We start from the raw sequence: 50,561 nt of genomic DNA on the forward strand, positions 1-50,561 counted from the left end.
GATTCGAAGGCATCGGATACCGACGCATCGCCACCGAGATGGCTGTAGTGCGTGATGCCCGTCAGCACCAGCGATACGGCGATGTAGAGAACCATGGCGACGGCGAGCGACAGCAGCACTGCGCGCGGCAGATCGCGTTGCGGATGCTTCGCTTCCTCAGCCGCTGTCGTCAGCGTGTCGTAACCGAATACGGCAAAGAACACCACGCTGGCGCCTGTGAGCACACCGGCCCAGCCGAAATGCCCCATACCTTGTGCATCGACCGTGCGCGCAGGAATGAAGGGATGCCAGTTTTCCGCGTGCACGTAGAAAACACCCACGCCGACCACCAGCAGCACACCAATCACCTTGATCGTCACGACCACTGTGTTGAAACGCGCGCCCCACTCCGTGCGAATCGTCAGCAGCGCGGCGACAAGCAGCGAAATACCCGCAGCGATCACGTTGAAACGATGACCGTCGCTCGGTCCAGCAATGGCTTGCGTGCCGTGCATCCCGAACATCTGCTGCAGGTAATACTCCATCGTTTGCGCACTCATGCTCTGCTGTGCCCACTCCGGCAAATGGATACCAGCCGAACCGAGCAGCACCTGCACGTAGCCGGACCAGCCGATCGCCACCACGGCAACGACCAGCGCGTATTCGAGCAGCAGATCCCACCCGATAATCCACGCGACAAATTCGCCCAGCACCGCGTAGCCGTAGGTATAGGCGCTGCCCGTCACGGGAATGAGTCCGGCAAATTCGGCGTAGCACAGTGCGGCGCACGCACTGCCGAAGCCGGCGATGATGAAGCTCAGCGCGACGGCGGGACCGGCGTTCATGGCAGCCTGTTGTCCGGCCAGAACGAAAATACCTACGCCGATGATGCCGCCGATACCAATCGCGGTGAGCTGCCACAGGCCCAGCACGCGACGAAAGTCGCCACGCTGGCCTGCTTCCGCCTGCAGCAGCTCGACGGATTTGTGGCGCAGCATCCGGCTCAGAAAACTCATCGGCGTGTCTCTCCAAGGCAAAGGCCGATGATAGCGAAAGGTGGATGCCTTACTTCAAGGCTATCGTCCTTTCTTTGGGAAGGCCGCATGCTGCATTGCAGCCAAGACGATGCCGATGCATCAGCCGAGCGCAGGTCTTGTCTCTGACGTATGCCGCCGTTCGTAACCGGCCACGCAGAGCAACGCCAGCGCACTGAGGCCGAACACCAAAGCGATCAGGATCATCGCGCGTGGATCCAGATGCGCAACACCAAACCATTGCCCGCTCATTCCCACGACAACGGCCGTGCCTGCGGTGCGAAGCAACTCGAGCCACACCCCTGCGCTGCGACCTTCCATTACGACGCCGAGTGTCCACAAACCAAACGTGAGATACACCGCATACAAGGCCGCTTGCGCGAGTTCCAGTTTCGGCGCGGCACCAAGGAAATGCACGCCCATCGCCAACATCACTACGAATTGCACGATGCAGTACGCTTTCCATGTGCGTGATAGCGGCGGGCTGTAACGTGCGTGCTCAATATCGAAATCCGCTTTCGGAAAACGCGCGGCAACATCGGCAGGCCGCCAGCCCGGCGGTTTGAACCACACACGCAACTTGTCCAGCCCGTTGCGTGCATGCCAACTGTCCTTGAGCATCGCCCAATACACTTCGACATTCGCCCACAGCGGGTTCCAGCTTTGCAGCGGTGCACGCGTGCCGTAGATCGGCGGATCTTCGTCGTTTTCTTCGACGAAGGTGCCGAACATGCGATCCCAGACGATCAGAATGCCGCCGTAGTTTCGGTCCAGATACCGATCGTTCACCGCATGATGCGCACGGTGATTGGACGGCGAACAGAACACGCGATCGAACCATCCAAGGCGATCGATCACTTCGGTATGCACCCAGAACTGATAAAGCAGGTCGATAAGCGCCACCACCGCAAACACCTCGGTGGGATAGCCCAGCAACGCCATCGGCAAATAAAACAACCAGCCGAGCACAAAGCCGCTGCCCGTTTGCCGTAGCGCCGTGGTGAGGTTGTAACTCTCGCTCTGATGATGCACGACATGCGCTGCCCACAGCACATTCACTTCGTGCCCGAAGCGATGAAGCCAGTAATAAAGCAGGTCATAGAGCAAGACACCGCTTACCCATACCCATACGCTATTGGCCGGTAACGTCCACAACGCCAGATGACCTGCGCACCAGGCATAGATGCCGATCGCGAAAAGTTTGGTGAAGATGCCAACGATCTGCGAAACCACCCCAAGGCCGAGACTGTTGATCGCATCGTTGATGTGATAAACATCGCGGCCACGCCACTTAGCGACCAGCAGTTCGATGCCGATCAGCACGAAGAAGCCTGGAATCGCCCAGGCCATGATTTGTTCCGGCGTGATCATCGCAAGCGTTGCCCTCTTCAAGCGTTGGCGCCCGCTCACCCGAACGGCCGACCAGCCATGGCTACGCGGTCAGTATATATAGCCGGGGCAACGATAAAGCAGCGCGAAAACAGCCGTTGACGGCTGTCCGCGTTTGAAACGTTAACGGCTTGCTAGTGGGCTGCGGCCTTCCCGGGCGTTTTCAGCGAGACGCTTCCAATCGCATAAAGCGGCCCGTCGATGGGCGCGGTAAAAGCCAGACACAGCGTGTGCTCGCCTTGCTGCGGAGGCAGGGGTGCATCGAGCGAAACCTTCCGTTCGCTGACGGCCGGATTGGGCAAAGGCAGCGTGGCGAGTGTCGGGCCATCGCAACGATCCAGATGCACCACCAGCTCGCCATAGGGCGTGCTGTGCGAACGCGACACCACCAGTTTCTGATCGTGTGCGAGCGCATAGTTGCGCTCCAGCCGCACAACATCGGCGTGGATGGCATTCACTCCATCGAGCGGTGCGGCCAGAAATTGCTGGCACGAATCGAAAACATTCACGGCATATACCGGCGCCATGCTGGTCGCATCCGGCATCGGTTGAATACGCAGGCGGAAATCGCTGCCGGGACAATTGGGTAGTTCGACACCCAGGCGCGTCAGCAAGCTGTCGTGATCCAGCACGCGCGTTCGCGCTGCGGCAAGCACGCTGCCGTCATCGGCAAATGTCTTCGCCGTGATCGTTACCGGCAACGCGAGGGTAAAGGGCTTGCTGTAAAGCGGCGAGTGAGTGTCGGGTTCGCGTCCGTCTTCGGTGTAGTGAATGGCACCGTAGCCGGCCTGATTTGAAATCGTAATGTCGGCGCGATCCGTCTTGAGTGCGGCGTTGGCATTAACACGAATGCTTGGCGCAAATGCACTGTCCGCGTAGTCGATCTTCTGATTCGCATAGCGTTCGAATTGCGCGGGCAATCGCGCCACGAAATCTTTCCAGTTGTGGGTCGAAGCTGGCGACCAGACAACTTCGCTCAGCGCATCGATGCGCGGGAAGACCGCGTGCTCGACATGCTGCATCGTTGGAATGTGCTCGGTCCAGACGTTGGCCTGCGCGCCGAGCACGTGCTTGGCCTGTGCCGCGCTCAACTGCGCGGGTATCGTATGGAAGGCGTAGATGCTGGCGAGATCGCGGGCTGGAATGCGGCCCGCCGTTTCATCGGGCAGATCGCTTTGAACGCCGTCAAGGTAGAGATCGGGCGACGGCGACATGACTACGTCATGCCCCATCTTCGCCGCCTTGATCGCGCCGTCCGTGCCGCGCCACGACATCACGGTAGCATCGGCTGGCACGCCACCATCGAGAATTTCGTCCCAGCCGATCATCCGTCGGCCATGCGCGGCTAGATAGCTGCCTACTCGACCAATAAACCAGCCCTGCAACGCGTCCTCATCCTTCAGATGCAACGCACGGATCTTGGCCTGCATTGCTGGCGACGCCTTCCATTGATCCTTGACGGCTTCGTCGCCACCGACGTGTATGTAGTGCGACGGGAATAACGCCATCACTTCGTCGAGCACGTTGTCGACGAACTGGAATGTCGCATCGTCGGCGTTGTAGAGGTACGGATTGACACCCCAATCGACGGATACAGGTGGGCGTTCCCCGGTCACGCCGATCTGCGGATACGACGCGACCGCAGCCTGTGCATGGCCGGGCATGTCGATTTCCGGTACCACCGTAATGTGTCGCGCCATCGCGTAGGCGACGACATCGCGAATCTCGTCTTGGGTATAGAAACCACCGTAACGCTGCGGCTCGCCATCGTGACCGGCGTCCGGCGGAATTCGCCATGCGCCAATGCGCGTGAGCTCCGGATAGCGTTTGATCTGAATGCGCCAACCCTGGTCATCCGTGAGGTGCCAGTGCAGCACGTTGAGCTTGTGCTGGGCCATTTGATCGATCAGCAGTTTTACGTCCGCGGCGGATTGAAAGTGCCGCGCGGAATCGAGCATTACACCGCGCCAGGCAAAACGTGGCCAGTCGCTGATGTGCAATGCCTGTACTTGCACGGCACCCGTATGCGCATCGGGCGTCAACAATTGCCAAAGGGTGATGCCGCCATAAAAAAGTCCGGCATCATCATGCGCGTCGATAGTTACACCGCGCGAGGTGACATCTAGCGTATAGCCCTCCGCTTGTGTCACGAGCGATTTCGGATCGCGCACAAATACGATGGCGTTAGCGGTAGACCCGCCTTCGACTATCTTCAAATGCAGACCGCGAGTACGCGCGAGCGTATCGACTAGATATTCCGCGGACCGGCGCGCCGATGCGTCCTTGGATGGAATGACGACTGGTGTGTTGTCGTCGACCGTGAACGAACCCTGCGCGGTTTGGAGCCGGGCCGGCAAAGGAATGATTGAAACGGGTGACGCTTGCACGAGGCCGCACAGTGCGAACAGGAAGATGGCGCCCGCCAGTCTCATGGCTTTATCCGGATAGGGGTGTTTCAGTCGTGTGGAAGGCTGACCGCATACAGATACCACGCATCGTGCGGCAACCACTGTTCGGTCCAGCGCCAATCGTCGTCGCGGCCCGTTTGCGCGTATCCGAGATTAAAAGCGATGCCGTCTTCATCATCAAGCCCTGCGGTGATGCCGTTGATGATGGCACCCGGTGCACTGGTGTACTCATAAGACTTGAAGAACATGTACTGCGCGTTGCGCTGGCCACTACCCATCAGCATGCTGGTGTCGTAGGGATTGCGGCCGAGTATCCAGTGAAGCTGATTCCACGCGTAGTTTTCAAGCTGGCTCCGGAAACCCGGATCATCGGCGAAAAGTGGCGCCGCCATGCGTGCCGCCGCAGCAAGCGACGCTAACCGCGCATTTTCGCCCTGCCACCACGGGGCAGCTTCCGTGTCGTGCGGGAAGAAGAAGGCCGTGCGCACCGTGCCATTGCCCATGCGCACAAGCTGTCGCGCATAACCGAACGGGTTGTTCACATCGTCCGTGACATGCAGCTCATACGCCAGTGAACGGTGGACCGCGTCGCGTACGATTTTCTGTTGCGCCGGCGTGGCGATGGATGCGTATTCCAGTAATGCGACGACTGGCAACCCCGCATCGGTGGGAGAAAAGAACGGTCGCGTCCCACTGTCGGCACGCCAGTAATCCTGCTGACCATAGTGAGTAGTAAGGCGCGCCATAAGATTGCCGGCGCGTTGATCGGCAGCTTTGCGCCATACGTCATCGTGCGTCGCGCGGTAAAGCTCGGTAGCCGCCAGCAGTGCGCAGTAATCGTCGACAATGTTTTCCACACCGTCGTTGATCAACTCCTTGTTGTGCGCATCCAGAAAGCGATACGCATCTTCGGCGGTGCGCAGGTAATCCTGCCGCTTGAACTCGCCATCGACATCCATGGTGCTGGCAAGCGCGAGCGCCGCGATGGCCACACCACCGCCCGCGCGGAAGCTGGCTTCATAGGCGTGCGGACCGCGAGCGGGTTTGTCCACCCGCTGCGTCGTGTCGTTGGCGCTCGTCTTGATCTGCGTGCGCCAATTGGGATCGCCGATCGCGCGATCCTGCGGCAGCTTGCCAATGCCTGGCGCATCGATGGACTGATAGAAGGAACCATCCGGCCGTTTGTCGCGTACAAGGAAATCCGCGCCGAACAGACCTTCATCCAACAGACGCCTCAGATACTGACTGAAATTCTGATCGTGACGCGCATCCAGTTGCTGCCAGCTTCGCAACAGGCTCCACACTACGAGCGGCACTTGCTGCGTATTGAAATAGGACGTCGGGTTTTGGTGCGACAGGTGAATACCGTAATCGCCGGTGGCGTCGTACCAGCCGCCATGAATGTCTAAAGTGCCAGGCTTGCCGTCCGGACGCGGCAGGTGGCGATCGGCCTCATCGATCAAACCGCTCGCGCGCTGACCTTTGAAGTAGTAAACGACGTTGGAGAACGTGTTGCGCTCGAACACGTTGTCTTGCACGAGAAATTCGTCGGAACGCACACATGTTCCGTGATCAAGCACCCGCAGGTAATAGCGTCCGGGCGTCTTGAGCGCGGAGAAGTCGGCGCGCCAATAATGTTGATCGCCCCATTTCACCACCGGACCGCTGTCCTGCAGCGTGCCGGTCAATACCGGCTTGTCATCGCTTGCATCGATGACCTGGAATTCATGCAGCGATTCGGCTGCGTCAACCGACACGACAGCTTGCTTCGAAGCGGTGAGTTCATAGCCCACCTGATCGACCAGCAATCTTGGCTCCGTTGCCTGTGCGTGAAACCCATACATCACAAGACCAGCGACGATACAGCGCACGGCGAGCTTCATGCACAACCTCCCAGACAGCGGATACCGCGATACCCATGGGTACGCATCGCGGCTCCCTGCTTATACATTCAACTTCCCAAAAAAAGGGACCTGGCAAGAGAGCACCAGGTCCTTGGCGGGGAAGAAGAAAGACCTTCGATTTACATAAACATCAGAACTTGAAGTGTGCCTCGAGCATGAACTCGCGACCGCTCACGTACTCGTTGAGAAGCATCGTGTTGTTGATACCGTCATATTGCTTGTACACCGAGTTCAACAGATTCAACATGTCGAACGACACGGAGAAGTTCTTGTTGAACGCATAGGCAGCTGACGCATCGAGTTCTTTGTAGCTAGCGGTATAAGCACTCGTTGCACCTGCTACGTAACCGCCAGCAAGGTACTTGCTGCGGTAGTTGTAGGAAATGCTCGCGCTATACGGACCTTGCTCGAAGTAAGGAGCCAATGTGTACGAGTTCTTCGAGTTGTACGGCAGCCAGTTGGCACCCTGGATCGTCTCGACGGTACGCGAGTCGGAGTACGTGTAGTTCGCACGAAGACCGAAACCGCTGTCGCCGAACGCCTGCTGGTAACTAATGGCAGCACCCTTGACCTTGGCGCGGCCGCCGTTAACCGGTGCGGTGACCTGGTATGTACATACGCCGGCAACGGTACACATGCCGTTGGCGACCAGCTGCGCTCCGGTCGGGCCCGGATAGAGCGTGCCCCACGAACCGTTTTCATGCGACTCTGGAGTTGTCTCCTGAGTAACGTAGTTCAAAACGTTCTTGTAGAAACCGGACAGTGCAATAACCGACTGATCGTTGAAGTACCACTCCGCAGAAATATCGCCATTGACCGAACGATAAGGCTTGATGCCCGGGTTGCCGGCGGTAGCGGTCAGCACCGTGTCATTGGCTTCGAAGAACGGAGCCAATTCGTTATACGGTGCGTAAGCGACCGTCTCCGACGCCGCACCACGCAGGATGAAATCCGGCGTCAGGTTGTAGGCGATGTTGAACGCCGGCAGCCAGTTGTAACGCGTGGTTTGCACGCCGATGTAACCGGTGCCGTTGGTGAAGTTGCAATCCCAGGGTACGAGGCCGTCGGCACCCGCCACCTGACAGCTGCTGGGAACGTAGTAGCCATACGAGTTGGTCTGGGTTTTTACCCAACGTACGCCCAGGTTGCCATGCAGATTGTCCGTACCGAAGTTGGCCTGACCATACACGGCCGTGTTCTGCTGCTGCACGTTGAACGTGTTATCCCAATAGTCGACAGGATCGTTCGCCGACAGCGGACCATTGTTCAGCACCGCATTGAAGATGCAGGTGTAGCCGCAGGTCTGCACATGCGACACCGAACTGCCGCCGAGGCCAATCGATGAAGCGCCCTGCAGGTTGGTCAAGCCGCCATAACCGATCTGGTTCAGCGTCATGTTCGGCACGCCGCGATAGATCAGCAGGCTCTGGCTTTCCCAGTGCGAGGCATAACGCGCGCCGACCAGCACTTCATTGACGAAGCCGTCGAAGTCCTTGCTGAAATCGATCTGCGCGTAAGAGTCGCGCGCGTGGTACGGCTTGTAGCCAATGTTTCCGCCGAAATCGTTATCGGCCCAATAATTGGGATTATTGGCAGTGGCGAGATTGGTAAAGTTGAAGCCGTTCGGGATGCTCCAGTTGAAGCCACCGCCGTAGTAGATTTCCTTGAACGCCTGGCTGATCACGTTGTTCGACGTGCTCACGCCCACCTGGCCACCCAAGCGCCAGCCATCGCCGTAGTACGTACCACGCCAGTCGATGCCCTTGGTGCGGATGTAGGAAGCGCGTGCATCGTTGTCTTCGAACGTATCGGCTGTGCTGGTGCACGATGTCGCTTCAAAGCAAGGCGTACCGACCTGGGTACCGGAAGTAACGACGCCATTGCCATTCGCCGTCAGGTGGGTAATACCCGCGTAGTTGAAACCGGCAATCGGATAGAGCGAAGTGTTGATGTTGTTAAGGCTATCCGTCATGTACATCATGCTGAGCGTGCTGTCGAAATGCTCGTTCGGCTTGTACTGGATGTTGACGAAGATGCTGTTGCGCTTTTCGATCTGCTCGAAGTTGGCCGAGTTGATTTCGGTCGGCATCTGGTCGCTGTTTTTCAGCTGACCGGAGGCCACTTCAGCGGCGATCGCCGGGTTCACGGCAGAGATGGCCGACACCGGCGTATAGCCGAAGATTTCCTGGCCTTCGCGTGAGGTGTCCTGTTCGTAGTGCTGTGCCGAAACGTCGACGCCGAAGGTCTTCGAATCATTGTGCCAGCTGTAGAACACCGAACCGTTCGGACGGTTCTTGTCCGTCATGTCGTTGTAGTTCGCTCCGAACGTACCGCTGACCGTGTTCGAAGGTACGTCCAACGGCTGCACCGTGTGCATGAAGACGGTACCGCCAAGGCTGCCTTCCGGCAGGCGGGCTTCGGGAGTCTTGTAGATTTCGAGCTGACCGAGAATTTCCGCCGGCAGCAACGAATAGTTGAAGCCGCGGTTCGGGCTATCGCCGTACAACCACAGCGCTTGCGCAACCGGGTGACCATCCAGGTATGACAGGTTCAAGCTCGGGTCGATACCGTCGATGCTGACGCGCTGCGTGGCGCCGAACAAATGGTCAAGCGTGACGCCCGGTACCTGTGCCAGTGCTTCGGCGACGTTGGTGGCCGGAAACTTGCCGATGTCGGTAGCCGTGATGGCATCGACGATCGCATCCGCATTGCGCTTGGTATCCATCGATTGCTGCAAGCTGGCGCGGATACCGACAACGGTCACCGTGGACAGCTGTTTTGCATTGGCCTTTTCGGCCTGTTGCTCGGTCTGCTGGCTGGCAGGTACGGCCGGTGCAGACGTCGTCTGTGTAGCGTCCTGTGCATATAAGGTGCCGGCAAAACATAGTCCGGCGAAGATACTCGCGGCTAGTAGTGTCTTACGATGTGACATGACTTCCTCCCCTCAGAGGCGTTTTCAGCAACGGAAAATGTTCGCGGCATGCCCGTGCTGTGTGGCGATTGGGCTTGCGCCCGGTTCAATTCAAAAAACGGCGTTTTCCAAACTTCACTCGACGCGCCCATCACTGAGCATGCTGACCGTCCAAATACAGGCCAGCGGCGCCGATGACCCCGAGCTGGCCGTGCTCCATCAGTCGTACTGGTACTTGTTGCAAGTAAGGACGCATGACGCCCTTGTTGAAAAAACGCTCTGCAAACGTGCTTGAAAGCAGCAAATCTCGGATCTGCGGCAGGATGCCGCCGGCAAGGTATGCACCGCCGCGTGCGCCATAAAGCAGCACAAGATCGCCGACAAAACTGCCAAGCAAACCGCAGAACACGTTCAATGCTTCGGTAGCTGCGGCATCGGATTGCTCGACTGCACTGCGCGTAACGTCCGCAGGAAGCTGCAGCGATGCCTTGACGCCGCGCAACGAGCAAATCGCGTTGTAGAGATTGACCAGGCCCGGGCCCGAGAGCGCGTGTTCGAACGACACATACGCACGATCGCGCGCAAGGAACCGCAGAATTTCAATTTCCAGTTCGTTGCCCGGCGCCAGCGCAACTTGTCCGGCTTCGGTGGGCAATACGGTGGCGTGCGGCTTGCCCGGCAAAAGCACCGCCGAACCCAAACCCGTACCCGGACCCATCACCAGCACAGGGCCGACCATTTGCGGCGCACTGGTTTCGATCACCGGCGTGGTATCGGCGTGCGTCATGAACTGCGTGGCGTAGGCCACGGCTTCGAAATCGTTGATCACCGCAAGCGTGGAGATGCCGAGCGTTTCGCGGATGTCGCGAATCGACACCGGCCACGGCAGGTTGTCATTGACGATGGCATCGCCCAGCACATAACCCGCACTGGCAACAGCGCAGTGGTCGACATGCATGCCAGGGCTGAGCTGGGAAACGAAATCTTTCAGCACCGCGGTAAGGCTGGGCCATTCGGCGCAGGCATAGCGGCGGTATTCGAGCACCGTGACAGGCCGATGGCCGTCCGGGCGGGGACTGACGAGACCAATGCGCGCATGCGTGCCACCGACATCGGCGGCCAAAAAGGCCAGTTCCGGTGACGGCACCGATTGCGCATTGCCACGTATGACAGCCTGAGCCACGCCCCCTCCTTGCGTTGATATGTCGTGCCTGCCCTGCGATTGCATGGGCGTTACCCCTAACGGCACGATGCTGGTGACGGAGTCTGGTCAGGAATGACAACGCTGTCAACAGGGTGTAAAGAACATCTTCAAGACATGTTTGCCGCACTGCGAAAGGCGATCTTTCGCGCCTGCAGGCCAGAATACGTAAATTAATGATTAATTTGATGTTTGGTGAGGACCACCCATGACGAAAGGCCCCTCCGTCAAAGTGCTGCGACGCACCACGAAAAGGTTTCAAATGAGTCAAAATGACGTACGTTGTCGGCGCGCGTTCTGTCCCGTCGATTGACAACGTTGTGCCTCAGGGACAATAAAGCTTGCTACGGTGATGTCGTTTGAACGTCATCGACATCGGGTCTGTCACGGGGAATCTTCATGTCGTCCACCACGTACACCGCCGACGCGCCACGCACGTCGACACTTTTGCCGATGATGATCATCGGTGTGTTGTTCTTCACCATGGGTTTTTTCACGTGGCTCAATGGGCCACTGATTTCGTTCGTCAAAGTGGCTTTTACGCTTGACGACATCAATGCATTCCTCGTTCCGTTCGCGTTCTACGTTTCCTATTTCGTGCTTGCATTGCCTGCAGGTGCAGTACTGAAGCGCACCGGCATGAAAAAAGGCATGGTGCTGGGCCTTTTCATCATGGCTGTCGGCGCTGCGCTATTCGGTGAATTCGTGCGTATTCGCATTTATCCGGGTGCTTTGACGGGTTTGTTTGTGATCGGCGCAGGTTTGTCGCTGCTGCAAACGGCGGCCAATCCATACATCAGCATTCTTGGGCCGATCGACAGTGCCGCTCAGCGCATTGCGCTGATGGGTATTTGCAACAAAGTGGCCGGTGCATTGGCTCCGCTGGCATTCGGCGCACTGGTGATGACGGGCATCGATACATTTCTGGGCCAAGTGACCAAGATGCCGCTCGGACCGTCGCGCGATGCGTTGCTCAATGAATTTGCCTCCCGGGTTTTCCTGCCTTACATGACCCTGGCCGGCTTGCTGGTGGTCATGGCGATCTGGATCGTTCTTTCGTCGCTGCCGGAAATCAAACCCTCCGGCGCCAACAGCGAACGCTCTATCGGTCACGCCAAGGGCGGCATCTTCAGCTTTCCGCATCTGTGGCTTGGCGTGCTGTGCCTGTTCCTTTACGTGGGCGTGGAAGTGATGGCCGGCGATGCCATCAACACGTACGGCCAGGGCTTCGGGTTGCCGTTGCAAGTGACATCGCATTTCACGACCTACACCATGGCATCCATGCTGGCAGGTTACGTATTAGGCACATTGCTGATTCCGCGCTTCATCTCGCAACAGAGCTATCTCGCTGTATCGGCGGTGCTTGGCGTGCTGTTCGCTATCGCCGCCTACGTGACGCACGGTTATGTCTCGGTCGCTTTTGTCGCTGCGCTGGGTCTTGCCAACGCCATGATGTGGCCGGCCATCTTCCCGCTGGCGATCAAGGGCCTGGGCAGCCATACGGAGCTGGGTTCGGCGCTGTTGATCATGGGTATTGTTGGCGGCGCACTGCTGCCCCAGGCATTCGTGCACCTGAAGCAGCACATCGACTTCCAGCTCGCATTCCTGGTTGTCATAGTCCCGTGTTATCTCTACATCCTTTACTACGGCGTACGCGGGCATAGCGTGGGCAACCACGCGGTCTGAAGGCATAATTGCGATGTCAGGCGCCGGTGACTCTTACCTGTTGACCACCACTCGACCCGGCGACTGGGCTACGATGCCCACCCGACACCCGGGAGGATTCCTGTTTGCACAGTCCAACCATCAAGGATGTCGCCAAGCACGCCGGCGTCTCGCTCAAGACGGTCTCTCGCGTTATCAACCACGAAGCGGCGGTTCGCTCGGAAACCCGCGAGAAAGTGGAGCGGGCGATCGAGCAACTCGGCTATCGCCCGGACCCTTCGGCCCGCAGCCTGCGCAGCAGTACGCACTCGTATGCGATCGGCCTGGTGTACGACAACCCGAACGCGCACTACGTGATCGACATGCAGAACGGCGTGCTGTCCGCGTGCCGCGAGCGTGGGTTCGGCCTGCAGATTTATCCGTGCGACTCGACAGCACCGAAACTGGCCGAGGAACTGGTCTCTTTGGTGCAGCGCGCACGTTTGGCCGGCCTGATTCTCGCACCGCCGATGTCGGAGCAATCCGCACTGCTGGCGACGCTGAAAGCGCACGATGTGGCGTTCGTTCGCATCATCGCTTCACGCGAAGATCCGAAAGACGGCATGCCTTGCGTTTATGTGGACGACCACGACGCGGCGTACGCCATTACCGAGCATCTGATTCAACTCGGTCATACGCGCATTGGGTTCTTGTGGGGCGAACCGCATCACCGTTCGAGTCCGGAGCGTTATCAGGGCTATGCGGATGCGTTGAAGGATTACGGCATTGCGATCAATCGCAAGCTGATTCTGCCTGGACGCTACGCCTTCGACGATGGCTTCCGCGGTGCGCGCAAATTGCTCGCGTTGAAGGAGCCGCCCACCGCGATCTTCGGTTGCAACGACGAAATTGCAGCGGGCGTGCTGGCCGCAGCACGTTCGGCGGGGCTGGATGTGCCGTGGGACTTGTCCATTGCGGGTTTCGAGGACAGTCCGTTTTCCAAACAAGCGTGGCCCGCGCTCACTACCGCGCGTCAGTCGACCAGCGAGATCGGCCGTCACGCCGCGCTACGCTTGATAAGCGGCTTGCAAAACCAGAACGCGGAGCCTCCGAACGAAGGCTTCATGCCCGAACTGGTTGTGCGCGGCTCGACGGCGCCACCGCGTCAAACCTGATGTTGCGTGCGACGCGCGCCATGCGCCGCCGCACGCATTCCTTATTCGTCATTTCACGCAGCGGACTGCGTCGTGCATCGGTTTTCGATGCGCCATGCGGCGCGCTGCGTTTTATTTCTTTTTCGGAGTCCCCATGAAACCCGCTCGCGACACCTTGATGTATAACGAGGCGCAGGAAAGCGCCGTAACGGTTGAACGTCAGCTCGCACAAAATGCGTCGCTGCTGAAATCGCTTGGCGAACGTTTGCGTGCCAATCCGCCACGCTTCATCGTGACTTGCGCGCGTGGCAGTTCCGATCACGCGGCGGTGTATGCGAAATACGTGTTCGAAACGCGTCTTGGTTTGGTCACCGCGTCGGCGTCGCCCTCCATTTCATCGATCTACAACACCAATCTGAAAGTGGATGGCGCGCTGTTCATCGCGATCTCGCAGTCGGGCAAAAGCCCCGATCTGCTGCGCAGCGCGCAAGCGGCGAAAGATGCTGGCGCTTATGTGGTGGCGATGGTCAATGTCGAAGATTCCCCGCTCGCCGGACTGGCCGATACGGTCATTCCCCTTCGCGCAGGTCCCGAGCAAAGTGTTGCGGCGACAAAAAGCTACCTCGCGACGCTGGCGGCTGTTCTTCAATTGACCGCGTACTGGACGAACGACGACAAACTGCATGCTGCCGTTGCGCGCTTGCCCGACGATCTTCGTCGCGGCTGGAATAGCGACTGGGGTGCGCTCGAACGCGGACTGGTCGACGTGCAGAATCTTTATGTCGTGGGTCGCGGCTTCGGCTTCGGCGCAGCGCTCGAAGCGGCGCTCAAGTTGAAAGAAACCTGCGGTTTGCACGCAGAAGCATTCAGTGCTGCCGAAGTGAAGCATGGCCCGATGGCCTTGGTCGGCGCGAATTTCCCCGTACTGTTCCTCGGGCAGGACGACGGCACGCTGGAAAACACCTTAGCCGTCGCTGCTGAATTCCGCGCGCGGGGCGTACGCGTATGGGTGGCCGCGCCCGGCGCGGAAGGGCCCGACACGCTGCCGCTTCCTGACGGCATTGAACCTATCGTCACGCCACTCTTGGCTGTGCAAAGCTTTTATCGCGCCGCCAGCGCCGTTTCACTCGCGCGGGGTTACGATCCGGACGTCCCGCCGCATCTGCGCAAGGTCACGGAGACTGTGTAATGCCGCCGAATCCGCTGATTGCTCTGGTCAATGGTCGCCTGGTGGGCGATCACGGTCCGCGCGAAGGTCAGGTGGTGTTGGTGCGCGGCAAGCGCATCGTTGCCATCGTGGCGCATGACGATGCACGCATTGGCGATGCACAGAAGCACGATCTCAAAGGCAATCTGCTGCTGCCTGGCTTTATCGACGTGCAGGTCAACGGCGGCGGTGGATTGCTGTTCAACGACGCACCGACGGTCGACACACTGCGCGGCATCGCCCAGGCGCATCGCAAGTTCGGCACGACTGGCATGCTGCCGACGTTGATCTCCGACACGGCCGAGCAAATGCATGCCGCGCTTGCCGCTGTGGATGAAGCGATCGAACAGCGCGTCCCAGGCATTCTTGGCATACACGTCGAAGGCCCGTTCCTCGCGAACGCTCGCAAGGGCATTCATAACGCCGATTTTTTCCGTTTGCCGGATGCGAGCGATATCGAAGTGCTCACCGCCCCGCGCAAGGGCGTGGTGATGCTGACACTCGCGCCGGATCAGGTGTCGCCAGCCATCATCGCGCGGTTGAGCGAAGCAGGTGTCGTTGTCGTCGCCGGGCATACGGGCGCCGATTACGCCACCACGCGTGCCGCTCTCGATGCCGGTGTCTGTGGTTTCACGCATCTCTACAACGCCATGACGCCGCTGGCGAGCCGCGATCCTGGCGTGGTGGGTGCAGCGCTGGATGATCCGTACAGCTGGTGCGGTTTGATTGTCGATGGCCATCACGTGCACCCTGCAACGCTACGTGTCGCCATCGCCGCGAAAACACCGGGCAAATGCGTGCTCGTGACAGACGCCATGCCGCCAGTCGGCAGCGACAATCCCACCTACATACTCAACGGCCAAACCATCGTGATGCGCGACGGCATTTGCCAAAGCGAAGCGGGCGTACTAGCTGGCTCCGGATTGGACATGGCCGGTGCCGTGCGCAATTCGATAGAGATGCTTGGCCTGCCGCTTGCCGAAGCGTCTCGCATGGCCAGCAGTTATCCAGCTGCGTGGATTGGCCTTGATCGCACGCATGGGCGAATCGCCGCTGGTTATCGCGCGGACTTTGCGGTGATGGATGATTCATTCACCGTGCGCGAAACGTGGGTCGACGGCGTCGCGTACCCCGTAGCTTGATTGCTCAGTTCGCACGCCGCTTTCGTAGATTGGGTTAACGCAGCGTAACCCAATCTACGCATTAGTTCATGCTGGTTACTGGTACACGCGCAGTCGATTGAAGATCCACGCGTAATACGACTTCACCAGATCCTTATCAGCACAATCGGCATACAGCCCGTTGCAGCGTTCACGCAACGACGTCAGTGCGGTGAAATAACGATCCATCGGCAATCCCGCCGCTTTCAGAACCATCCCCGGCAAATGTGCAATGTCGAGCATCGGATACGTTGGCAACGCCGTGCCAGGCACATTGCTCTTGATCATGTAATACGTCAGATAGTCCTGATACGGCACCAGCTCGGACGGCAACGTACGCGGCAGCGTGCGCATCAGATCGTCGAACGAAGGTTGGTGGTCGCCAAAATGCACCAGCACTGTCGGTTGCGCGCGATCGAGGAAATCGTGCTCGAGACCTTTCATCGCCACGTCCGAATCATGCAGGCGTTGCAGATAGGTGTCGAAGTTCAGCGCGGTGGCGTCGGGCAAGCCCTGCAGCAGATTCTGGAATTGCTTGGGCAGCGTCGACATCGGATCGTCGTGCGGTCCGTGCTGATTGATCGTCAGGACCATGATGAAGATCGGTTGCCCCGGCTTCTTCAGCTGATCGTAAACGCGCTTGGCCGCGGTGAACATCTGCGCGTCGGTTTCGTCCCAGTCATCCAGACCCAGTTCGTGCGCGCCGTAAAAGTGATCGACGCCGTACGCCTTGTAGGCATCGTGACCATTGAGGAAAACACCATTGGTCGGATAGATGGCGACCGTGGTGTAGCCAAGGCGCTTCAATTGCAACGGCAGCGAGTCGCGCACACGCGGCGCAAGCACGTAAGGTGCATACATGCCACCGGGCCCGAAGATGTCCTGCGGCATGCCGGTCAACGCAGCAAATTCGCTCACCCACGTGCCACCGCCAAAGGTATGCACGCGCATGACGCCGGTACCGCGTGTCTGCACGTCGGGCTTGAACATATCCAGATGGCATTCCGGCACGGTGCAATGCGTATACGGCGCCGGATCGAACGTGCTTTCTTCCAGCACCTGCACGATATCCGGGTATTGGCTGGCGTCGGTCGTACCGGGCGTTGTCGTATTCGTCGATTGCCAGTCGCGTGCCGCATCGGCATCGGAAGCCATGGCGGGCAGATGCACGCTGGAGTCGCGCAGATTGACGAAGAAGTTGGTGAGCGCCGCATCGTCGGACATCTTTTCCCACGCACCGCGCGCATGCACCTGCGCAAACGGGCCCGACGGAAGCAAGCACGCCCAGAATGCCAGCACGCAAGCCGCGATGCCGCCCACGCGCAACATGGCTTGCGGCAGCAAACCGAGCTTTGCAAATAGCCGGCGATCAAAGTGCCATGCAAGCCACAAGACAATCGGCACGGCGATGCCTACGCAGATGCCGACGCTGTAAATGTTCGGATAACGCCGCAGTGTCTCGAACAAACTGGAGTGCACGTAGTACACAAAGTCGGCCGGCATCAGCGGCGATTCGAGGTATTCCTGTTTAAGCACCGTGATCGCGCGCAGCAGCAGAAAGAGGCCGCTGCTGACCACCAATGCAAACGCGAGACGTGCAAACAGAAACAGTGCGACGCCCAGCACGCAAACCAGCAGCGCGAGCACAAACAGACGCTGTTCGAGTTGCGGCTCCTGCCACGCGGTAAACCACGCGCTAATGGCAAAGAACGCCCACGCGCAAAGCATAGTTGTGCGGTCTCGCGAGATGCGAAACGGATTCAACGGCATTGAGGGATTCCTCTGATGCGTCCGCCGTGTCGAAGGGCGGCGCACCGTTCTTGTGAGTGTCAAGGACGCGTCATTTTAGAGCCTTTTTATCGTAAAGAAGGGCCACCCAAACTGCGAAGGGTCACCTATATCTGCTAGGTTCACGCTGTTAACGCCCCGCCACGGAAGCCCCATGTACCAACGTTCCCGCCGCCTGACCGCCCTCTTTTCCGCCGTCCTGATCGCCGGTTGCGCCAGCCAGCCCCAGCCGCATACCACCGCCCCAGCCCCGAAACTCCCCGAAGGTTTGCGGGCGGATGTGGCGGTGCTGGAAACCACGGACATCCATTCGAACCTGCTCAGCTACGACTACTACAAGCAGAAGGCCGACCCGACGCTGGGTTTCGAACGCACGGTCACGCTGATACGCAAGGCGCGTAGCCAGTTCACCAATAGCCTCCTGTTCGACGCGGGCGACACCATTCAAGGCAGCGTTCTGGCCGATTACCAGGCGCAGGTGCAGAAGATCGGTTGCGGGCAAGAACTTGCGGTCTATCAGTCGATGGATGCGATCGGCTACGACGGCGGCACGATCGGCAACCATGAATTCAACTACGGACTGCCCTACCTCTCGCAAGTGACGGGCACGCCGATGAACGTCGATGGCGGCACCACGCAGCCGTGCGCCGGCCCGCATTATCCGCTGGTATTGGCAAACGTCGACAGCGTGCGCGACGGTAAACCGATCTTCAAACCGTGGACGATCATCGAACGCCAGATCGCTGCGTTCACACCGGATGGAAGCCAGCTGAGCGTTCCATTGCGTATCGCCATCATCGGTTTCACGCCACCGCCAATCATGCAGTGGGACAAACAGAACCTGCAGGGCAAAGTCACCGTGACCGGTGTCGTGGAAGCCGCACAGAAATACATGCCGGCAATTCAGGCGCAGCATCCTGATCTGGTCATCGCCATTCTGCACGGCGGCATGAATAACTCGCCGTACACGCCGGACATGGAAAACGGTGGTTGGTACCTCGCCGGTGTACCGGGCATCGACGTATTGCTGATGGGTCACGAGCACGTCGATTTTCCCGGGCCGCGTTTTGCGCACATGCAAGACGTGGATGATCGGCGCGGTTACGTACGTGGCGTTCCCGCGGTGATGGGCGGTTTCTTCGGCAAGGATCTTGGCGTCATTCGCCTTGCGCTGGTGCGGCAGCAGGATCATTGGGTGATCGACAAGACGAAAACCTTCAGTCAGGTGTTGCCGATCTGTCCGCCGATGATGGTGGGCGGCAAGCCGACGATTTCGGCATCGAATTGCGTGCCGGCCGACCCACAGATCGGTCAGGTTGTCGGCAAGGTGCAACAAGCTGCGATCGATTACGTGAACACGCCGATCGGTCAGAGCAAGCTGCGCATGAGCAGCTACTTTGCCGACGAAGGCGACATGAGCGCACTCGCACCCGTCAACGCCGCACAGATCGATTACACGCAGAAGGCACTTCCCGCTGCGCATCCGGAACTTGCCAACACGCCCGTGCTGGCTTCAGCGGCAGCATTCCGCACCGGCTTTGGCGGCCCGGACGACTACACCGACGTGATGCCTGGCCCGCTAACACTGCGCAGTGCCGCGGACCTGTACTTCTATCCGAACACGCTTAGTGCGGTGAAACTCGACGGCCATGGTTTGAAAGCGTGGCTGGAACAATCCGCCGAACGCTTCAACCAGATCGATCCGCATGCAAGCGGCGAGCAGAAGCTGATCAACGAAAAATACATCAGCTACAACTTCGATCAGATTCAAGGCGGCATCGCCTACGTCATCGATGTGTCCAAGCCGGTCGGTCAGCGCATCGTAAAGCTGACCTATCACGGCAAGCCAGTATTGCCCTCGCAGACATTCGTCGTAGTGACGAACAACTACCGCGCCAACGGCGGCGGTCACTTCCCGGGTCTGGATGGCAGCAACGTCGTGCTCGCTGCGCCGGACGGAACACGTGAAATTCTGGCGGATTGGCTGAAAGCCCATCCCACACTGAGTGCCAAGGATCTGCCGCACGCGTCATGGCATTTCGCGCGAGTGAAAACGCGCGGTGCCGTGGTGTTCACATCCGCCAGTGGCAAGCAATCCATTGCCGAAGACGATGGTCTGCACGGCATCCATCAACTGCGCGACAACGGCGACGGCACCGCGGTCTACGCGATCGATCTTTCGCACTGACGCAGCAAGGCCACTCCGTTCCGCGGGAAGCGACGCACTGATACCATCCAGTACGCCTTCCCTCGGAGCATTGCCGCATGAAATCACGGGTTTTGGAACGTGATGTGAGCAACGGGAAGCGTCCGCATCGCTGGCGGCGCATCCTGGGTGGAATCGCTGTGGGATTGATCGTTCTAGTGCTGTTGCTGGGCGTTGCAGGATTCACCTGGAACGAGCTGGTCACCCGTCACTATCGTAATGCGAATCCAGTGCCCGGTACGTACTACACGGTCGACGGCCATCAGATGCATATGTACTGCACCGGCACCGGTTCGCCGACGCTTGTCCTCGATTCGGGCCTGGGCGACGACTGGACGGTGTGGTTAAAAGTCCAGCCGGAACTCTCAAAGGTCACGCAGGTGTGCTCCTACGATCGCTCCGGGCTAGGTAGCAGCGAGGAGTTGCCCGGCGGTCACGATGCCAACACGCTGGCCGATGAGTTGCATGCGCTGGTGGGACAGGCCGGCATCAAGAAGCCGTTCGTGCTGGCTGGCCACTCCATTGCCGGTGTCTACATTCGTGCCTATGCAACGAAATACCCGACCGATCTGGCCGGCTTGATCTTCATCGATGGCAGCAGCCCCGATCAGTTCAAGCGACTGCCCAAAGAGGTCACCGACCAGACCCCGAACTTGTTCGAAATGAGCTGGATGGTGCGTTTAGGCATTGCACGCGCAACGGGCCAATGCACCGAAGTCGTGCCAGGACTGGAAGCGTGGAGTGGTTGGATTTTTGCTAACACCTGCAATCCCCCGGCGGTGGATGCGGGGATCGAGGAGTACAAGGACATCGCCCAGTCCATGGACGAAACGCGCCATACCGGGCCCTTCGGTCATCTGCCAATCCTGATCTTTTCACAGGATCCCAATGGCTCTCCCACCGATCCGTCCACCCTGTCGCCTGCCGCGACCACGCAGATGCGCACCGCCTGGAACCAGATGCAGGAAGAGCTGAAGCTGCTGTCCTCCGACAGCCATCGCATCATCGCCAAGGGCAGCGGCCATTACATCGAGGTGGATCGCGCGGATCTGATCAATCGCGAAGTGCCGGTCTTCATCGAGCAGATCCGCAACGGTACCCAATCCCCCGATATCGGCGCCACCAAGACCGAATAAAGCCCCGTCGCGTGTCCCTGCCAGCGGTTCAGATACCGGCGGCAGATATAACCGCGACATGCCAATGTTTCATTAGCGAACAGTTGACGCTGGCTTGGAGCGCCGTCTATCTTCGGAGTCATGTCGCCACGTATCGCGCCAGCACGCATATTTTCCGCCCCGGCCAACGCCGGGCATGCTGGCGTTTTGACGACAACGACCACCACGATTACCACCACAACCGGAACCGGAACTATCGGCTCTGGGTGGGTAAACGTGCGCGACTAAGGTTTTATACGCAACGGCCCCGCCCTCGATGAGGCGGGCCGGCATATCCCCGAACCGCCAGCGAGAACGGGGCCTCCCACGGAGGCCACCATGGACAGCTGTGCATCACTCATCGCCGAACACCCTCACCGACTGCCGCCGCTGCAGGCTGCCAGTTCGCGTCGCCGAACTTTGGCGGTGGGGTTGATAGGCCCGGGACGCGTCGGCAGCGTGCTGTTGAATCAGCTGCGCCATGCGCAGGAACGCTTGGCGCGCGAAACGGGTCTGGAGCTCAAACTTCGCGGCGTGGCCGCGAGCCGGCGCATGTGGCTCGATTGCGATGATCCTGATCTCAACGCACGTCACGATGGCGCGCAAACGTGGCGGCCCACGGATCTGGATGAATTTGCCGCTTACGTTCGCGGCAACGATCGCCATCACGCGATGCTGATCGATTGCAGCGCGAACGATGCGGTGGCGTCGCACTATGCCGAATGGCTGGCTTCGGGACTTCACGTCGTGACGCCGAACAAACTGGCAAGCAGCGGGCCGCTTTCGCGCTGGCAGGCGATCCGTGCAGCGAGCAATCACGGCGGCCGTTTTCGTTATGAAGCGACGGTGTGCGCCGGATTGCCGGTCGTGCAAACCTTGCGCGATCTGCTCGATACGGGCGATCAGCTGCTGGCGGTGGAAGGCATGTTCTCTGGCACGCTGGCGTGGCTGTGTTGCCAGTACGACGGAAAACGTCCCTTCTCTTCCTTGCTGCGCGAAGCGCACGAGCTGGGCTACACCGAGCCCGATCCGCGCGACGATCTTTCGGGCATCGACGTGGCACGTAAACTGGTGATTCTGGCGCGTGAAGCCGGATGGCCTCTTTCCGTGCAGGACGTCGCCGTGAAAAGCCTCGTACCGTCCGAACTGGCAAGCCTCTCGCAGGATGAATTCATGGACCGGCTGGAGGACATGGACGCGCCCATGGCCGACTGGCTGACCAAGGCTCAAGCCGAACAGGGTGTGCTGCGGCACGTCGCCAGCCTGGATCGTGAAGGCCACGCCAAGGTCCAGCTGCATGTGCTGCCCGCATCGCACCCGTTCGCGCACACTCGCCTTACGGATAACATCGTGCAATTCCGTACACAGCGTTACCGCGATAATCCGCTGCTTGTGCAAGGCCCCGGCGCCGGCCCGGAAGTGACGGCGGCGGGGGCTTTCGCCGATCTGCTGCGCATTGCCGAGTCGCTGGAGGTACGTGCATGAACGCTCCGCTTGCTGTAAAGGCCACGATGTCCCCGCAACGTCTGCAATCTGCCTGTGCCGTCGCCTACGCCAGCGTGGGCAATGTCGGCGTGGGCTTCGACATTCTCGGGCACTGTGTGGCGGGGGCGTCGGATCGCGTGGAAGTGCGTCGCATCGATACACCCACCGTGCGCATCGCTGCCATCAAGGGTTGCGTGGAAGTACTTCCGATGGATGCAGCGCAAAACACCGCAGGTGCTGCGTTGATGGCACTGCGCAAAGCATTGGGTTTGCAGCACGGTTTCGAACTCACCTTGCACAAGGGCATCGCGCTGGGTTCGGGCATGGGCGGTTCGGCCGCTTCATGCGTTGCTGCGTTGGTGGCGGCCAATGCGTTGCTCGAGCGCCCGCTTTCGCGTGAATCGCTCTACGGCTTCGCGCTGGAAGGCGAAGCCGTGGCGAGCGGTGGACGTCACGGCGATAACGTCGGCCCCATGCTACTTGGCGGTTTGGTGCTCGCGACGCGCGATCGCCTGTTGCGCGTCCCCGTTCCTCCAACGTGGCATTGCGCATTGGTGCATCCACACGTCGTGCTCGAAACGCGCAAGGCACGCGCCGCGCTCGCGGGCGACTACGCATTGAGCGAGTTCGTCGCGCAATCGGCCAATCTCGCACTGGTGCTCGCCGGTTGCTGGCAAAGCGATGCCGACCTGGTACGCGAAGGTTTGAAAGATGTGCTGGTCGAACCTCGCCGCGCGCCGCTCGTGCCGAACTTTGCACGTGTGAAACAGGCCGCGTTGGACCACAAGGCATTAGGCGCAAGCATCTCCGGTGGCGGCCCCAGCGTTTTCGGCTGGTTCGAACACCGTGCCGATGCCCAAGCGGCTGCGCAGTCCATGCGCAGCGCGTTCAACGAAGTGGGTCTGGATAGCGATGTACTCGTTGCGCCTGTCGATGGGCCGGCCGCAGCGTTGATTCCCTCCATTGAAGGAGACGGACAAGCATGAGCGCAGCGTTACGGTATCCCAGCACGCGCGGCGCGAGCCCTGTCGCAACGCTAAGCGATGCGATTGCGGCAGGGCTCGCGCCGGATGGGGGTCTCTACGTGCCCGATCATTTGCCGACGCTGCATCCGGAGAGTTTTGATCCAGACGGAACACTGGCCAACACGGCGACGACGCTGCTTGCACCTTTTTTTGCGGGAGACAAACTCGCGCACGAACTTCCCTCGATCTGCGCCGAGGCACTGACGTTCTCCACACCGTTGCGCCCCTTGCAACGCCACCCCAAAACGTCCGTGCTCGAACTTTTCCACGGACCGACCGCCGCATTCAAAGACGTTGGCGCACGCTTTCTTGCCGCATGCCTACGACGCTTGCGTCACGACAACGACCAGCCGTTGACGATCCTGGTGGCAACCTCCGGCGACACCGGCGCCGCCGTCGGCGCTGCGTTTCACAAACAGCCCGCTGTGGAAGTCGTGATCCTTTATCCCGACGGCCGCGTATCGCCACGGCAAGCGCATCAGCTTGAATGCTTCGGTGACAACGTGCGGGCACTGCGTGTGCAAGGACGTTTCGACGACTGCCAACGCATGGTGAAAGCTGCATTGAACGATACGGCGTTGCAATCCCGAACGGCATTATCGTCGGCCAACAGCATCAGTCTCGGACGTCTGTTACCGCAAATGAGCTACTACGCGCACGCATCCCTGGCGTGGTGGCGCGAGCATCGCGAGCCGCTGAATTTTGTCGTCCCTACGGGTAATCTCGGCAATGCGCTTGCTGCGGTATGGGCACGGCAGATGGGCCTACCGATTGGCCAGATACGTCTGGCCTGCAATGCAAACGCAACGCTGCCGGAATTCTTTGCGGGCGACGACTATTCCCCGCGACATGCGATAGCGACGCTTGCCAACGCCATGGACGTGGGTGCGCCAAGCAATTTCGAGCGATTGCAATGGACATTCCCGCGACCGGACACGCTACGCGCGCAACTCACGGCGCAAAGCGTGGATGACCGCACGATCTGCACGACCATCGCGATGCATGCGCATGAGCACGACGAAGTGTTTTGCCCGCACACGGCGACAGCCATGCACGTGGTGGATGAACTGCGTGCATCGGGCGATGAGCAGCCTTGGGCCGTCGTCGCCACCGCGCATCCCGCCAAATTCGAAAACGTCGTGGAGCCGCTAGTGGGTCATCCGGTCGAGGTGCCCTCGTCACTTGCAGCCATGTTGCAACGTCCGGCCAACGCAGAGACACTGGCCGCCGAGGACAGTGCATTACGTCAGTGGTTGCTTGAACGCGCGGCGCAGAGCGTTTCCATAACCTGATCAGTCATCGAGCGACGCACCATGCGTCTGGATGACGTTTGCGTAAAATTTCGCCGACGCCTTTGGCGTGCGTTTCTGTGTGGAAAAATCCACGTGGTACAAACCAAATCGCTTGGAAAAACCCAGCGACCATTCCAGGTTGTCCAGCAAAGACCACGCGTAGTAGCCCTTGATGTTCACGCCTGCCTCGATGGATTCGTGCAAGGCACGCAGGTGCTTGCGCAGATAGTCGACACGTAACGGGTCCTGCACGACGTCGCTTTCGGCCACCGGCGGATCGTAGAACGCCGCGCCGTTTTCGGTAATGTAAATCGGCACGTTTCCGTAGCGGTCCTTAAACCACACCAGCGTGTCTTTCAGACCTTGTTCGTAGACTTCCCAACCGGTTTCGGTATGCGTCGTGTTGCGTTGATACACACGCTTGCCGATGAGCGGATACGCATGCCTGTCGTGCCGCACGACCGATCGCGTGTAGTAATTGATGCCCACAAAATCGACCGGCTGCTGGGTGAGCGAGAAATCATCCTGCGGAAAATCGGGCCATGCATCTTCGAAGATGTCTTTCAGCTCCGATGGATACGAGCCAAGCAACGCAGGATCGGCGAATTGCTCGTTCATGTACGCCTGCGCGCGCCGTGTAGCGGCCACATCCTTGGGATTGTCCGATGCCGAGTATTTCGGCTCGATATTGAAGACGACACCGATCTGATGTTTTCCCACCGCGCGATACGCCTCAATACCCGCGCCACTGGCACGCATGATGTTGTGCGCGGCAATCGGCGCTTCGTATTTGTTGCGATGCCCTGGAGCGAGCGCACCGTGCAGATAGCCACCATCGGTCACCACCCACGGCTCGTTGATCGTCGACCACAGCTTCACCCGGCCATCGAGCGCCTTGAAGACAACACTGGCGTATTGGGCAAACCAGTCGGCGCTGTCGCGATTCAACCAGCCACCGCGATCGTCCAGCGCCGCGGGCAGATCCCAGTGAAACAGTGTGGCGTTGGGTTCGATGCCGTTTTCCAGCAACTCATCGACCAGACGCGAATAGAAATCCAATCCTTTTTGATTGATACGTCCGGTGCCTTCCGGCAGCACGCGGCCCCACGCGATGCTGAAGCGATACGCCTTCAGCCCCAGCGCGCGCATCAGCTGCACGTCATCTTTGTAACGGTGGTAATGATCGCAAGCGATGTCGCCCGTGTCGCCATTGGCCATCATGCCGGGCGTGTGTGCGAAACGTTGCCAGATGCTGGGACCCGCGCCGTCGGCCAGCGGCGAGCCTTCGATCTGGTATGCGGAGGTGGCGGCACCCCAGACGAAATCCGTGGGGAAACGATAGCTGCGGCTCATGATGCGAAACTCTCTATGCCGCAGTGCGGCTTGATGTAACACAGTGTGTAACGAGAATAACCTGATACTGTTATCCAACGCAGTACTTCAGCACGTTTCCCGTTTCGCACGGCGCGATTGATCTCACGGAGTAATGCATTTCGATGGCCACTGTCCGCCTTGACCGAGTGCGCAAGATCTATCCCAACGGCCATGTGGCGGTAGACGATGCCAGCTTCGATATTGCCGAAGGCGAATTGCTGGTATTGGTAGGACCTTCCGGCTGCGGCAAGACGACCTTGCTGCGCATGATCGCCGGACTCGAAGCGATTTCCTCGGGCACGCTGAGCATTGGCGGCCAGGTCGTGAACGATGTCGCGCCGAAGGATCGCGATATCGCAATGGTGTTTCAGAACTACGCGCTGTATCCGCACATGACGGTTGCCGAAAACCTCGGCTTCGGTTTGCGCTTGCGCGGCAAGCAAGCCGACGATATCGATCGACGCGTGCGCGATGCCGCCCGCCTGCTGGAACTGGAGAACCGGCTGGATGCCGTACCCGCTGCACTTTCGGGAGGACAACGTCAGCGTGTCGCGCTGGGACGCGCACTGGTGCGTGAGCCGAAGGTGTTTCTGCTCGACGAACCACTGTCCAATCTCGATGCCAAGCTGCGCCTCTCGATGCGTGTGGAGATTGCGCGACTGCATCGGCAACTGGGCACCACGACGATCTATGTGACGCACGATCAGGTCGAGGCCATGACGCTGGGACAACGCATCGTGGTGCTGGATGGCGGCAAGATCCAGCAGATCGACACGCCGATGAATCTTTACGACAGGCCTGCTAATCTTTTCGTCGCCGGGTTTCTTGGGTCGCCAGCGATGAACCTGTTGCGCGGCACGCTGCAACAAGAAGACGGCTGGCAATTGGTCATGCCCAATGCCACGGTGCCGCTTGGCACTTTGGACGCGCGCGCGGGGACGTTGAAGCCTTGGCTGGGCCGCCATGTCGTTGTTGGCGTCCGCCCCGAAGACCTGCAACCCACCTCGCACGCGACGGCCTTGACTGCCGACGTCGAAGTCGTCGAACCGATTGGCAACGAAGTGTTCCTCAATTTGCGCCTTGGCGATCAGGCGCTCGTTTCGCGTGTCGCGCCATCGCAACACGTTACGCCCGGCAGTGAGCTGTCTTTTCATATCGACGTGGAGCGCATCCACTTTTTCGATTCTGAAAGCGGCGCACGCATCGCCTGATGGCCGTTGCGTCGTCAGCGTCGTGCGAATGGCGCGAGTCATCATCATGGCGGGCCGCCTATCCCTTCACGCTGCCGATAAGCAGCCCTTCCAGGTAATAGCGTTGCAACGCCAGGAAAAGCACTAGCACGGGCAGCACGGTGATGACGGAGCCTGCCATCATCAGCTCGGTATCCGTTGCATGTTCGCGCGCCAGCGATGCCAAACCCAGCGGCAACGTGTAATGCCCTTGCCCTGTCAGCACGATCAGCGGCCACATGAAGTCGTTCCATGCGGTGAGAAAGGTAAAGATTGCCAAGGTCACCATGATCGGCTTGAGCAGCGGCAGCACGATCTGCAGAAAGATGCGGAACTCTCCTGCACCATCGATGCGCGCAGCTTCCATCAATTCATCGGGTATACCCCGTGCGTATTGGCGAACCAGAAAAATGCCAAATGCCGTGGACATGGCCGGCACGATCACGCCGCCGTAGTTGTTCACCAAACCGATGTACTTGAGCATCAGGAACAACGGCAACATCGCTACCTGCGCCGGAATGACGAGCATCCCGACGACTGTCTTGAATAGCCGCTGCCGGCCGGCAAAGTGAAGCTTGGCAAAGGCATAACCGGCCATGATATTGATTGCAAGCGAAAGCACGGTGATTGCCGTAGACACGAACAAGCTGTTGAGCAGATAGCCGCCTACGCCTGCACGAATGAAAAGTTGCTGGTAGTTGTAGAAAGTGGCGTGCGCGGGCAACAGCGGCGGCGGCAGCGCGCTTGCTTCGCTGGGCTGCATGAATGACACCGATAGCATCCATAACAGCGGAAAGAGCGCGACGATCGTGCCGCCGATCAGCAATCCGTTAACGACGATCCTGGCCATGCGCGGCATCACGCTTCATCCCCACGACGACCAACGCGCAGCATAAGAACCGTCACAGCGAACACGATGATGAACAGCAAGAACGCAATCGCGGAGGCGGACCCCATGTTCCACCATTTGAACCCTTCGTCGTACATCACATAAAGCACGCTCGTCGTACTTTCCAGCGGACCGCCTTCCGTCATCACATACGGTTCTGCGAACAACTGAAAATAGCCCGCTACAGTGAGGATACCGACCATCAGCAAGGTAGGTCCAAGCATGGGCAACGTGATATGGCGGAATTGTTGCCAGAACGATGCACCGTCGATGCGCGCCGCCTCATACAGTTCGACGGGTATCGCCTGCAATCCTGCCAGGAAGATGATCATGTTGTAGCCGAAGTTCTTCCACACCGCGAAAAGAATGATCGCCGGCATTGCCCAATGCGGATCGCCAAGCCAATCGATCGGATGGATGCCGACCCATCCGAGCGCGACATTGATCAATCCGTACTTGGTGTTGAAGAGATAACGCCAGACCACGGCGACCGCGACCACAGTGGTAACCACAGGCGCAAACAGCGCAGTGCGGAAAAAAGGCTTGCACCGTGCGAGTGGCGAATTGAGCAGCAACGCAGCGCCCAGCGAGACGAGCATCGACAAGGGCACACCCACTGCCACGAAATAAAGCGTATGTCCAAGTGCCGACCAGAACAAAGGCCTATGCAGCAATTCGATGTAGTTGTTCAAGGCGATGAAGCGCAGGTTGTGAATATCGGCCAGCGCATACAGGTCGTAATCGGTGAAGCTGAGGAGCAAGGCGGCGATAACAGGTAGAAGAAAGAACACGCCGAGAATCACCATGGCCGGTGCGAGAAACAGCCACGCAACACGGTGCCGATTCATGGGCGCCCTCCTATCGCAACCTGATTGTGATCGAGAATCCAGCGCCGTTTTTCGAGAATGCGGTCAGTGCGTCGATCCATCTCGGCGGCCGCCTGATCGACAGTCAGTTCGCCCGCGGCAGCCTGGGCCGCAACCAGTTGCATCTCATTGGCGATGCGCTCCCACTCCGGAACCGGCGGCGTGGGCTTGACGTCGTCAAGTTGTTCGCGGAATGCGGCCGCCTTGGGATCGTCGTGCAGGCTGCCGCTGGCCCACGAGCTACGGCGTGGCGGCATATCGCCAAGCAGTGCGTAGAGATGCTCCTGGACTTCGGGACGTGAAAGGTATTCGATCAGTTTCCACGCCGCGTCCTTGTGTGTGGAATTGCGGAAAACGACGAGACTGGATCCGCCCGCTACCGATGCACCGGGACCATCGGGACCAGGCAATGGGGCGGTGTTCCAGTCACCTTGTTCGGACGCAGGAAGACGCTTGCGAAATTCGCCGATGTTCCAGGGACCGGAGAAGTAAAAGTCATACACGCCACGCCCGAATTCTGACCACGGATTGCCCGCTTCGACATTCGTGATGTCGGGTGCCTCGTGCAATCGGAAGGTATCGACGTAAAACGCCAATGCACGCTTGAAACCGGGGCTTTCGAAATTGCCGTAGCGGCCGCCGTCGCGCAGCAACGGATCTGGCTGCTGCAGCGCCAACGACATGAGCTGCTCGTATTCGTTGGTCGGCAAAAGAATGCCGTAGACGCCACGATCCGGATGACTCAATGCAGCGAGCATGCGACGCCATTGCGCCCAGTCGCGCGGCGGCGCATCGAAACCGGCTTCTTTCAGAAGATCGTTGCGATAAAAAAGCAGGCGCGTATCGACATACCACGGCACACCGTACAAACGGCCCTCGTAGACATTGGTATTCCAAATGCTCGTGAAGTAATCGTTCGGCTTCACAACCGGCGACTGGGCGACACGCGTTTGCAAAGGCTCCAAAGCATTCAGTGTGACGAACTCAGGCATCCACGTATTGCCAAGTTGCGTCATATCAGGAATGGAATCGCCCGCGAACGCCGTGAGTAGTTTCTGATGCGCTGCAGACAACGGTAGTTGCTGCAGCACGACATGGATATTGGGATTCTCGCGTTCGAACTGCGGCAGCAATTGTGTCATCGCTTCGCCTTCGCGCCCGAACGTCCAGAACGTCAACGTGTTGGGATCGATCCGATGCGTACAGCCCACCATCAACGACGCAAACACACATGTCATAACCAGCGCCCAGAGCGACATCGTGATGAAGCCATCTCGCAGGCGATGTTGGCGCATGGCTAATTCGTCGCCTGGCTCAACCATCCACCCGTGAAACCGGCGCGCTCGAGCCCTTTGCGGATATAAGGATTCTTGCGCATTACGCGCCACACCAATCCGCTGCGCCAGTTCTCGATCATCAGCACGATGGGCCCCTGGTCGATACCGAGCTGCATGGTCTCGAACCACCCCTTGCCGGCGACGTAACGGCCATGTTCCGGTGTAACCGCGCCATCGAAACTGGGATCGAACGCGTCAACAAATCCGTATTTGTCGTAGACGTAATCGCCATACTGCTCCTTCATCGCCTGCAGGGCAGGAACCACGATTTCGGGTGCAAACGCGATGGAACCACCGGCCGCCGTAGGCGCGATGGTGCCGTCGTCCGAAATATAGTCGAGTCCGGCGCCGCGTGCCGAATAGCCGAAGAACTCGCGCGTCGTGCCATCGGCGATTTTGAAGGTGAAATCACCCGGACCATTGCAGGCGGTCAAACCCCAGATATTGGCGCCGTAGTCTTTCCAATGCGCCGGATTGGCGATCGCATAGGCGCGTTGCGAATAGGTCGCGCGACGGCCATTTTCAAAGTAATCCAGACCATGCTCGCGGCTCCATGCGTCACGGATACCGCGAAAATCGACCCACGATTCGCTGTATTGATGACCGAATAGCGGTGAGAAATTCAGGAAGGTTTGGCCCTCAAACGTGCCCCAGTCGCGAGGATACGTTGCTGTCCATGCGGACCATCCATCGCTGCCAATGGCGTGCGTGGGCGAGCCCAATGCGAGGATGTAGACCAACTTACCCTCGTCGTAACCTTTCCAGTCGGAAGGAATGAACTTGCCGCCCGGTGTCCAGCCCATACTGATGAGCGGCGCGCGTGGTTGCATCCATGTCCAGTCGACGCGGCGATAGATCGTGTCGGCCAGTGCACGAATTTCCTTTTCTTTCGGCGTATCGCGGTCGTAGTAGGACTGCGCGAACAACACGCCACCCAGCAGTAGCGTGGTATCGACACTGGACAACTCGGTTGCACGCACAAACCGCTTGCCGGTTTGCATGTTGAGGAAGTGATAAAAGAAGCCGTGATAGCCCGACGCATCGTCTTCACTAGCGTCTTCGTCGGCATTGGCGAAAAAGCGTAGCGTCGCCAGTGTGCGATCGATAGCCTGATCGCGCGTGATGTAGCCACGCTCAACGCCGATGCCATAGGCCGTCAACCCAAAGCCCACCGATGCGATGCTCGAAAACCGATCGTCATTTGCGCTGCCCGGCCAGTGATCGGGAATCAAACCATTGGACGGGTTGGCGCTATCCCAAAACCATTGGAACGTGCGCTTTTCAAGATCAGCAACCATCGCCTGCTCACTTGCAGGCAGTGTGTCGAAGGTTGCGGTGTTGGTGCGCGCCAGTGCTGGCGACGACCAGCTGCTGCCGATCGCCAGCGCGGCGACCAGAACGCTTATGAGTGCATGTCGAAATACGTGAGTGACCATCGTGGGGACGACTTAAGAGTGGAAAAGTTGTGGCGGTTCGAATCGATGGCTCGGTTTTCGCCGGGACGCGCTGCGGTCCGCGAAACACACAGCGCGCCCTTGTCCGGGGCAGAACGACATCCGTGCAGTGTTGCTCCTTTTCCACTCCGATCATGAGCAATCGGCGAGGGGACGAGACTTTCCTTGCGTGTCAGACGACAAAGCTCGCACGAGGTGAGCTTTGTCCGTTTCAGTACTTCAGAACTTGATACCCAACGTCAGCTTGACCTCACGCGGCGTACCCAGGATGTTGCCGGTTGGATCGTAGGTCACCGGAGTCCGGTTGAGCACGCCATTGGAACCGTAGTTGGTGCTGTAATCGCTGTAGTTGTTCCAGTTGAACGCGTTCAGCAGATCCAGGCGTACGTAGCCGTTGAAATTGCCATAGATCTTGAAGTTCTTGGTGACTTGGAAGTCGATCTCACGATAACCAAAGATCGGCCCACCGATCAGGAAATGCGAACCCGGCGGTGTTGCAGAGTACGGAAGACATCCACTCGGCGTACTGGTGTCGTTGAAGCATGCCAAGCCAAGACCGGGGATCGGCGTCGCGAGCACGAGCTTGGAGCCGAACAACAAACCCCAGGGACCATCGAGCGATCCGGTCATCACCAGACGATGCCTGGCGACTGCCGAGCCGATGAAGGGATAGTCATGGATAGTTTCTTCATCGAATGCGTATTGATCGGTGACGTCCTGACTATCGTTGTTCTGTAGCGCATGCGAATAGGTGTACGCAATCGTCATACCCCAGTGCGATTCGGGCGTGTATGGTTTTTCCGCCGAAATAAGTAGCTGGGTGTTCTTCGTTTCCGCACCGTTGTTGGCGATGATCAGGTTGCCCCAACCCGGTATGCCATCGTTCCAAGGCTGGCTGCCGTTCTCCCAGAACGAACCATTCGCATAGCGGTTGCCAAGCTGGTAGACCAGACCGTTGTAGCTGTTGACGCGTGCCACGGTGACATCGGTATTCCACTCACCGATCTGGTTGCGCATACCCAGGCTTATCTGATCCGAATACGGCGTCTTCAAATTATTGCTTACCATGTCGACTTCGCGACCCGCCGTGGTGGCAGCGAGCAGGCTTTGCAATACGTTTAGCCCGCCGTAATAGGCAGGATTCCACGGAATGCAGCTCGCGCTTGGTGTGCAAGGGTTAATCGGGTTCTGGAACGTGATCGTCGGCTCGGCGAGCGCCAGCTTGGTCTGCTCGAGCTGCAGGAGCTCATACAGATTGCGGTCGTACGAGCGTCCTGCGCCACCGTGGAAGACATGTGCCTGATCGCCGTTAAGGTCCCAGGAAAAACCGAAGCGCGGCATGAATTCGTTGTCCTGCGCGTTTCGATTGTGACCATTGCTGATGTAGTTGCCGATGTTGACGCCGCCCAGTGCGAGCGACTGCGCGTAGGTTTGTCCCGGAGTCGCGCCGGGATAGGGATTGGGCGCGTTGAGCGCATTGACCACCGCCTGCGGTGTCACCCAGTTGAGATACGAGGGAGTCTGCTCGTAGTCCCAACGCAGGCCGAGGTTCAGCGTTAAGTGATCATCGACTGTCCAGTCGTCCTGGATATACGTACCCAGCTGCCTGTCCGATGTGCGCACGGCGGGGTTGGTGCCCGGCAGCGCGATCGGAAATTGCACCTGATACGGATCGGCTACCGTGCCGGCAGGCGTCACGTAGTAAAAGAACTGCGGGTTGTAGTTGAAGGCATCCTGCGCGGTCAGCGACACCAACTTGTAACTGACACCCATCTTGATCACGTGGTCGCCATGCCACTCGAAGTCGTTGAACGTGAGATCGTCCGAGAGCGACGGACCTTTCTGACCCTTGTCTTGTGCTGCCAGTGGCGAAGCAGGGCCGACATCGAGAATCTGCTGCGAACCCTCGGACGGGGTCGTGAAGTAGGCGGCGCCATTGCCAAACTCGACCGGTGTCGGCTTATAGAACGCGTTTTCGTATGTGAATTGCAGGCGGTTGAACCAGCTGTCGGCACTGTGATCCCATCGAATATCGAAGCGCCGGTCGTAGTTGATCAGGTTCACTGCGGTCGATGCAGCCTGACCTGTTCCGGGACCGCTGATCGCCGATTCGTCGCGGAATTTGCCGCTGGCTTCAAGGCGATCGCGCGTTGTCGGCTCCCAATCGAGTTTGGCGAAGTAGAGATCTTCCTTGAACGGCAAACTGCTCGGTCCGAGTTGCGCCTGCGCGCTGGCCGGCAATTGGGGAACGAGGAATGAGTCGTTGCCAGGCGAAACCGCGATCGGCGTGTCGTATTCCTTGCCTTCATAGGCGACAAAGAAGTGCGCCTTGTCCTGAATGATCGGACCACCGAAAGAGAAACCGTATTCCTTGTCGTGCGAAGGTTGCTTCTTGTCTGCCGCTATTTCGGAAGGTGTTTCGGCGCGCATCCAGGTATCGGTCCAGTCACCGAACAACTCGCCGTGGAATTCGTTGGTACCGGACTTGGTTTCTGCGGTGATGGCTGCGCTGGAAATCTGATCGTATTCGGCCTTGTAGTTCGACGTGATGACCTTGTATTCGCCAATCGCCAGCTGCGGGAACGGATTACCCTGACTCGATGTCTGGCCGGTAATGCCACCTGGCAACACATAGTTCTTCTGGCCCACGCCATCGATGTATACGTTGATGGCAGACGGCGCCTGCGCACCCGCCTGCAAACTGGTGTTGCCGTTCTGCTGCACGGTGAACACCATGCCCGGCACGGTATCGGCGAACTCAAGGAAGTTACGCGTGATTTGCGGAACGGTCTCGATCTGTCGCTGCGATACGGTGTTGCCGACTTCCGACGTCGTCACTTCCGTCAACGTGTTGGCATTGACGGTAACAGCACCGAGGTTCTGGGCATTGACGGCATTACCCGTCGCAGCCGCTTTGGCGGCGAGATTGAGTGTCGCGGTGGAGGCAACCGTCAACGTGACAGTCTGCTCTGTGCCAGGACCCGCATCGACGTTGTACGTACCGGGAGGCAGGCTGACCAATGTATACGAGCCGTCTGTACCGGCTTTGGTGACGCGCGTATAACCCGTAGCGACGTTTTTTGCCGTCACGGTGGAGCTGGGCGCTGCCATGCCGCGCAGATTGGCATCAGCGCTTTGCGCGTAAGACACCATTGGCAATGCAGCGGTAGCGGTGACTGTCGCTGCGATAAGCCGCGCCAGCAGTAGTTTCTTGTAATTCGATACAGCGTTCATGCTCTCCCCTCCCGGACAATTCACTGTGGATGTCGTTATGTGCTTGGCGGTCGTTTCCGCTTGCGCGGCGAAGGGGCCACACCAGCGTTAGCACCGCAGGTTTCTCGTACGACGATGTCGCATCCCAGCGTCTGTACCGATGCCGGCGTCGTGTCGGCCGGGTCCAGCAAGGCAGCAAGGCGCTCCAGCGCAATGCGGCCGAGATCCGCGATACGCACCTGCACCGTGCTGAGCGGCGGCGTGACGTATCGAGCAATGAGAATGTCGTCGAAACCGGCCAATGCGATGTCCCCCGGTACATCGACATCAGCCTCCTTGAATGCGTAAAGGCAGCCCACGGCCATCATGTCGTTGGCGGCAAAGACAGCGTCGGGGCGTTTTTTCTGCGCGAGCAATTCGCGTCCCGCGCGATAGCCGGATTCTTCGGAGAAGTCGCCGGCCACGATGTTGAGCGGCGCATCGGGCGCGTATTTGGCCATGGCGGCGCGATAGCCTTTATCGCGTTGCTGCGCGTCGAAGTTGTTCTTCGGACCGGCAATGAACGCGACGTTCTGCCGACCTTTGTCGATGAGGTGCTGCACCATCGCCATCGCGCCCGCACGGCTATCGATGTTGAGCACAGGAAAACGCGTGCTTTTGACGGGACTGTCGAGCAATACCGCGGGCAGATTGGCGGGCAGATTGTCCTCAAGGAACGTCGCATCGACGTACTCCGAAAGAATCAGCATGCCGTCTACGCGACCACGCATGGCTCTTACGGCCGCAGCGGCTGCTTCCACGCCATCGTGTGAACTGGACACCAGCAGATGCAGCCCGCGTGCACGCGCTGCCAGATCGATGCCGCGAATGAGTTCGGAGAAGAACTCGCCATACAGATCCGGCAACACGGCACCGATGGTGTGCGTGCGTCCTGTGATCAGACTGCGGGCGGCATTGTCGGGTACGTAATGCAAGCGTGCGGCAACTTCGCGCACGATGCGTTGGGTTTCAGGCGTGACGCCGCCAGTACCGTTGAGCACGCGGGATACCGATGCGACGGAGACTTTTGCCTCGCGCGCGACATCCCGGATGGTTGTGTTTTTCGTTGCCATCGGAGCTTCCTGCATTGAGTGGTGGTACCGCCCTGAACCCTAGCAGCGGCGCAAACGTAAACGTTTTCATGGAAGCTTGTAAAGGGACCCCGAAGCACGGTTTTCGCTGCACTGCAATAACCTGCCGTGACACTTTGCGTGCACGCCAATGGTTTCGCAGCGCCCGGCTGCTCGTGTTGTTAAGCGCAAACCGACACGGCAGTGCAGCAGAAGCGATGTGCTTGCCCGCATGAAGCAAACGAATTTGTCTGGCAAGCGGGCGTGAAAAGCCCGTCGGTCGGGTGTGACGTCGAACGAGGCCGCAGAACAAAGCGTGCTGTTGAACGCTTGCATCCAGACTTATCTCGGCAAGCCGCATGGAGTGAGTCGACAAAAGCCTTCATCGATCCGAGGTGGCAATCCAAGCGCATGGCAACGCGTACATACCCTCGTGCTTGTGGCATGCGTTCGAATACACCACTTCAGATACCGGCACGATGGGCCTTCGTACACACCGGCCTATAGGTGCAAATGGGATGCGAACGGTACGATAGGCACCTGCCGATTGATGAGAATAGGCGCGGTAACTCCATGCCCCCGCAAAAATCCACCGAAGCACGTCGCTTGCCGCAGCGTCAACGCGGCCGCGAACGCGTCGCTGCGCTGCTGGAAGCGGCAGCGGCATGCTTCGTGGAAAAGGGATACGACGGCGCGACCATGACGGAAATCGCTGCGCGTGCAGGCGCGTCGATTGGTTCGTTGTATCAATTCTTCCCAACCAAGGAAGCGTTGGCGCACGCGCTGATCGAAGACTACGCGCAGGCGCTGTTCGGAGAGGTGGCAAAACTCGCCGAACGTTCGGAAGATCTGGACACCAGCGAGCTGTCCGTTCGCCTGAGCATGTTTTTGATCACCTTCCGCAAAAGGCATCCTGCGTTCGTGATGCTGGTCGAATCAGGCCCGGTGCCCGCGGCCGATGGCATGTCCATTCGCCGCCGTCTTCGCGCGGAACTGCAGGCGTTACTGACGCGTCGCGCGCCGCATCGCTCGGCCGAAGACATGTATGCCGTCGCAGTTACTGTGCAGCAGATGATGAAAGCTGCTGTTGCGATTCAAGCTGAGCCCGGCATGCCAGGCCGCCAAAAAGCGCTGTCGCAATTGCAAGACGCCATGCAGTTGTATCTGCATGGCGTGTTCAGCGAATAATCGAAAATACAGCGGTTAGTGCGTGGGATACGTCTGGAAACCGCCGCCCTGCTGCGGCGGGGGTTGCGTCGCCTGCGGTTGCTGTTGCTGCGCAGGCGCGCCCTGGATCGGCGGCGGCATGGGCTGGCCCGCTACCTGATTACCGCAGAAATAGGCTTCCCACGGTTGTGAACCGTCCATCGGATCGGCCAGCGGCTTGATCGTGTCGGCCTTCATATCGACAGCGCTATTGCGGGCCTGCACCTGCAATTCGTCGCGCACCTTGATGTCATTGCGATCGTACGGTCCGACGTGATCGGTCACCGACACGGTGATCTTGCCCAGATCGCGGCAGCCGGTGACGTCGCCTGCCCACACAGTGCGAACGTTTGTCGAGCCCGGTGAGGGGTTGATGCCCCAGGTACAACCGCCGAGCAGCACGACAGGTGCGAGCAGCAGCAGGGTCTTGCGCATGAGTAGCTCCATGTAGACGTTGAAATCGAACATTGTTGCGTTTGCATCGCATCGTAACGCGTTGCTGTTGCCAATCGCCTAACGCAGGCTTACCGCGCGAACGATTTGCCGTCCGATCTCTGTCCGGACACTGTCCGGCGGCCGATGTCCGGTGTCCGCGGACAACATGCGCCCCGCTGCCACGCATCAATTAATGCATATCTATCAATGATTTGAAGACGATCTCCACGCTGGCACGCGGATTGCTGTGTATAGGGCGAGACCCCTTCCCGGTCCATCACTCGGAGATACGGATATGAAACTGACCGACAGCAAATTCAAATTGGAAACCTTGCTTCTGCGTGGCCTGTTCGTCGCATGCATGGTGATTTGCGGACTGTTCCTGACATCGATGGTCACGATTAAACCCGCACCCATCCAATTGGCATCCAATGGTCACACCAGCGCCGCGGCGACACACGCGCCGTCAGCTTAAGCACTGACTCATTCACTCGGAGATAGGGATATGAAACTTACCGAAACCAGGTTTGAAAACTTCATTCTGCACACGTTATTTGTGGCATGCATGGTGGTCTGCGGTCTGATTCTTACGGCGATGGTGGCAAGCAAGCCCGCACCGGTGGAACTGGCCACGAAGATGACACTCAGCAACCCCGTCAGCACGCTGCTGGCTTCGGCACCTTCGGCCTGCATGCTGCCCGTCAGCAATACGATTTGCTTGCGTACGGCAGGTTGATCGCGAGACACGATCGACCCTGCCGTCTGATAATGGCGGCATGCTACATGTCATCCTGTTCCGCCCGGAAATTCCGCCCAATACCGGCAACGTGATCCGACTTTGTGCCAACACGGGCGCCGGACTTCACCTGATCCGCCCCTTGGGCTTTGCGCTTGACGACACACGCCTGCGACGCGCCGGCCTGGATTACCACGAATATGCGCGCGTCGCGGTGCATGACGACCTCGACACCTGCCTTGCGGCATTGAATCATCCGCGCGTCTTCGCCTTCTCCACGCGCGGGCGCACCATGCATGCCGACGCACGGTTCGCCGATGGCGATGCGCTGCTGTTTGGCTGCGAAACCGCGGGCTTGCCCGATGCCGTCCTCCAGGGATTGCCACCGGAGCAGCGTTTACGGCTGCCGATGTGTGCGGATAGCCGTAGCCTCAATCTGTCCAACAGCGTGGCGGTCGCGGTGTATGAAGCATGGCGTCAGCTAGGGTTTCCAGGTGCCGTGACGCCCTGATCGGGACTATTGCGACAGGCCCGCGGCGTGGGCGGCTACAATCCCGGTATGAATGCCGCCTCTTCTACGACTTTGCTCCCGCAGCCCTTGCGCAAATTGGCAGGCCGCGCACTGGAAACCGCGCTCAACCACGCGCTGTCGCTCGACCCCGATACCCAGTCCAAGCTGGCTGCTCTGAATGGGCGCTCGGTGCAGCTGCATCTGCGCGGGGCGGAACTGACGCTGGCGATCACGGTCCAGGACGGTCGATTGAAAGTCGGTCCCGCACCGGACACCAGCGATCTGCGCGTGGCCGCGACGCCCGGCAGTCTTCTGTCGATGATGTTCCGCCGTCACGGCGACAGCATGGCCCCCGGCAAGGTGGAGATTGCAGGCGATGCCGATCTCGCTCGCCGCCTGGAAAAGCTGGCCGGCGGCTTTGCGCCCGATTTTGAAGACGCCTTCGCGCGCACCTTCGGCGATGTGCTTGGCGTGCCGCTGGCAAAAGCGGTGCGCGATGGATTGGCGCACGCACGCGAAACCTCCTCGCATCTCACGCAGGACGGCGCCGCATGGCTGCGCGATGAAGCACGCATCGCGCTGGCGCCAGGCGAAGTGGAAAGCTTCCTCGACGAGGTCGACGCATTGCGCGAACGCACCGAACGTCTGGATGCGCGACTGGCACGTCTGGAACGCGCGCGCAAAGGATCGACTCCGTGACGCCGCTGCGAGCTGTACCGGGATTGCTACGCATTGCCGTGGTGCTGTTGCGCTATCGGCTGGATGAAGTCGTCGACGCCACGCATCTTTTTCGCCCGCTGAAACTGGTGCGCCCATTTCTTGGCCGACCCGCCGTCGACGTACGCCCACTTTCCCGCGGTGCGCGACTGCGATTGGCGTTGAATGAACTGGGGCCGATCTTCGTCAAGGCCGGCCAGGTGCTGTCCACGCGGCGCGATCTGGTTCCGGGCGATATCGCGGATGAACTGTCGCTTCTGCAAGATCAGGTGCCGCCGTTCCCGGGCGAGGAAGCACGCGCGATCGTGCAGCGCGAACTGAAACAACCGATCGAACAGCTATACGCCAGCTTCGACAATGTTCCGCTGGCGTCGGCCTCCATTGCACAGGTACATGCCGCCACGCTTTATGACGGTCGAGCTGTCGTCGTGAAAGTGCTGCGTCCGCGCATCGATGAACGCATCGATCGCGATGTTAGGCTCATTCGCTCACTCGGCGAACTGGCACAACGCTGGCATCCCAATGCGGACAAGATTCGTCCGCTCGATGTGGTCAGCGAAGTGGAGAAAATGCTCGAACACGAGCTCGATCTGCAGCGCGAAGGCGCGAATGCCAGCCTGCTACGCCGCAACTTTATCAGCGGCGTCGATATGTACGTGCCGGAAGTGCATTGGGAACTGACAGCAGCGCGCGTGCTGACATTGGAACGTGTGTCCGGTGTGAGTTGCGACGACATCGCCGCCATCGATGCCGCAGGTATCGACCGCAAGCAGCTGGCCGCCAAGGGCGTGCGCCTGTTCTACGAACAGGTTTTCCGCGACAACTTTTTCCACGCCGACGCACATCCGGGCAACATCTGGGTCGATCCGACGCGGGTGAGCGAACCGCGTTTTATTGCGCTGGATTTCGGCATCATGGGTTCGTTGCCGGAGGCCGATCAATATTGGCTTGCGCAGAATTTCATCGCACTGTTCGAACGCGATTACGCGCGCATTGCCAAGCTCCATATCGATGCGGGCTGGATGCCGCCGAGCATTCGACTCGATGAACTGGAAGCAGCGGTGCGCACGGTTTGCGAACCGTACTTCACGCGTCCGCTTTCGCAGATTTCACTCGCCGAACTGGTCGTGAAACTGTTTCAGACCGCACGCCGGTTCGAACTCACCTTGCAGCCGCAACTGATTTTGCTGCAGAAAACGCTGCTCAATATCGAAGGCGTGGGCCGCATGCTCGATCCGGACATCGATATCTGGGCAGTGGCGCACCCCGTGCTGAAACGGATTCTGCGCGAGCGCTACAGTCCGCTTCGCACCTTCCGCGAAATTCGCAAACGTGTACCGGAGTGGTTCCACAACGCACCGTTGTTGCCGGAGCTTGTGCGCGATGCGTTACGACAGGTGGCCATCGGCGAGCAGCGCATTCTTGCCGATGCGGAAGAGTTGAGCCATCAACGCCATCTCGTACGTCGACTACTCAGCATGATCGGCGGCGGCTTGCTCGGCGCCACGCTGATCATGAGCGCCACGCTGATGTTTACGTTTGGGACGCAGCACAGCATCTGGGTTCCGATTTGCGTCGGCGCAGCGGGCTTGCTTTCGTTCGCGTGGGGCTGGTGGCGCAGATAATTTTTTTGTCCCTCCCCAACCCTCCCCTGCATGCAGGGGAGAGAGTAAACGGTGCTTCGGCGATCCATAGATGCTTGAAATTCTTTATCAGGACGATGCACTCATTGCGGTAAACAAGCCCGCGGGGCTTGCCGTGCATCGCTCCAAGATGGTCGGCAACGCCGAAACATTTCTCATCGATGTGCTGCGCGAGCAGGTGGGCGGCACGGTTTATCTCGCGCATCGTCTGGATCGCGCAACAAGTGGCGTGTTGCTGATTGCGCGCTCCAGCGAAGTTGCGGCGGCATTTGGCGAACAATTCATGGGTCGCGACGTGCATAAGCAATATCTCGCGGTCGTGCGTGGCTGGCCGGAACCTATCGAAGGCGTCGTCGATTACGCACTACCAGGCGCGCGCGAAACGGGACCGCGGCGCGATGCACGCACCGATTACCGGCGACTGGCCATCGTTGAGGTGCCCATTGCCTTGGGCCGTTATCCGCAACAGCGTTACGCACTGGTGCTGGCCGAACCGGAAACGGGCCGGTTTCGGCAGATCCGCAAACACATGGCGCATCTCCACCACCCGGTGATCGGCGACTGCCAGCACGGGCGCAGCGATCACAATCGCCTCTACAAGCAATATTTCAGTTGCCATCGCATGTTGCTGCATGCATGGCGGCTGCGTTTTCGGCACCCCGTGGATGGTCGCCCGATGGCACTGGAAGCACCGCTGGATGATGCCTTCGATGGTTTGCTCGAGCGATTTGGCTGGTCGCTGCCGAGCGACGAAATAAGCATCCCAACCGGTTAAACTGCGCGACATGCTACCCGTGAGCCGATCCATCGTCCTGCCGGAATCCGAGCTGGTCGTGCGCTTTTTGCGCGCCGACGGCCCCGGGGGCCAGCACGTCAATCGCACCGAAAGCGCCGTCGAATTGCGCTTCGACGTGGCGCACTCGCCATCGTTGCCGGACGACGTACGCGAACGATTGCTGGCGCGGAGTGATCGTCGATTGACGGACGACGGCGTGCTGGTGATTCAGGCGCGTCGCTTCCGCGATCAAGGACGCAACCGCGAGGATGCGCGCGAACGTTTGGTCGAGATCGTGCGCGGCTCGCTGGTCGCACCGAAGAAACGCGTTGCCACAAAACCCACACGCGCATCGAAGCTGCGCCGTCTTGAAGGCAAACAGCAGCGCGCGAAAGTCAAGCAAAACCGGTCGCGGTCCTGGAGCCACGAGTGAGCGAACCCGTTCTGCCGCCCATTCCACCCCAGGCGCCCAAGCTCAACAGCCGCTTCTGGCCATGGCTGATGCGAAGCCTGTTGCGCTTGTCCGGCTGGCGCTTGCTCGGCCAACTTCCCGATGTGCCCAAGTTGATCATCATCGGCGCCCCGCACTCCTCTTATTGGGACGGTGTATGGGGATTGATGATGAAGATTGGACTTGGCATCAACATCAACGTCATGGTGAAGCGCGAAGTGCTGGATGGACCGTTAGGTATCGTCCTGCGCCCAATTGGCCTGATTCCGATCAATCGCAGTGCGGCGCTCAATGTCGTCGGTCAGATGGTGGAGCGCTTCCAAACCCACGAGAAGATGTGGCTGGGGATTACACCGGAAGGTACGCGCAAAAAGGTACAGCAGTGGAAGTCTGGCTTCCTGCGTATTGCGACCGACGCACACGTACCGATCCAGCCCGTGTTTATCGATTATCCGACCAAGACGTTTACGCTCGGGCCGCTCGTGCATACCAGCGATGATTCGGAAGCCGACATGGCCTCGATACGCGCGCTGTTCCGCCCGTATCGTGGCAAGCATCGCAATACGGAATAGCTGCGTTTAGCGCTCGGAATGGCCTGATTCGTCGTAATCGCGATGCGTCAGCAAACCCGGGCGGATCAAGTCGATAAACGCTCGCGCTTCGGCGCTGAGGAATTTTCCCTTGCGCATCACCACGCCATAACTGCGCTGCGGAAAATACTGTCGCATGTTGCGCACGGCCAGTCGCGCACGATCTGCTTCGGAAATGCAGATGCCCGTGACGATGGAAATTCCAAGACCCATCGCCACGTATTCCTTGATCACTTCCCAACCGCCGACTTCAATCGCGACCTGATAAGGCACCTGATTCTGCTGGAACACGAGATCAACGAGCCGATACGTGGACAGACGTTGTGGCGGAAGAATGAGCCCGTAAGGCGAAAGGTCCTGCAGCGTGAGGTTTTCCTTGCGCGCCAGCGGATGATCCGGCGGCGTGATCAACATCGGATCGTAGTGATAGACCGGCGCCCATGCGATGTCGTTGGGCACATCGAGCATGGAGCCGACGGCGAAGTCCGCACTGTCCGCACGCAGCAACGCCATGCCATCCTTGCCGGTGACATTGGCCAGTTGCAACTGCACGGCAGGAAAGCGTTCGCGATAACGGCGCACCAGCTCGGGTAGCAAATACTGGATAGTCGAACTACCCGCCGCGATGGTCAGCTTTCCCGCCTGCAGGCCTTTGATCTTGGTCTGGAAGTCGCGATCGAGGTTCTCCCATCCCTCGATCAGCGGGCGCGCCACGGCGTAAAGCGCTTCGCCCGCATCCGTGAGGTTGATACGGCGCCGGCTGCGCTGCAGAAGTTCCACGCCCAGTTCGCGTTCCAGTGCCTGCAACTGCAGGCTGATCGATGGCTGGGACAGATAAAGCGATTCGGCGGCACGACTGAGCGTGCCCAGCTTCACCGTGGCCACGAAAGCACGTATCTGCTTAAGGCGGTTGCCCTTGTAGTAGTAGCGGCTGGCATCGCCGGGTAGCGGTGCATCCTTGCCCAGCCGTTTTCGCTTGGTTGTGGCGGCGGGGCCCTTTTTCGGCGCGTTTGGCTTTCGGACAGGGTCTTTCATGACAGTTCGCTCAATACGTTAGCGTATGTATTAATAAACATAATACCTAAGATTGAAACATTTGTTTTGTCAAAATGATAATCCGTCACTAGCTTCTTCACCGAACCCAAGGTGGAGAAGCACATGGCAGTCCCGAGCGAAAAGTTCGTCAGCAGGCCCGCCCAGATCCATGCGGATACCCGTGGCTATGAGGACATCCTGACCCCGGAGGCCCTGGCCTTCCTGGCCCGGCTGCACCGTTACGCCGAGCCGCGCCGCCAGCAACTGCTGAAGGCCCGGGCCCAGCGACAGGCCCGCTACGACGCAGGCGCCCTGCCGGATTTCCGGACCGACACCAAGGCGATTCGCCAGTCCCACTGGACCGTCGCCCCCATTCCCGCTGCCCTGCAGGATCGCCGCGTGGAAATCACCGGGCCAGTCGAGCGCAAGATGATCATCAACGCCCTGAACTCGGGCGCGAAGGTCTTCATGGCCGACTTTGAGGATTCGTCCGCACCCAGCTTTGCCAATCAGCTCGACGGTCAACTCAACCTGCGCGATGCGGTGAGCGGCACGCTGGAATACCGCTCACCGGAGGGTAAGGACTATCGCGTGGGTACTAACCCCGCCGTATTGGTCGTGCGTCCGCGCGGTTGGCATCTGCCCGAGCGCCATGTGTCGGTGGATGGCGAAACGATGGCCGGCGCGCTGGTGGACTTTGGTCTGTTTGCGTTTCACAACGCCCATGCGCTGCACGCACGCGATCTTGGTCCGTACTTCTATCTACCCAAGCTCGAGGCGATGGAAGAAGCGGCGCTGTGGGATGACGTACTTGCGCAGGCCGAAGACGATCTTGGTCTTCCAGTCGGCACGATGAAAGCCACAGTGCTGATCGAGACCCTACCCGCCGTGTTCCAGATGCACGAAATTCTGCATGCGCTGCGCAGCCGTGTTGTCGGCCTCAACTGCGGTCGCTGGGATTACATCTTTTCGTATCTGAAAACACTGCGTCGCCATCGCGATCGTCTGCTACCGGATCGCGGTCAGGTCGTCATGACAGTGCCGTTCCTCAAAACCTATTCGGAGTTGCTGATCCAAACCTGCCATCGCCGCGGCGCGTTTGCGATGGGCGGCATGGCCGCGCAGATTCCGATCAAGGGCGATGACGCAGCGAACGATGCCGCCATGGCGAAAGTCCGCGCTGACAAATTGCGCGAAGTGCAAGCAGGACACGATGGGACCTGGGTCGCGCATCCCGCGCTGGTTCCGGTGGCGAAAGATATTTTCGATCGCCATATGTCGTCGCCGAACCAGCTGCACATCAAGCGCGAAGATGTAGTTGCCGATCGCGATGTACTGATCGCACCGTGCGGTGGAACGATTACTCGTGCCGGCTTCGACAACAACGTCGAAGTGGCGCTGCGCTACACGGCGGCGTGGTTGGAAGGTTTGGGTTGCGTGCCGATCCACAACCTGATGGAAGACGCAGCCACTGCAGAAATCGCGCGCGCGCAGTTGTGGCAGTGGGTGCATCACGGCAGCCTGGAATTCACCGATCACGCGCCGATCGATATCGCGCTATTCGATCACGCACTCGCCACGCACGCACATCGCCTGCGCGAAAGCACCTTGCCTGGCGCCAGTCGCGCCGACGATGCAGCGCATCTGCTTGCCACGCTGACACATGCCGAACAGCTCGGCGATTTCCTCACTCTTCCCGCTTACGAAAAACTCGCCTGAGCGCGTGCATCCAAAGCATTCCAAGGAGTCAACGATCATGAAAAGCATACTGCCCACCGCCGAACAGCTGTCGCTCGACTGGAAGAACAACCCTCGCTGGGAAGGTATCCAGCGCAACTACAGTGCTGAAGATGTGGTGCGGCTGCGCGGCACAGTGGGAGTCGAACACACGCTTGCACGTCGCGGTGCCGAACGCTTGTGGAAATCGCTGCACAAGGAAGATTTCGTCAATGCACTCGGCGCGCTGACCGGCAATCAGGCTATGCAGCAGGTGAAAGCCGGTTTGCAGGCCATCTATCTCAGCGGCTGGCAGGTCGCTGCGGATGCGAATGTCGCGGGCGAAATGTATCCGGATCAATCGCTGTATCCGGCCAACTCCGTGCCGCTGGTCGTCAAGCGCATCAACAATACGTTGCTGCGCGCAGATCAACTGCATCACGCGGAGGGCAAGGACGATACCGACTGGATGGTGCCGATTGTCGCCGATGCGGAAGCCGGCTTCGGTGGTGTGCTCAACGCGTTCGAACTGATGAAAGCGATGGTCGAAGCGGGCGCTTCGGGCGTGCACTTCGAAGATCAGCTCGCCTCGGTGAAAAAGTGCGGCCACATGGGCGGCAAGGTGTTGGTGCCGACGCGTGAAGCCGTCGACAAACTCAACGCCGCGCGCCTGGCCGCCGATGTGCTTGGCGTCCCGACGCTGGTCATTGCGCGCACCGACGCCGATGCCGCCGACTTGCTGACCTCCGATATCGACGACAACGACAGGCCGTTCACCACTGGCGAACGCACGCTGGAAGGCTTCTTTCGCGTTCGTGCCGGCCTTGATCAAGCCATCAGTCGCGGATTGGCGTACGCGCCGTATGCCGATCTGATCTGGTGCGAGACCAGCAAACCGAACCTGGAAGAAGCGCGCAAGTTTGCCCAAGCGATTCACGCGAGGTTTCCGGGTAAGTTGCTTGCATACAATTGCTCGCCGAGCTTCAACTGGAAGAAGAATCTTGACGACGCGACTATCGCGAAATTCCAGAAGGAGCTGGGCGCGATGGGTTACAAATTCCAGTTCATCACGCTGGCGGGCTTCCACAGCCTCAACTACGGCATGTTCGATCTGGCACACGGTTATGCACGCCGTCAGATGAGTGCGTTTGTCGAATTGCAAGAACGCGAGTTCGCGGCAGCCGATCGTGGCTTTACCGCCGTCAAGCATCAACGCGAAGTCGGCACCGGTTACTTCGATGCGGTGACGCAGGCGATCCAGCAGGGTCAATCGTCGACCACCGCGCTGAAAGGATCGACGGAAGAAGCCCAATTTCATCAAGCTTCCGCTGCCTGATGGCTTATACCCTCACGTAAAAGACATGGATATTCGTGAGGGTTTGTTCCAACTCACCGTCATTTCGGCCTGCGTCGGAATGACGGTGAGGGAAGATTTGGCATCAAGGCGTCACCTGCATTTCCGGCGGAACCAGCACAATCACAATCCAACCGGGACGCGGGTCCAACTCGCGCTTCGCCAAAGCAACACGCAACATCTGCTTCTCTTCCACACCGAACAACAATAGCGACGAGGAACCGTACTGTTCGATGAAGTGCGGCCAATCGAACGTCACAGTGAGTCCGGTGGACTTGATGCGCCAGCCACGTGCCAGCAACTCCGCGAAGCGCGCGTGCGTCATGGCATCTTCGAATAACACGGGCACGGATAATCGATCGGCCAGCGCAGCGCGGTTGCTCGTTTCCTGCGGCGAAAGATTGCGCAAGCGGTACACGTTGTCGCGACCGAATTCCTGCTGATAGTGCAGACAAGCCAGCGAATTGCGCTCGCGGTGCGTGGACAGTCCAAGCATCTGCCCGATACCCGCAAGATCGAGATTGCGCTCGGCATGCGCGGAAGCTGGGTTACCATAAAACGTCGTCAACCCTTCCATGCGGGCGCGACGAATGCCATCCCAATCATCGTCGGATAGCAGTACATGAAACCCTGCGTCGTTGAGCGCCTTACCGATCGCACGTGCGACAGCGTCGGAGCCGAAGATCAGCACGCCATGCGGCTCGGGCTCGGCAACTTTCAACCAACGCGCGAGTGGACGTGATGTTGCGCTCTGCAGAACCACCGTGCCGATGATCAGAATGAATACCAGTGGCACAAGCGCGTCGCTGCCGGCCACACCGAGATGTTGAAGCCGCAACGCAAACAGTGCCGAGACCGATGCCGCAACGATGCCACGCGGCGCCACCCACGAAATCAATGCGCGCTCGCGCCAGGTCATGCCGCTGCCTACGCTGGAGACAATCACCGTGATGGGACGCACGACAAACTGCGCAGCGAGGAAAATGGCGATACCTGCCCACAACATGCCCGGCGGCAGCGGCCAGCTCAAGCGCGCGGCAAGCAGGATAAAAAGCATCGACACAAGCAGCACCGTGAGGTGCTCCTTGAAGTCGAGAATGTCATCGATGTGCACATCGCGCATGTTGGCGAGCGCGATGCCCATGATAGTTACCGTGAGTAACCCAGAATCATGCGCGATTTCGTTGGAGAGCGTGAATGACAGAAGCACCATCGCCAGTGCGCCGAAATTCTGCAGATACTCAGGAATAAGCTGGCGACGCAGCAGATAACCAAGCACGATCGCGGCAACGCCACCGATGACGACGCCAGTGATCACAGTAGTAAGAAATATGCCAATCGCATGACCCTGATGGCGCGATACGATGGCTTCGTAGATCAGCACCGCGAACAGCGCGCCGAGCGGGTCGATCACGATACCTTCCCAGCGCAATGTGTTTGCGATGCGCGCATTGGGTCGCAGCGTACGAAGCATGGGAACGATCACAGTAGGCCCCGTCACGCACGTCAATGCACCAAACAGCAGCGCAATATCCCAGCCCATCCCCGCGAGGTAATGCCCCGCAACGGCAAGGAGCAGCAGCGCGACGATGGCGCCGTAACTTACCAAGCCTCGTACAACGTGGCCGATACCGCGCAGTTCCTGGAAGCGCAGCGTAAGACTGCCTTCAAACAGAATCAGTGCGACGGAAAGGGACACCACCGGGAACAGCAGCGGCCCGAGCAACTTGTCCGGATCGAGCACGTGAAAGACAGGCCCGAGCAGAATGCCCGCCAGCAGCAGAAACAGAATGGCGGGCAGCTTCACGCGCCAGGCCAGCCATTGTGCGAAGAAGCCGATGGCCAGCATGCCGGTCAGCATCAGGCCGAGTTCGATGCTCATGCGCGCACCCTCAACGGCAGCTGCCGATGCTCGTATCGCAACATAGGTAACCGACCCCGTCTAGTCAGAAATTAGCGAAAGACGTCGGTATTGCAGGGCTTCGGCAAGATGGGTGCGGTCGAGCGCTGCGGCACCGTTGTCGATGTCGGCAATGGTGCGCGCGACACGCAAGGTGCGATGGTAGGCGCGGGCGGACAATCCAAGACGTTCCAGCGCCGCATCGAACCAACGCCGTTCTGCGGGCCCCAGCGCACAGTCGCGCTCCAGTTCGCGTGTGCTGATTTCGGCGTTCGGCCTACCTGCGCGCGCCAGCGCGTGCTGACGGGCGCGCATCACGCGCCGACGCACGGTCGCGGAATCTTCGTCTTTATCCGTGGGCGGTGCGCCGAGTTCGGATAGCGGTACGCCCGGTACTTCGACACACAGATCGATGCGGTCCATCAACGGACCGGAAATACGGGAGCGATAGCGTTGCACCTGATCGGGCGTGCAGCGGCAACGCTGACGCGTATCACCCGCGTAGCCGCAGGGACACGGATTCATCGCCGCAATGAGCTGGAATTGGGCGGGAAAACTCAGCTGACGGGCAGCGCGCGAAATAAGGATGGTCCCGGACTCCATCGGTTCGCGCAGCACTTCGAGTACGTGCCGGCTGAATTCGGGAAATTCATCCAGGAACAACACGCCGTTGTGCGCGAGCGAGATTTCGCCCGGCCGGGGCTGCGAACCGCCACCGACCAAGGCCACCGCCGACGCGGTATGGTGCGGAGCGCGGAAAGGACGACGGCGCCAGCGCGCAGGATCGACGACATGGCCCGCCACCGACATCACCGCGCAAGTTTCCAGCGCTTCGGATTCGGACATTGGCGGCAGGATGCCCGACAAGCGTTCGGCCAGCATGGTTTTGCCCCCGCCAGGCGCCCCCATGAGCAGCAAGTGGTGACCGCCGACAGCTGCAATCTCCAAGGCGCGACGCCCTTGCAACTGCCCACGCACATCGGCGAGATCCGGACCGTTGTCGTCGTTGCTCAGCGCGAGCGACGCGGCGGGCGGCAGCAACTCCTGCGCGCCGCGCAACCAGCCGCACACTTCTGCCAG

The 50,561-nt window shown here is 59.4% G+C and carries 39 protein-coding genes; 21 read left to right on the top strand and 18 right to left on the bottom strand.

Annotated features, from left to right (window positions below; genetic code table 11):
• From VK725_RS15715 to glk, 6 genes are all read right to left on the bottom strand, one after another.
• Positions 1-995 (bottom strand): amino acid permease (locus tag VK725_RS15715; protein WP_325318999.1); only part of this gene is annotated, 995 nt, incomplete at its 3' end.
• Positions 996-1,115: 120 nt separating this feature from the next.
• Positions 1,116-2,363 (bottom strand): sterol desaturase family protein, encoded by a 1,248-nt coding sequence (locus tag VK725_RS15720; RefSeq protein WP_414648519.1) that lies wholly within the window; start codon positions 2,361-2,363, stop codon positions 1,116-1,118.
• A gap of 173 nt (positions 2,364-2,536) precedes the next feature.
• Positions 2,537-4,834: a family 20 glycosylhydrolase gene (locus tag VK725_RS15725; RefSeq protein ID WP_325319000.1), complete on the bottom strand. Its 2,298-nt coding sequence runs from the start codon at positions 4,832-4,834 to the stop codon at positions 2,537-2,539.
• Positions 4,835-4,857: 23 nt separating this feature from the next.
• On the bottom strand, positions 4,858-6,693 hold the full coding sequence (locus tag VK725_RS15730) for a glycoside hydrolase family 9 protein (RefSeq protein ID WP_325319001.1): 1,836 nt from the start codon (positions 6,691-6,693) through the stop codon (positions 4,858-4,860).
• Between the two features lie 151 nt (positions 6,694-6,844).
• On the bottom strand, positions 6,845-9,646 hold the full coding sequence (locus tag VK725_RS15735) for a TonB-dependent receptor (protein ID WP_325319002.1): 2,802 nt from the start codon (positions 9,644-9,646) through the stop codon (positions 6,845-6,847).
• A 130-nt stretch (positions 9,647-9,776) separates the two neighbouring features.
• A complete protein-coding gene (gene glk, locus VK725_RS15740; protein ID WP_325319003.1) occupies positions 9,777-10,808 on the bottom strand; it encodes a glucokinase in 1,032 nt (343 codons plus the stop codon).
• 417 nt (positions 10,809-11,225) lie between these two features.
• Between glk and VK725_RS15745 the strand changes: the two genes are divergently transcribed.
• The 4 genes from VK725_RS15745 to nagA all read left to right on the top strand — a co-directional run bounded on the left by VK725_RS15745 (position 11,226) and on the right by nagA (position 15,973).
• A complete protein-coding gene (locus tag VK725_RS15745) occupies positions 11,226-12,512 on the top strand; it encodes a sugar MFS transporter (RefSeq protein ID WP_325319004.1) in 1,287 nt (428 codons plus the stop codon).
• Between the two features lie 104 nt (positions 12,513-12,616).
• Positions 12,617-13,645, top strand: a complete 1,029-nt coding sequence (locus tag VK725_RS15750) for a LacI family DNA-binding transcriptional regulator (protein WP_325319005.1) — start codon at positions 12,617-12,619, stop codon at positions 13,643-13,645.
• Between the two features lie 133 nt (positions 13,646-13,778).
• Positions 13,779-14,813 (top strand): SIS domain-containing protein, encoded by a 1,035-nt coding sequence (locus VK725_RS15755; protein ID WP_325319006.1) that lies wholly within the window; start codon positions 13,779-13,781, stop codon positions 14,811-14,813.
• On the top strand, positions 14,813-15,973 hold the full coding sequence (gene nagA / locus VK725_RS15760) for an N-acetylglucosamine-6-phosphate deacetylase (RefSeq protein WP_325319007.1): 1,161 nt from the start codon (positions 14,813-14,815) through the stop codon (positions 15,971-15,973). Before VK725_RS15755 ends, nagA begins: the two co-directional genes overlap by 1 nt.
• A 75-nt stretch (positions 15,974-16,048) precedes the next feature.
• Here the strand turns inward: nagA and VK725_RS15765 are convergent, their stop codons facing one another.
• Positions 16,049-17,761: an LTA synthase family protein gene (locus VK725_RS15765; protein ID WP_325319008.1), complete on the bottom strand. Its 1,713-nt coding sequence runs from the start codon at positions 17,759-17,761 to the stop codon at positions 16,049-16,051.
• Between the two features lie 172 nt (positions 17,762-17,933).
• Between VK725_RS15765 and VK725_RS15770 the strand changes: the two genes are divergently transcribed.
• The 5 genes from VK725_RS15770 to thrC all read left to right on the top strand — a co-directional run bounded on the left by VK725_RS15770 (position 17,934) and on the right by thrC (position 24,941).
• Positions 17,934-19,967: a bifunctional 2',3'-cyclic-nucleotide 2'-phosphodiesterase/3'-nucleotidase gene (locus tag VK725_RS15770; RefSeq protein WP_325319009.1), complete on the top strand. Its 2,034-nt coding sequence runs from the start codon at positions 17,934-17,936 to the stop codon at positions 19,965-19,967.
• A gap of 77 nt (positions 19,968-20,044) precedes the next feature.
• Complete coding sequence (locus tag VK725_RS15775; RefSeq protein WP_325319010.1) at positions 20,045-21,121, top strand: alpha/beta hydrolase; 1,077 nt, start codon at positions 20,045-20,047, stop codon at positions 21,119-21,121.
• A 357-nt stretch (positions 21,122-21,478) separates the two neighbouring features.
• Positions 21,479-22,624, top strand: coding sequence for a homoserine dehydrogenase (locus tag VK725_RS15780; protein WP_325319011.1), 1,146 nt, complete (start codon positions 21,479-21,481; stop codon positions 22,622-22,624).
• On the top strand, positions 22,621-23,610 hold the full coding sequence (locus VK725_RS15785; protein WP_325319012.1) for a homoserine kinase: 990 nt from the start codon (positions 22,621-22,623) through the stop codon (positions 23,608-23,610). Before VK725_RS15780 ends, VK725_RS15785 begins: the two co-directional genes overlap by 4 nt.
• Positions 23,607-24,941, top strand: a complete 1,335-nt coding sequence (gene thrC / locus VK725_RS15790) for a threonine synthase (RefSeq protein ID WP_325319013.1) — start codon at positions 23,607-23,609, stop codon at positions 24,939-24,941. Before VK725_RS15785 ends, thrC begins: the two co-directional genes overlap by 4 nt.
• Here the strand turns inward: thrC and VK725_RS15795 are convergent, their stop codons facing one another.
• On the bottom strand, positions 24,942-26,294 hold the full coding sequence (locus tag VK725_RS15795) for a GH1 family beta-glucosidase (protein ID WP_325319014.1): 1,353 nt from the start codon (positions 26,292-26,294) through the stop codon (positions 24,942-24,944). It lies immediately after the preceding gene.
• Between the two features lie 143 nt (positions 26,295-26,437).
• Here VK725_RS15795 and VK725_RS15800 point away from each other — a divergent pair, with 143 nt between their 5' ends.
• On the top strand, positions 26,438-27,526 hold the full coding sequence (locus VK725_RS15800; RefSeq protein ID WP_325319015.1) for a sn-glycerol-3-phosphate ABC transporter ATP-binding protein UgpC: 1,089 nt from the start codon (positions 26,438-26,440) through the stop codon (positions 27,524-27,526).
• Positions 27,527-27,584: 58 nt separating this feature from the next.
• Here VK725_RS15800 and VK725_RS15805 read toward each other — a convergent pair whose 3' ends face one another.
• From VK725_RS15805 to VK725_RS15830, 6 genes are all read right to left on the bottom strand, one after another.
• Positions 27,585-28,403 (bottom strand): carbohydrate ABC transporter permease, encoded by an 819-nt coding sequence (locus VK725_RS15805; protein ID WP_325319033.1) that lies wholly within the window; start codon positions 28,401-28,403, stop codon positions 27,585-27,587.
• On the bottom strand, positions 28,403-29,281 hold the full coding sequence (locus tag VK725_RS15810; protein WP_325319016.1) for a sugar ABC transporter permease: 879 nt from the start codon (positions 29,279-29,281) through the stop codon (positions 28,403-28,405). The genes VK725_RS15805 and VK725_RS15810 overlap by 1 nt, the downstream gene beginning before the upstream one ends.
• Positions 29,278-30,537, bottom strand: a complete 1,260-nt coding sequence (locus VK725_RS15815) for a sugar ABC transporter substrate-binding protein (RefSeq protein ID WP_325319034.1) — start codon at positions 30,535-30,537, stop codon at positions 29,278-29,280. The genes VK725_RS15810 and VK725_RS15815 overlap by 4 nt, the downstream gene beginning before the upstream one ends.
• 59 nt (positions 30,538-30,596) lie before the next feature.
• A complete protein-coding gene (locus VK725_RS15820) occupies positions 30,597-32,072 on the bottom strand; it encodes a glucoamylase family protein (RefSeq protein WP_325319017.1) in 1,476 nt (491 codons plus the stop codon).
• A gap of 237 nt (positions 32,073-32,309) precedes the next feature.
• Complete coding sequence (locus tag VK725_RS15825; RefSeq protein WP_325319018.1) at positions 32,310-35,324, bottom strand: TonB-dependent receptor; 3,015 nt, start codon at positions 35,322-35,324, stop codon at positions 32,310-32,312.
• 35 nt (positions 35,325-35,359) lie between these two features.
• Positions 35,360-36,415, bottom strand: coding sequence for a LacI family DNA-binding transcriptional regulator (locus VK725_RS15830; protein ID WP_325319019.1), 1,056 nt, complete (start codon positions 36,413-36,415; stop codon positions 35,360-35,362).
• A gap of 570 nt (positions 36,416-36,985) precedes the next feature.
• Here VK725_RS15830 and VK725_RS15835 point away from each other — a divergent pair.
• Positions 36,986-37,600 carry a TetR/AcrR family transcriptional regulator gene (locus tag VK725_RS15835; protein ID WP_325319020.1) on the top strand — a complete coding sequence of 205 codons (615 nt, stop codon included), beginning with the start codon at positions 36,986-36,988 and terminating at the stop codon, positions 37,598-37,600.
• A 15-nt stretch (positions 37,601-37,615) separates the two neighbouring features.
• Here VK725_RS15835 and VK725_RS15840 read toward each other — a convergent pair whose 3' ends face one another.
• Positions 37,616-38,053 (bottom strand): DUF4156 domain-containing protein, encoded by a 438-nt coding sequence (locus tag VK725_RS15840; protein WP_325319021.1) that lies wholly within the window; start codon positions 38,051-38,053, stop codon positions 37,616-37,618.
• Positions 38,054-38,348: 295 nt separating this feature from the next.
• Between VK725_RS15840 and VK725_RS15845 the strand changes: the two genes are divergently transcribed.
• The 8 genes from VK725_RS15845 to VK725_RS15880 all read left to right on the top strand — a co-directional run bounded on the left by VK725_RS15845 (position 38,349) and on the right by VK725_RS15880 (position 43,458).
• On the top strand, positions 38,349-38,528 hold the full coding sequence (locus VK725_RS15845; protein ID WP_325319022.1) for a hypothetical protein: 180 nt from the start codon (positions 38,349-38,351) through the stop codon (positions 38,526-38,528).
• Between the two features lie 30 nt (positions 38,529-38,558).
• Positions 38,559-38,789, top strand: coding sequence for a hypothetical protein (locus tag VK725_RS15850; protein WP_126673972.1), 231 nt, complete (start codon positions 38,559-38,561; stop codon positions 38,787-38,789).
• A 40-nt stretch (positions 38,790-38,829) separates the two neighbouring features.
• The gene (locus tag VK725_RS15855; protein ID WP_325319023.1) at positions 38,830-39,300 is read left to right on the top strand and encodes a tRNA (cytidine(34)-2'-O)-methyltransferase; all 471 of its coding nucleotides are present in this window, start codon (positions 38,830-38,832) and stop codon (positions 39,298-39,300) included.
• Between the two features lie 48 nt (positions 39,301-39,348).
• Positions 39,349-39,999, top strand: a complete 651-nt coding sequence (locus VK725_RS15860) for a ubiquinone biosynthesis accessory factor UbiJ (RefSeq protein ID WP_325319024.1) — start codon at positions 39,349-39,351, stop codon at positions 39,997-39,999.
• Between the two features lie 5 nt (positions 40,000-40,004).
• Entirely contained in the window at positions 40,005-41,642 is a 1,638-nt protein-coding gene (gene ubiB / locus VK725_RS15865; RefSeq protein WP_325319035.1) for a ubiquinone biosynthesis regulatory protein kinase UbiB, read from the top strand.
• Between the two features lie 70 nt (positions 41,643-41,712).
• Positions 41,713-42,435 (top strand): pseudouridine synthase, encoded by a 723-nt coding sequence (locus tag VK725_RS15870; RefSeq protein ID WP_325319025.1) that lies wholly within the window; start codon positions 41,713-41,715, stop codon positions 42,433-42,435.
• Positions 42,436-42,445: 10 nt separating this feature from the next.
• Positions 42,446-42,868, top strand: coding sequence for an alternative ribosome rescue aminoacyl-tRNA hydrolase ArfB (gene arfB / locus VK725_RS15875; protein ID WP_325319026.1), 423 nt, complete (start codon positions 42,446-42,448; stop codon positions 42,866-42,868).
• Between the two features lie 68 nt (positions 42,869-42,936).
• A complete protein-coding gene (locus VK725_RS15880) occupies positions 42,937-43,458 on the top strand; it encodes a 1-acyl-sn-glycerol-3-phosphate acyltransferase (protein WP_325319036.1) in 522 nt (173 codons plus the stop codon).
• Between the two features lie 6 nt (positions 43,459-43,464).
• Here VK725_RS15880 and VK725_RS15885 read toward each other — a convergent pair whose 3' ends face one another.
• Positions 43,465-44,511, bottom strand: coding sequence for a LysR family transcriptional regulator (locus VK725_RS15885; RefSeq protein WP_325319027.1), 1,047 nt, complete (start codon positions 44,509-44,511; stop codon positions 43,465-43,467).
• 123 nt (positions 44,512-44,634) lie between these two features.
• Between VK725_RS15885 and aceB the strand changes: the two genes are divergently transcribed.
• On the top strand, positions 44,635-46,230 hold the full coding sequence (gene aceB, locus VK725_RS15890) for a malate synthase A (RefSeq protein WP_325319028.1): 1,596 nt from the start codon (positions 44,635-44,637) through the stop codon (positions 46,228-46,230).
• 37 nt (positions 46,231-46,267) lie between these two features.
• Positions 46,268-47,563, top strand: a complete 1,296-nt coding sequence (gene aceA, locus VK725_RS15895) for an isocitrate lyase (RefSeq protein WP_325319029.1) — start codon at positions 46,268-46,270, stop codon at positions 47,561-47,563.
• Positions 47,564-47,666: 103 nt separating this feature from the next.
• Here aceA and VK725_RS15900 read toward each other — a convergent pair whose 3' ends face one another.
• Both VK725_RS15900 and VK725_RS15905 read right to left on the bottom strand, forming a co-directional pair.
• Positions 47,667-49,463 (bottom strand): sodium:proton antiporter, encoded by a 1,797-nt coding sequence (locus tag VK725_RS15900; protein ID WP_325319030.1) that lies wholly within the window; start codon positions 49,461-49,463, stop codon positions 47,667-47,669.
• A gap of 60 nt (positions 49,464-49,523) precedes the next feature.
• Positions 49,524-50,561 (bottom strand): YifB family Mg chelatase-like AAA ATPase (locus VK725_RS15905; protein ID WP_325319031.1); only part of this gene is annotated, 1,038 nt, incomplete at its 5' end.

Origin of the sequence: Dyella sp. (assembly GCF_035486915.1) — a bacterium.
In the GTDB taxonomy this organism is placed as follows: Bacteria; Pseudomonadota; Gammaproteobacteria; order Xanthomonadales; family Rhodanobacteraceae; genus Dyella_B.

Excerpts from the sequence above, each read along its gene's own strand:
- VK725_RS15720 (WP_414648519.1), bottom strand. The coding sequence starts at position 2,363 with ATGGCCTGGGCGATTCCAGGCTTCTTCGTGCTGATCGGCATCGAACTG.
- VK725_RS15725 (WP_325319000.1), bottom strand. The coding sequence starts at position 4,834 with ATGAGACTGGCGGGCGCCATCTTCCTGTTCGCACTGTGCGGCCTCGTG.
- VK725_RS15730 (WP_325319001.1), bottom strand. The coding sequence starts at position 6,693 with ATGAAGCTCGCCGTGCGCTGTATCGTCGCTGGTCTTGTGATGTATGGG.
- VK725_RS15735 (WP_325319002.1), bottom strand. The coding sequence starts at position 9,646 with ATGTCACATCGTAAGACACTACTAGCCGCGAGTATCTTCGCCGGACTA.
- VK725_RS15745 (WP_325319004.1), top strand. The coding sequence starts at position 11,226 with ATGTCGTCCACCACGTACACCGCCGACGCGCCACGCACGTCGACACTT.
- VK725_RS15755 (WP_325319006.1), top strand. The coding sequence starts at position 13,779 with ATGAAACCCGCTCGCGACACCTTGATGTATAACGAGGCGCAGGAAAGC.
- nagA (WP_325319007.1), top strand. The coding sequence starts at position 14,813 with ATGCCGCCGAATCCGCTGATTGCTCTGGTCAATGGTCGCCTGGTGGGC.
- VK725_RS15765 (WP_325319008.1), bottom strand. The coding sequence starts at position 17,761 with ATGCCGTTGAATCCGTTTCGCATCTCGCGAGACCGCACAACTATGCTT.
- VK725_RS15770 (WP_325319009.1), top strand. The coding sequence starts at position 17,934 with ATGTACCAACGTTCCCGCCGCCTGACCGCCCTCTTTTCCGCCGTCCTG.
- VK725_RS15775 (WP_325319010.1), top strand. The coding sequence starts at position 20,045 with ATGAAATCACGGGTTTTGGAACGTGATGTGAGCAACGGGAAGCGTCCG.
- VK725_RS15780 (WP_325319011.1), top strand. The coding sequence starts at position 21,479 with ATGGACAGCTGTGCATCACTCATCGCCGAACACCCTCACCGACTGCCG.
- VK725_RS15785 (WP_325319012.1), top strand. The coding sequence starts at position 22,621 with ATGAACGCTCCGCTTGCTGTAAAGGCCACGATGTCCCCGCAACGTCTG.
- thrC (WP_325319013.1), top strand. The coding sequence starts at position 23,607 with ATGAGCGCAGCGTTACGGTATCCCAGCACGCGCGGCGCGAGCCCTGTC.
- VK725_RS15795 (WP_325319014.1), bottom strand. The coding sequence starts at position 26,294 with ATGAGCCGCAGCTATCGTTTCCCCACGGATTTCGTCTGGGGTGCCGCC.
- VK725_RS15800 (WP_325319015.1), top strand. The coding sequence starts at position 26,438 with ATGGCCACTGTCCGCCTTGACCGAGTGCGCAAGATCTATCCCAACGGC.
- VK725_RS15805 (WP_325319033.1), bottom strand. The coding sequence starts at position 28,403 with ATGCCGCGCATGGCCAGGATCGTCGTTAACGGATTGCTGATCGGCGGC.
- VK725_RS15810 (WP_325319016.1), bottom strand. The coding sequence starts at position 29,281 with ATGAATCGGCACCGTGTTGCGTGGCTGTTTCTCGCACCGGCCATGGTG.
- VK725_RS15815 (WP_325319034.1), bottom strand. The coding sequence starts at position 30,537 with ATGACATGTGTGTTTGCGTCGTTGATGGTGGGCTGTACGCATCGGATC.
- VK725_RS15820 (WP_325319017.1), bottom strand. The coding sequence starts at position 32,072 with ATGGTCACTCACGTATTTCGACATGCACTCATAAGCGTTCTGGTCGCC.
- VK725_RS15825 (WP_325319018.1), bottom strand. The coding sequence starts at position 35,324 with ATGAACGCTGTATCGAATTACAAGAAACTACTGCTGGCGCGGCTTATC.
- VK725_RS15830 (WP_325319019.1), bottom strand. The coding sequence starts at position 36,415 with ATGGCAACGAAAAACACAACCATCCGGGATGTCGCGCGCGAGGCAAAA.
- VK725_RS15835 (WP_325319020.1), top strand. The coding sequence starts at position 36,986 with ATGCCCCCGCAAAAATCCACCGAAGCACGTCGCTTGCCGCAGCGTCAA.
- VK725_RS15840 (WP_325319021.1), bottom strand. The coding sequence starts at position 38,053 with ATGCGCAAGACCCTGCTGCTGCTCGCACCTGTCGTGCTGCTCGGCGGT.
- VK725_RS15845 (WP_325319022.1), top strand. The coding sequence starts at position 38,349 with ATGAAACTGACCGACAGCAAATTCAAATTGGAAACCTTGCTTCTGCGT.
- VK725_RS15850 (WP_126673972.1), top strand. The coding sequence starts at position 38,559 with ATGAAACTTACCGAAACCAGGTTTGAAAACTTCATTCTGCACACGTTA.
- VK725_RS15855 (WP_325319023.1), top strand. The coding sequence starts at position 38,830 with ATGCTACATGTCATCCTGTTCCGCCCGGAAATTCCGCCCAATACCGGC.
- VK725_RS15860 (WP_325319024.1), top strand. The coding sequence starts at position 39,349 with ATGAATGCCGCCTCTTCTACGACTTTGCTCCCGCAGCCCTTGCGCAAA.
- VK725_RS15870 (WP_325319025.1), top strand. The coding sequence starts at position 41,713 with ATGCTTGAAATTCTTTATCAGGACGATGCACTCATTGCGGTAAACAAG.
- arfB (WP_325319026.1), top strand. The coding sequence starts at position 42,446 with ATGCTACCCGTGAGCCGATCCATCGTCCTGCCGGAATCCGAGCTGGTC.
- VK725_RS15880 (WP_325319036.1), top strand. The coding sequence starts at position 42,937 with ATGCGAAGCCTGTTGCGCTTGTCCGGCTGGCGCTTGCTCGGCCAACTT.
- VK725_RS15885 (WP_325319027.1), bottom strand. The coding sequence starts at position 44,511 with ATGAAAGACCCTGTCCGAAAGCCAAACGCGCCGAAAAAGGGCCCCGCC.
- aceB (WP_325319028.1), top strand. The coding sequence starts at position 44,635 with ATGGCAGTCCCGAGCGAAAAGTTCGTCAGCAGGCCCGCCCAGATCCAT.
- aceA (WP_325319029.1), top strand. The coding sequence starts at position 46,268 with ATGAAAAGCATACTGCCCACCGCCGAACAGCTGTCGCTCGACTGGAAG.
- VK725_RS15900 (WP_325319030.1), bottom strand. The coding sequence starts at position 49,463 with ATGAGCATCGAACTCGGCCTGATGCTGACCGGCATGCTGGCCATCGGC.